The sequence below is a fragment of the Maribacter vaceletii genome (assembly GCF_003634105.1).
Classification (GTDB): Bacteria; Bacteroidota; Bacteroidia; order Flavobacteriales; family Flavobacteriaceae; genus Maribacter_B; species Maribacter_B vaceletii.
This window is the reverse complement of sequence record NZ_RBIQ01000007.1, coordinates 346030-403700: the sequence shown is the minus strand read 5'-3', so window position 1 is coordinate 403700 and position 57671 is coordinate 346030. Positions and strand designations below refer to the sequence as shown.

At 32.1% G+C, this 57671-nt stretch carries 53 protein-coding genes (2 of these 53 only partly in view); 34 read left to right on the top strand and 19 right to left on the bottom strand.

All coding sequences use genetic code 11. From position 1 onward, the window contains the following. The 5 genes from CLV91_RS01870 to kduI form a co-directional block, all read right to left on the bottom strand. On the bottom strand, positions 1-1046 hold the 5' portion of the coding sequence (locus CLV91_RS01870) for an arylsulfatase (protein ID WP_121063406.1). The gene continues 766 nt to the left of window position 1, outside the view; the window shows 1046 of its 1812 coding nt (coding positions 1-1046); its start codon is at positions 1044-1046; its stop codon lies beyond the left edge, outside the window. A gap of 3 nt (positions 1047-1049) precedes the next feature. Continuing rightward, complete coding sequence (locus CLV91_RS01865) at positions 1050-5264, bottom strand: hybrid sensor histidine kinase/response regulator transcription factor (protein WP_245987119.1); 4215 nt, start codon at positions 5262-5264, stop codon at positions 1050-1052. Between the two features lie 230 nt (positions 5265-5494). After that, positions 5495-6661 (bottom strand): DUF4861 family protein, encoded by a 1167-nt coding sequence (locus tag CLV91_RS01860; protein ID WP_121063402.1) that lies wholly within the window; start codon positions 6659-6661, stop codon positions 5495-5497. Between the two features lie 21 nt (positions 6662-6682). Next, positions 6683-7474: a gluconate 5-dehydrogenase gene (locus CLV91_RS01855; RefSeq protein ID WP_121063400.1), complete on the bottom strand. Its 792-nt coding sequence runs from the start codon at positions 7472-7474 to the stop codon at positions 6683-6685. A 2-nt stretch (positions 7475-7476) separates the two neighbouring features. After that, complete coding sequence (gene kduI / locus CLV91_RS01850; protein ID WP_121063398.1) at positions 7477-8316, bottom strand: 5-dehydro-4-deoxy-D-glucuronate isomerase; 840 nt, start codon at positions 8314-8316, stop codon at positions 7477-7479. Positions 8317-8437: 121 nt separating this feature from the next. Here kduI and CLV91_RS01845 point away from each other — a divergent pair, with 121 nt between their 5' ends. The 4 genes from CLV91_RS01845 to CLV91_RS01830 are packed head-to-tail and all read left to right on the top strand — an operon-like array spanning position 8438 to position 12232. After that, entirely contained in the window at positions 8438-9463 is a 1026-nt protein-coding gene (locus CLV91_RS01845) for a LacI family DNA-binding transcriptional regulator (RefSeq protein WP_121063396.1), read from the top strand. 25 nt (positions 9464-9488) lie between these two features. Further along, positions 9489-10472, top strand: coding sequence for a TRAP transporter substrate-binding protein (locus CLV91_RS01840; protein ID WP_121063394.1), 984 nt, complete (start codon positions 9489-9491; stop codon positions 10470-10472). A gap of 1 nt (position 10473) precedes the next feature. Further along, the gene (locus tag CLV91_RS01835; RefSeq protein WP_121063392.1) at positions 10474-10935 is read left to right on the top strand and encodes a TRAP transporter small permease; all 462 of its coding nucleotides are present in this window, start codon (positions 10474-10476) and stop codon (positions 10933-10935) included. 1 nt (position 10936) lies between these two features. Continuing rightward, on the top strand, positions 10937-12232 hold the full coding sequence (locus tag CLV91_RS01830) for a TRAP transporter large permease (RefSeq protein WP_121063390.1): 1296 nt from the start codon (positions 10937-10939) through the stop codon (positions 12230-12232). A 6-nt stretch (positions 12233-12238) separates the two neighbouring features. Here the strand turns inward: CLV91_RS01830 and CLV91_RS01825 are convergent, their stop codons facing one another. Further along, the gene (locus CLV91_RS01825) at positions 12239-13108 is read right to left on the bottom strand and encodes an AraC family transcriptional regulator (protein WP_121063388.1); all 870 of its coding nucleotides are present in this window, start codon (positions 13106-13108) and stop codon (positions 12239-12241) included. Between the two features lie 175 nt (positions 13109-13283). Between CLV91_RS01825 and CLV91_RS01820 the strand changes: the two genes are divergently transcribed. The 7 genes from CLV91_RS01820 (at position 13284) to CLV91_RS01790 (ending at position 21921) form a co-directional block, all read left to right on the top strand. Further along, complete coding sequence (locus CLV91_RS01820) at positions 13284-14294, top strand: zinc-binding alcohol dehydrogenase family protein (RefSeq protein ID WP_121063386.1); 1011 nt, start codon at positions 13284-13286, stop codon at positions 14292-14294. A gap of 57 nt (positions 14295-14351) precedes the next feature. Further along, positions 14352-15398: a sugar kinase gene (locus tag CLV91_RS01815; protein ID WP_121063384.1), complete on the top strand. Its 1047-nt coding sequence runs from the start codon at positions 14352-14354 to the stop codon at positions 15396-15398. A gap of 71 nt (positions 15399-15469) precedes the next feature. Continuing rightward, positions 15470-16138, top strand: a complete 669-nt coding sequence (locus CLV91_RS01810; protein WP_121063382.1) for a bifunctional 4-hydroxy-2-oxoglutarate aldolase/2-dehydro-3-deoxy-phosphogluconate aldolase — start codon at positions 15470-15472, stop codon at positions 16136-16138. A gap of 66 nt (positions 16139-16204) precedes the next feature. Then, the gene (locus tag CLV91_RS01805; protein WP_121063380.1) at positions 16205-17857 is read left to right on the top strand and encodes a UxaA family hydrolase; all 1653 of its coding nucleotides are present in this window, start codon (positions 16205-16207) and stop codon (positions 17855-17857) included. A 59-nt stretch (positions 17858-17916) separates the two neighbouring features. Beyond that, positions 17917-19347, top strand: coding sequence for a tagaturonate reductase (locus tag CLV91_RS01800; RefSeq protein WP_121063378.1), 1431 nt, complete (start codon positions 17917-17919; stop codon positions 19345-19347). A gap of 206 nt (positions 19348-19553) precedes the next feature. Continuing rightward, positions 19554-21089 (top strand): alpha-L-fucosidase, encoded by a 1536-nt coding sequence (locus CLV91_RS01795; RefSeq protein ID WP_121063376.1) that lies wholly within the window; start codon positions 19554-19556, stop codon positions 21087-21089. 4 nt (positions 21090-21093) lie between these two features. Further along, on the top strand, positions 21094-21921 hold the full coding sequence (locus CLV91_RS01790; RefSeq protein WP_121063374.1) for an amidohydrolase family protein: 828 nt from the start codon (positions 21094-21096) through the stop codon (positions 21919-21921). A 3-nt stretch (positions 21922-21924) separates the two neighbouring features. Here the strand turns inward: CLV91_RS01790 and CLV91_RS01785 are convergent, their stop codons facing one another. Further along, positions 21925-22812: a LysR substrate-binding domain-containing protein gene (locus CLV91_RS01785; protein ID WP_121063372.1), complete on the bottom strand. Its 888-nt coding sequence runs from the start codon at positions 22810-22812 to the stop codon at positions 21925-21927. A gap of 77 nt (positions 22813-22889) precedes the next feature. Between CLV91_RS01785 and CLV91_RS01780 the strand changes: the two genes are divergently transcribed. The 8 genes from CLV91_RS01780 (at position 22890) to CLV91_RS01745 (ending at position 28496) form a co-directional block, all read left to right on the top strand. Further along, complete coding sequence (locus CLV91_RS01780) at positions 22890-23798, top strand: DUF1338 domain-containing protein (RefSeq protein ID WP_121063370.1); 909 nt, start codon at positions 22890-22892, stop codon at positions 23796-23798. A gap of 61 nt (positions 23799-23859) precedes the next feature. Continuing rightward, positions 23860-24282 carry a DUF983 domain-containing protein gene (locus tag CLV91_RS01775; RefSeq protein WP_121063368.1) on the top strand — a complete coding sequence of 141 codons (423 nt, stop codon included), beginning with the start codon at positions 23860-23862 and terminating at the stop codon, positions 24280-24282. Continuing rightward, positions 24260-24892, top strand: a complete 633-nt coding sequence (locus tag CLV91_RS01770) for a Crp/Fnr family transcriptional regulator (protein WP_121063366.1) — start codon at positions 24260-24262, stop codon at positions 24890-24892. The genes CLV91_RS01775 and CLV91_RS01770 overlap by 23 nt, the downstream gene beginning before the upstream one ends. 170 nt (positions 24893-25062) lie before the next feature. Continuing rightward, positions 25063-25404, top strand: coding sequence for a rhodanese-like domain-containing protein (locus tag CLV91_RS01765; RefSeq protein WP_121063364.1), 342 nt, complete (start codon positions 25063-25065; stop codon positions 25402-25404). 29 nt (positions 25405-25433) lie between these two features. After that, on the top strand, positions 25434-25646 hold the full coding sequence (locus tag CLV91_RS01760; protein ID WP_121063362.1) for a YgaP family membrane protein: 213 nt from the start codon (positions 25434-25436) through the stop codon (positions 25644-25646). Between the two features lie 138 nt (positions 25647-25784). Then, complete coding sequence (locus tag CLV91_RS01755; protein WP_121063360.1) at positions 25785-27116, top strand: cytochrome ubiquinol oxidase subunit I; 1332 nt, start codon at positions 25785-25787, stop codon at positions 27114-27116. A 3-nt stretch (positions 27117-27119) separates the two neighbouring features. Further along, a complete protein-coding gene (gene cydB / locus CLV91_RS01750; RefSeq protein ID WP_121063358.1) occupies positions 27120-28193 on the top strand; it encodes a cytochrome d ubiquinol oxidase subunit II in 1074 nt (357 codons plus the stop codon). Positions 28194-28202: 9 nt separating this feature from the next. Then, the gene (locus CLV91_RS01745; protein ID WP_121063356.1) at positions 28203-28496 is read left to right on the top strand and encodes a hypothetical protein; all 294 of its coding nucleotides are present in this window, start codon (positions 28203-28205) and stop codon (positions 28494-28496) included. Here the strand turns inward: CLV91_RS01745 and CLV91_RS01740 are convergent. Beyond that, positions 28493-29491: a metal-dependent hydrolase gene (locus CLV91_RS01740; protein ID WP_121063354.1), complete on the bottom strand. Its 999-nt coding sequence runs from the start codon at positions 29489-29491 to the stop codon at positions 28493-28495. The two genes, CLV91_RS01745 and CLV91_RS01740, sit on opposite strands and share 4 nt — an antisense overlap. Positions 29492-29572: 81 nt before the next feature. Here CLV91_RS01740 and upp point away from each other — a divergent pair, with 81 nt between their 5' ends. Then, entirely contained in the window at positions 29573-30226 is a 654-nt protein-coding gene (upp, locus tag CLV91_RS01735; RefSeq protein ID WP_121063352.1) for a uracil phosphoribosyltransferase, read from the top strand. A 10-nt stretch (positions 30227-30236) separates the two neighbouring features. Here upp and CLV91_RS01730 read toward each other — a convergent pair whose 3' ends face one another. The 7 genes from CLV91_RS01730 to nirB form a co-directional block, all read right to left on the bottom strand. Then, positions 30237-30899 carry a response regulator gene (locus CLV91_RS01730; RefSeq protein ID WP_147406396.1) on the bottom strand — a complete coding sequence of 221 codons (663 nt, stop codon included), beginning with the start codon at positions 30897-30899 and terminating at the stop codon, positions 30237-30239. Between the two features lie 371 nt (positions 30900-31270). Beyond that, positions 31271-31639, bottom strand: coding sequence for a DUF7009 family protein (locus CLV91_RS01725; protein ID WP_121063349.1), 369 nt, complete (start codon positions 31637-31639; stop codon positions 31271-31273). Continuing rightward, positions 31629-32222 carry a precorrin-2 dehydrogenase/sirohydrochlorin ferrochelatase family protein gene (locus CLV91_RS01720; protein ID WP_121063347.1) on the bottom strand — a complete coding sequence of 198 codons (594 nt, stop codon included), beginning with the start codon at positions 32220-32222 and terminating at the stop codon, positions 31629-31631. Before CLV91_RS01720 ends, CLV91_RS01725 begins: the two co-directional genes overlap by 11 nt. 8 nt (positions 32223-32230) lie before the next feature. Beyond that, a complete protein-coding gene (locus tag CLV91_RS01715; RefSeq protein ID WP_121063345.1) occupies positions 32231-34060 on the bottom strand; it encodes an ATP-binding protein in 1830 nt (609 codons plus the stop codon). Positions 34061-34094: 34 nt separating this feature from the next. Further along, positions 34095-34682 (bottom strand): DUF4202 domain-containing protein, encoded by a 588-nt coding sequence (locus tag CLV91_RS01710; RefSeq protein ID WP_121063343.1) that lies wholly within the window; start codon positions 34680-34682, stop codon positions 34095-34097. Between the two features lie 27 nt (positions 34683-34709). After that, positions 34710-35087 carry a nitrite reductase small subunit NirD gene (nirD, locus tag CLV91_RS01705; protein WP_121063341.1) on the bottom strand — a complete coding sequence of 126 codons (378 nt, stop codon included), beginning with the start codon at positions 35085-35087 and terminating at the stop codon, positions 34710-34712. Between the two features lie 37 nt (positions 35088-35124). Continuing rightward, on the bottom strand, positions 35125-37641 hold the full coding sequence (gene nirB, locus CLV91_RS01700) for a nitrite reductase large subunit NirB (protein ID WP_121063339.1): 2517 nt from the start codon (positions 37639-37641) through the stop codon (positions 35125-35127). Between the two features lie 127 nt (positions 37642-37768). Here nirB and cobA point away from each other — a divergent pair, with 127 nt between their 5' ends. From cobA to CLV91_RS01630, 14 genes are all read left to right on the top strand, one after another. After that, on the top strand, positions 37769-38542 hold the full coding sequence (cobA, locus tag CLV91_RS01695; protein ID WP_121063337.1) for a uroporphyrinogen-III C-methyltransferase: 774 nt from the start codon (positions 37769-37771) through the stop codon (positions 38540-38542). A gap of 166 nt (positions 38543-38708) precedes the next feature. Then, positions 38709-40100 carry an MFS transporter gene (locus tag CLV91_RS01690; RefSeq protein ID WP_121063335.1) on the top strand — a complete coding sequence of 464 codons (1392 nt, stop codon included), beginning with the start codon at positions 38709-38711 and terminating at the stop codon, positions 40098-40100. 130 nt (positions 40101-40230) lie between these two features. Further along, the gene (locus CLV91_RS01685; protein ID WP_245987118.1) at positions 40231-40893 is read left to right on the top strand and encodes a Crp/Fnr family transcriptional regulator; all 663 of its coding nucleotides are present in this window, start codon (positions 40231-40233) and stop codon (positions 40891-40893) included. A gap of 253 nt (positions 40894-41146) precedes the next feature. After that, complete coding sequence (locus CLV91_RS01680; RefSeq protein ID WP_121063333.1) at positions 41147-41560, top strand: globin family protein; 414 nt, start codon at positions 41147-41149, stop codon at positions 41558-41560. Positions 41561-41581: 21 nt separating this feature from the next. Then, positions 41582-42415: a c-type heme family protein gene (locus tag CLV91_RS01675; protein ID WP_121063331.1), complete on the top strand. Its 834-nt coding sequence runs from the start codon at positions 41582-41584 to the stop codon at positions 42413-42415. Positions 42416-42456: 41 nt separating this feature from the next. Further along, on the top strand, positions 42457-42936 hold the full coding sequence (locus CLV91_RS01670; RefSeq protein WP_121063330.1) for a hypothetical protein: 480 nt from the start codon (positions 42457-42459) through the stop codon (positions 42934-42936). A gap of 8 nt (positions 42937-42944) precedes the next feature. Continuing rightward, positions 42945-43973, top strand: a complete 1029-nt coding sequence (locus CLV91_RS01665; protein ID WP_121063328.1) for a ferredoxin--NADP reductase — start codon at positions 42945-42947, stop codon at positions 43971-43973. 5 nt (positions 43974-43978) lie between these two features. Further along, positions 43979-44692 (top strand): cytochrome c3 family protein, encoded by a 714-nt coding sequence (locus CLV91_RS01660; protein ID WP_121063326.1) that lies wholly within the window; start codon positions 43979-43981, stop codon positions 44690-44692. A 309-nt stretch (positions 44693-45001) separates the two neighbouring features. Continuing rightward, on the top strand, positions 45002-46372 hold the full coding sequence (locus CLV91_RS01655) for a CmpA/NrtA family ABC transporter substrate-binding protein (RefSeq protein WP_121063324.1): 1371 nt from the start codon (positions 45002-45004) through the stop codon (positions 46370-46372). Positions 46373-46397: 25 nt separating this feature from the next. Then, a complete protein-coding gene (locus tag CLV91_RS01650) occupies positions 46398-47504 on the top strand; it encodes an ABC transporter permease (RefSeq protein WP_121063322.1) in 1107 nt (368 codons plus the stop codon). 18 nt (positions 47505-47522) lie between these two features. Then, a complete protein-coding gene (locus tag CLV91_RS01645; protein WP_121063320.1) occupies positions 47523-48362 on the top strand; it encodes an ABC transporter ATP-binding protein in 840 nt (279 codons plus the stop codon). A gap of 11 nt (positions 48363-48373) precedes the next feature. After that, on the top strand, positions 48374-49204 hold the full coding sequence (locus tag CLV91_RS01640) for an ABC transporter ATP-binding protein (RefSeq protein ID WP_121063318.1): 831 nt from the start codon (positions 48374-48376) through the stop codon (positions 49202-49204). Between the two features lie 112 nt (positions 49205-49316). Continuing rightward, the gene (locus CLV91_RS01635) at positions 49317-50564 is read left to right on the top strand and encodes an alginate export family protein (RefSeq protein WP_121063317.1); all 1248 of its coding nucleotides are present in this window, start codon (positions 49317-49319) and stop codon (positions 50562-50564) included. A 116-nt stretch (positions 50565-50680) separates the two neighbouring features. Beyond that, entirely contained in the window at positions 50681-51358 is a 678-nt protein-coding gene (locus CLV91_RS01630; protein WP_121063316.1) for a response regulator transcription factor, read from the top strand. On the opposite strand, the gene CLV91_RS01625 is transcribed toward CLV91_RS01630, so the two are convergent. The 4 genes from CLV91_RS01625 to nrfH form a co-directional block, all read right to left on the bottom strand. Continuing rightward, positions 51359-52114, bottom strand: coding sequence for a DUF5995 family protein (locus CLV91_RS01625; protein ID WP_121063315.1), 756 nt, complete (start codon positions 52112-52114; stop codon positions 51359-51361). A gap of 251 nt (positions 52115-52365) precedes the next feature. After that, on the bottom strand, positions 52366-55500 hold the full coding sequence (ccsA, locus tag CLV91_RS01620) for a cytochrome c biogenesis protein (RefSeq protein ID WP_121063313.1): 3135 nt from the start codon (positions 55498-55500) through the stop codon (positions 52366-52368). A gap of 81 nt (positions 55501-55581) precedes the next feature. Next, complete coding sequence (gene nrfA / locus CLV91_RS01615; protein ID WP_121065637.1) at positions 55582-57075, bottom strand: ammonia-forming cytochrome c nitrite reductase; 1494 nt, start codon at positions 57073-57075, stop codon at positions 55582-55584. A gap of 11 nt (positions 57076-57086) precedes the next feature. After that, a protein-coding gene (gene nrfH / locus CLV91_RS01610; RefSeq protein WP_121063311.1) for a cytochrome c nitrite reductase small subunit crosses the window boundary here: on the bottom strand, positions 57087-57671 show its 3' portion. 12 nt of this gene lie beyond the right edge of the window; the window shows 585 of its 597 coding nt (coding positions 13-597); its start codon lies beyond the right edge, outside the window — the gene reads right to left on this strand; it ends in the stop codon at positions 57087-57089.

Below are 57671 nucleotides of genomic sequence, written 5' to 3'. Positions count from 1 at the left end.
AGTTCTGTTAAAGTTGGTAGCATATCTACATGTGCTGCTAAATCTCCTATTTTTTGACCATGTAGTAAGTTTCCATTTGGCCAACTAATTAAAAATGGAACTCTGTGACCACCATCATAATGACTTGCTTTTGTTCCTTTTAATCCAGCATTATAGCCAGTGCTAGGTCCTTTTGATTTTCCTCTTTTTATTCCCGCAGCAGTTCCGTTATCTGTTGTAAAAACAAGAATGGTATTGTCATAAAGGCCTTCTTTTTTTAGATGCGCAACTAGTTTTCCAAAATTTTCATCAATATTAGTAATCATACCATAAAAACGTTTTTGAATATCAGATAATGGAGTGTCAGAATATATTTTTGCGTATTCCTCTGGAACATTAAATGGTCCATGAGCTGCATTTAATGCTAGGTACATAAAGAACGGTTTGTCTTTACTTGTTTTAATTTGATCTATTGCTTCATCAAAGAAAACATCTGTACAATATCCTTTTGTTTTTTCTGGAGAGCCATTACGGTAATATGTGTCTTCAAAATATGTGTTATTCCAATAATCTGGAGTTTGGTTAACCCCACCACCCATAAGGCTAAAGGTTTTACTAAACCCTCTATCTTCTGGTCTATATGGGTAGTTGTCGCCTAAGTGCCATTTGCCAAGCATTATAGTTTCGTAATCGTTTTTTTTATATACCTGAGCTATAGTTTCTTCGTCATCTAATAAAATAGAACACCCAGCAATAGTATGCCAAGCATTATTTCTATTTGCATTTCTTCCGGTCATTAAACCAGCTCTTGTTGGGGCACATGTGGTACCAACATGAAAATTGGTTAGCTCTAAAGACTCTTTAGAAAAAGAATCTAGATTAGGTGTTTTTATCCAGGGATTTCCGTGTGAACCTAAGTCTCCATAACCTTGGTCATCTGTAACAATAAATATAACATTGGGCTTTTTGTTTTCATTGCTAGGAATAATTTTTTTTGGTTTATTTGTACAACTAACAAATGTAAAAAGTAAGCAAATTGACACTTTAAAAAGGTACTTGTTTTTCATAATTTATAAACTAGAGGCTTTGTTGTTATTTTTCATTTTGTTGACATATTCACTTGGGATAACTCCAAATTGTTTTTTAAAGCATTTGGAAAAGTAAGATGCAGTATTAAAACCAGTCATGTACATTATTTCTTTTACTGATAAATCACTTTTTTCAAATAATTGCACTGCTCTTTTTAATCTTATGTTTCTTATAAATTCACTAGAAGACAATCCAGTAAGTTCTTTAAATTTTAAATATAAATTACTTCTACTTAGTCCCATTTCTTTGACAAGCATTTCTACATTGAAATCGCTATTCATCATGTGTTTTTCAACAATTTCTATAGCTTGGTTTAAGAATTTTTCATCTACAGATGTAACTGTTATTTCTTTAGGCTGAATTTTAATATTTCTATTAAATCTTTTTCTAAGTGTGTCTCTTCTAGAGATAGTATTGTCTAATTTAATTTTTAGCAATTCCAAATTAAATGGTTTTGTTAAATAGTCATCAGCTCCAGATTCTAGCCCTTTTAGTTTACTTTCATCCGAAGATTTTGCGGTAAGTAAGATTACTGGTATATGGCTAGTTTCCTCTTTCTCTTTTATTGCTTTACAGAAAGAAATACCGTCTAAAACAGGCATTACCACATCACTTAAAATAATATTTGGCATTAGTTTTATAGCATATTCTAAGCCTTGTTCTCCATTTTCTGCTTCATAAATAGTGAATTTGTCTGAAAGAGCTTGTGTAATAAAATGTCGTATATCTGCATTATCATCGACCACTAAAAGTATTGGCATTTTTGATCTAGAGTTGGACAGGTTTTTATCTAAAATTTCGTCATTAATACTAATGGCAAAAGATTCTGTTTCTGAAGACCTAGTAAGAAAATCACTATCAGAAATTTCTTTACAACTAATTTCTTCTATGTTTTCGTACGCCTTACGTTCTAGCGGCAGGTGTACAGTAAATTCTGTGCCAGAACTTGGCTCACTTGTAACATCTATTTCTCCTCTATGTAATTCTATAAGATTTTTTGTAAAAGATAAACCAATACCCATACCCTCGGCATTTAATTTTGTGTCCTCTTTATTACTATAGAATCTTTTAAAAACGTTGTTTAATTTTTCTTTAGAGATTCCTTTTCCATTGTCAATTACTTTAATTACAATACATTCACTAGAAGGTGCTTTTAATAACGTATTTTTTTCTTTATATATTTTAATCTCAATCTTCCCATTTTCAGGAGTAAACTTAAAAGCATTAGAGAGTAAATTATTGCAAATTTTTTCTAGCGCATCATGATCTACCCAAGATTGTATTTCTTCTGGGTTGGATGTAATATTAAAATCTATCATTTTTTTGTGCGCAAGAAATTGAAATGGTTCTGCTAGTTCCATGATAAAGGAAACAATATTAGTTTGCCTTACAACAAGGTGCATTTTGCCTTGGTTAATTTTTCTAAAGTCTAATAATTGCGTTACTAATTTTAATAAATAATTAGTGTTTTTATGCATTAAAGTGTACTGTTCTTGCACTGCTTTTTGAGGAACATTTTCTCCGTTTTTTTGGAGATATTCTAGAGGCCCTTTTATCAGAGTTAATGGGGTTCTAAATTCATGAGAAATATTAGTAAAAAACTCTAGTTTTACTTTTTGCATTTCTTCAGATTTTTCATTTTCTAGATGCTCTAATTCTAGCTTATGTTTTTCTGTGGTTTTTATAAAAGTATATCTCCAAAACAACCAAATTAAACCAAATCCTAAGGCAATATATAGCATATAAGCCCAATCTGTTCTCCAAAAAGGTGGAATTACTTTAATTTCAATTTCTGAGGGTGATGGGTCCCAAACACCATCATTATTAGATGCTTTTACAAGTAATGTATAGTTTCCAGGTTCTAAATTTGTATATGTAGCAAAACGTTTATTTGATGTTGTTTTAATCCAATCCTTGTCAAACCCTTTTAACATATATGCAAATTGGTTTTTATTTGGAGCTGCATAATGTAATGCTGCAAACTCAAAAGAAAAACTATTTTCTTTATATTTTAATTCTATGGTGTTGGTAGTATTAAGTGTATTTTCTAAAATGGTTCTACCATTATAGGCTTTGCCTATTTTTATCTTTTTATTTGATATTAAAAAATTGGTTAAAACAGTTTCTGCTGGGACTTCGTTTTTTTCAATGTTTTCAGGATAAAATGTATTGAAACCATTAACCCCGCCAAATAAAAATTCGCCACTTCTTCTTTTTAAGCAAGCCAATTCCTGAAATTCATAGTTTTGTAAACCATCTATTTCATCATAATTTGTAAAAATTTCTGTTTCTGGATTGAATTTAGATAAGCCTTTATTTGTTGAAATCCATAGGTTAGCATCATCATCCTCTAAAATACCTTTTATTACATTATTTGGAAGGCCATGTTTCGTATCAAAATTTATAAAGTGTTCTGGTTTTTCTTTTGTTGCTTTTACATACTTATTTAACCCGCCCCCAAATGTACCTATCCAGATATCTCCTTTACTGCTCTCTAAAATTGGAAGTATATAATTATGACTTATAGTTGTGCTGTCTTTTGGATTGTTTTTGTAAACTTTAAATTTTGGATTCTCTTTTGTAGCTTGTTTAGGGCTTAATTTGCATAGACCGTTACCAGTTGCAAACCATATAAAACCTTTACTGTCTTCATATATGTTTCTAATAATATCATTTGAGATACTTCTTTTATTTGTGGGGTTATTTGTGAACCTTTTAATTGTGTAGGTTTTAGAAATAGAATCATATTTTCTCCTAAAAACACCACCACTATAAGTGCCAACCCAAACGGTACCTAACTTGTCTTTTCTTATTGTAAAAACACTTTTTTTAATTTCTGGGATAGGAATTGCTTTTTTAATTTTTTCAGGGTTGGTTATATCTAATTTGTATATAGAGGGAGTTCCTTCTGCACCAATTAAAAGTATTTTTTTATTCCCTTCTTTAACTTCTTCAAGAGAGAATATTTTATCACTTACATTAATTTTTTTAAAGTCTATATAAGCCTCTTTGTTAGAATAAGGTGCCATATTTAAACCACCACCTTCAGTTCCTAGCCATAGATTTCCATTGCTGTCTTCTAAAATAGAACGTATTTTGTCATAGCTTAAACTATTTTTTGAAAGTGTTTTTCTTATATGTCGAAACTTTTTTCGTTCTAGATCAACTTTATTTATACCACCACCATTTGTTCCTACCCAAATAATTCCTGTTTTATCAATAAAAAGTGATTTTATAATGTTTTTACTTAAGCTGTTTGTTATTTGAGGATTATAGGTGAAATTGGTAATTAGTTCAGGAAAGTTAGAGCCATTGTTACTGGAATAATATTGCAATCCAGCATTACTACCTACCCATATATTGTTGTATTTGTCTATTTGTATGGATCTAAAAGAGCCATCCGAAATTTTATTACATTCTAAGGTATTACTTTTAATGCCATAACAATATAAACCAATGTTTGTACTAATAATTAAACGTCCAAATTTATCCTCTTTTATAGCACGGACTGAAGCAGATGGTATACCAATGGTTTCATTTTCTAACCTAAAATATAAATTATTGTTTTTGTCATGAGTAAGTTTATAAATGCCATTATTGCCACCTAACCATAGTGTTCCTTTTTTGTCTTCAAAAATGGAGGTAACAGAACTTCCATCCCAACCACTACTATTAGGTTCTTTTACAGGGTTAAATCTTGTAAAAACTGGATTTTCTAAAGGTTTATTAAGATCTAGCATATTAACCCCTTCATTCGTGCCAATCCATAATCTATTTTTTTTGTCTATAAGAACTTTAGAAATATAATTGCTATCTATGCTAAATGGGTCATCAATATTATGCTTAAAATGATAAAATTTTTCGTTTTTACTATTAAAAAAATTAAGCCCACCACCGGTTGTTCCAATCCATAAATTTCCATTTTTATCTCCAGTTAAACTATAAATTAAGTTAGAGCTTATAGAGCTTTCGGAGTTGTTTTCTGGAACATAATTTGTAAAATTATAACCATCATATTTATTTAACCCATCATGAGTGGCAAACCACATAAAGCCTTCAGAATCTTGGTATATATCATTTATGTCATTTTGAGATAATCCATCTTTAGTAGTAAAGTGTTCAAAATATATGTCATTTTGAGCATAAAGAATAGTGCCAAAAGAAAAAAACAGTAAAATATAAAGTAGTTCTTTCAAATTATTTTTAATTAGTATACAGGTTCATTAATCTAATTAATATATGATTTAATTTATTCTTATTTAAATTTATGGACTATTTTAAATTTAAATAGAGAGAACCTTTATACTGGTTTGATAATTAGTAATCGTTAATTATCAAATGTATTTAGAATAGTTTTTAAGGACTATATTAAATGGCTTAGAGTGTATAACAAATGATTATACTTTATCTTGCTCTTAAAACAAGTTTATTCCCATTTTGTCGTTATCGGAGAGTTTATTTTTTTTGAAAAATCACGAACATAATTTTCCCATTCTTGTTGCGAATTAAACTCTTTTCTTTCTTTCCAACCAAAACCAGAATAATAAGTTGCTTGGTTGTTTATTACTTTAATAGTAGCATAAGCGTTACTTAAATCTGTAATTGGAGTGTCATATTTTTCGAAGGATAAAATGTGATTTTCTGGAACTATAATAGCTGTTCCTATTTCAGAATTTCCATGCGGTTGCCAGTAGCTTGTCCACCCTTCTTTAGTGTTAGAATTAACTATGCCATCTTTTTCATGAAGAGTTAAACCTGCAGAAATTTCATTAGACCCTTTAATAGTGCTATTAAATTTTGAAAAGTAATTGCCGTAGTCTAAACTTATGATTCTAGATTCTTTAATAGTGTTTCCTGCGGCATCCCAATCTGCATATTCTACATAGAAACTTGTTCTAATTGGTCCTGTGGTTATGGTTCTCCATTTAGTGAAGTTTTTTGAGAAATAATAGGTAGTGTCTTTTTTTATAGCAATACCGCCAACGCCACGGCTAACACCAACATGAAAGTTGTCTAAACCTTCTCCGTTATCTTCATGATAACTACCATTAGTTTCTAATTCTTTATGGTACCATTTATTTATAATTGGGTAATCTACTTTTTTTAACCAAGCATCAACCCCACTAGAAAGAGTTCCGCCTGGAGTACCATTTTCTTTCATTTTTTGAGCAGTAGGCCCAAATATTCTAAAAGCAACTTTATTGTTTTCCCAAGTGTAATCATCTGTACGTTCAGGAACAAATCTAGAATAGCATATAGCTTCTGTTATTGGTATTTCTTTAAGTTGAATAACTTCAAATTCTTTTTCAGAATTTGGAGCAATTTCTGGTTGAAATAAAATTTCATCCATAATACCATCTCCTTCATTATCCACTAATTGGGTAGTAATAATTTTGCCAGTAACTACATCTTTAATACCAATACTATCTATAGTTTCTTTTTTGAGAAACTCTTTTGTTAACGAAACAGTTTCAAAAGACCTTTGCAAATTAAGCGAGTTTTTAACAATAAACACAGTATTTTCTTTTTTAGAATTACAAGAAAATAATAATGCTATTATAGCTATAAGTGTAAAGGTCTTTTGAATATTCATAATATTTATTTATAATAATTACTATTCATTACTAGGTTTGCCAATTGTTGCAAGTATACCACCATCTACATATACTACATGACCGTTAACAAAATTACTTGCTTGGGAACTTAAAAATATTGCTGCACCAGCTAAATCATCTGGTTTTCCCCATTTTTCTGCTGGTGTTCTGTTAACTATAAAATCATTAAAAGGGTGCCCGTCTACACGTATAGGCTCTGTTTGTGAGGTGGCAAAGTAGCCTGGCCCAATACCATTTACTTGTATATTATGTTTTGCCCATTCTGTTGCCATATTCTGAGTTAACATTTTTAGACCACCTTTTGCTGCTGCATATGCACCTACGGTACTTCTTCCAAGTTCACTCATCATGGAGCATATATTTATGATTTTGCCTTCTTTTCTAGCAATCATTCCTTTTACGACATGTTTGGAAACAATAAAAGGGCTAACTAAATCAACATCAATAACTTGTTTAAAATCTGCAACCTCCATATTTTCTAATGGGATTCGCTTAATAATTCCAGCATTATTTACTAGAATGTCTATAACACCAACTTCTTTTTCAATAGCTTGTATAGCATTAATCACAGCATTTTCATCTGTAACATTAAATTTATATCCAATAGCGTTAATACCTTCAGATTTATAATAAGCAACTGCATCATCAATTTTTTGTTGCGATGAATTCCCGTTAACAATTATAGTTGCTCCAGCTTTTCCAAGTCCTTTGGCCATTGCCATTCCTAAACCATGTGTGCTGCCTGTTACTAAAGCTGTTTTTCCTTCTAAATTAAATAATGAAATACTCATAGTTATCTTAATTCTGTAATTTTGGCTACATCCATATCTGTGTAATCTAAATTTTCCCCAGCCATACCCCATATAAAGGTATAGTTTGATGTTCCTGAACCACAGTGAATAGACCATGGTGGAGAAATTACAGCTTGATGATTTTGCATCCAAATATGTCTTGTTTCTTGTGGTTGTCCCATAAAATGGCAAACGGCTTGTTCTTCTGGAATGTCTAAATAAAAGTAAACTTCCATTCTACGGTCATGAACATGTGCTGGCATGGTGTTCCATACACTTCCAGTTTTAAGTTCTGTCATTCCCATTTGTAATTGACAAGAAGTTACAACGCCACCAATAATCATTTGGTTTACGGTTCTGTGGTTTGCTGTTTCTAAAGAACCTAATTCTAATTTATTTGCTTCTTCTAAACTAACTTTTTTAGTAGGGTAATTGGTATGCGCGGGAGCAGAGTTTAAATAAAATTTAGCAGGGTTTTTAGGGTCATCGCTTTTAAAAACAACATCTTTTATTCCCATTCCAATATATAATGCATCTTTAAGTCCTAGAGTGTAAACTTTGCCATCTACTACAACAGAGCCATTGCCACCAACATTAATAATACCTAATTCTCTTCGGTCTAAAAAGAAACCTGCTTTTAAAGGGTCTATTGCTTCTAGTTCTAATGGTTCTATAGGAACAGCAGAACCAGCAATATACCGATCATAATGTGAGTAAGTAAGGTTTATTTTGCCAATTTGCATTAGATTGTCTACTAAAAATTCTTCTCTTAGTTGTTCAGTGTCGTATTTTTTAACCGCTTCAGGACTTGAAGCATATCTAGTTTCGTAAATAGTATTCATAGGTGTGTTGTTGTATTAAATTACAAATTAGGCTACAAACGTAATAAAAAATAATGGTTTGATGCAATCGATTGTATTTTTAGTGTATTTAAGCTATATTTGAAAACAGTATTTTTGAGCAATGGAAAATAATACAATAACTATACATGATATAGCTAAAGCTTTAGCTATAAATAGCTCTACAGTTTCTAGAGCGTTAAATAATAGCGATAGGGTTTCTTTAAAAACTAAGAAGAAAATATTAGATAAAGCAAATGAGTTAGGTTATCAAAGAAATTTATTGGCATCGAATCTTAGAAGAAATAAAACAAACACTATAGGTGTTATTGTTCCAAGGATATCCAGATACTTCTTTTCTTCAGCTATTTCGGGGATAGAAAAAACGGCTTTTGATAAAGGGTATAATGTAATTATTTGCCAATCTTTAGAACAGTTAGAAAGGGAAGAAAACTTGATTAACACTTTAGCGGCAAATAGAGTAGACGGTATTATAATTTCTGTTTCCATGGAGACTCTAAATTATGACCATTTTGATGGACTTAAAAAAAACGGAACACCAATTGTAATTTTTGATAGACACTGTGATTTACCTGACCGTAATAATGTTTTGTTGGATGATTTTGTTGGAGCTTTTGAAGCGACAAACCATTTAATTGAACAGGGATGTAAAAATATAGTACATTTTTCGGGGCCTAAGAACTTAAATGTTTATAGAAATAGATTAAAAGGATATAAAGCAGCATTGGAAAAACATGAAATTCCTTTTAGAGAAAATTTGGTTCTTAATTCTCGTTTAATGCAAGAAGACGGAACCAAATTAGCAGAAAAAGTTTTGAGACTACCAGAAAGTATAGATGGAATTTTTTCTGCAAATGATGTAGCAGCTATAGGTGCTATGCAGTATTTAAAAAAGAAGGGAATACAAATTCCAAAAGATATTGCAATTGTTGGTTTTAGTAATGGGCCCACTTCGGCAGTTATGGATCCACCATTAAGTACAATTGATCAATCTGGAGGAGAAATGGGAGAGTTGTCTGCAAACTTATTATTTGAACATTTAAATGTTGAATCTGTTAAAAGAGAACCAAAAACAATAATAGTAAAGCCATCTTTATTAGTGAGAGAATCTTCTAAGAAAAGAGGCTAATAAGTATTTATAATAAGAGTGATATATGAAAATTAAAAACATCTGGACACTACATTTATTAGCTGTTGTTTTAACTTTAAGTGGTTGTTCAAAAATATCTTCGAAGAGAACTTTAAAACTAGCACATGGCTTAGATGTAGGGCACTCTGTGCATATTGCTATGGTTAAAATGGGAGAAGATTTAGAAAAATTATCTGGAGGTAAAATGGCCTTAGAGATTTATCCAAGTCAGCAATTAGGAACGGAAAGACAATGTTTAGAATTACTACAGATAGGTAGCTTAGATATGACCAAGGTTTCTGTTGGTGTGTTAGAAAATTTTGCGCCTAAAATGAAAGTATTAGGGCTTCCTTTTTTGTTTCGAGATAGAGAACATTCTTTTAAGGTTTTAGATGGTCCAATTGGTCAAAAATTATTAAACGATGGGGAACAATATTGGTTAAATGGATTGGGCTATTATGATGCTGGTAGTCGTAGTTTTTACACCAAAGATAAGCCTGTTAATACTCCAGAAGATCTTACAGGATTAAAAATAAGGGTAATGGAGAGTGTTACCGCTATGGATATGGTTAATAAATTAGGCGGTTCGCCAACTCCTATTTCTTGGGGAGAACTATATACCTCATTGCAGCAAGGAGTTGTTGATGGTGCAGAAAATAACCCTCCTAGTTTTTATTTGTCTAGGCATTATGAGGTTTGTAAATTTTATAGTTTAGATGAGCATACAGTTTTGCCAGATGTTCTTATAGCTGGGACTCATTTATGGAATAAATTAAATGAACAAGAAAGAGTTTGGTTAAAAGAAGCAGTTAATAATTCTGTTATTTACCAAAGAAAACTATGGATGGAGGCAGAAAAAGAAGCTCTAAAAGCAGTGCAAGAAGCTGGAGTAAAAATTATAAGACCAGATAAAACATTGTTTTTAGAAAAGACAAAAGACATCTTTGATCAATATAAAGAAGATGAAACTATGTATTCATTAATTAAAGATATACAAGCAGTAAAATAATATGGAACTAAGAGATAGAATAGATAAAATATTAGGAAAAACCTTAATACTAATAATGAGTATTATGGTTATAAACGTATTATGGCAAGTATTTAGCAGGTATTTTCTTGGAGAGCCTAGTTCTTTTACAGATGAATTAGCAAGGTATCTTATGATATGGGTTGGTGTTCTGGGGGCTGCATATGTATCGGGTAAAAATAAACATGTAGCTATAGATGTATTACCATCTAAATTATCTGAAAAAACACAAGAAAAATTAAAATTGATTGTAAAAATTTTAATTATCCTTTTTTGTCTTTTTGCTTTAGTAATAGGAGGGTCAAGATTAGTTTACATTACATATGTTTTGCAACAATACTCTCCTGCGTTACAAATGCCATTGGCAGCTGTTTATATGGTTTTACCAATAAGTGGCATATTAATTATCTATTATAAAATTTCTGATATCTTAAAAAATAAGTAATATGGAGTATTTTCCAATTCTCGTTTTAGTAATTAGTTTTGTTGGTTTATTGGCTATTGGTACGCCAGTAGCATGGAGTATAACTATATCATCCTTATTAACAATGCTAGTTAGTATTCCTGCAATACCTGCATTTACTACAGTAGCACAACGTATAGGTACTGGTTTAGATAGTTTTGCATTACTTGCAATACCATTTTTTGTTCTCTCTGGAGAATTAATGAATAAAGGTGGTATTGCGCATAGGTTAATTGCATTTGCTAAAACTATAGTTGGTGCGCTCCCAGGAGGTTTGGCTTTAATAAATGTTATTTCTGCAATGTTAATGGGTGCTATTGCAGGATCTGCAATGGCATCTGCATCTGCAATGGGAAGTATTTTAGGACCAGAAATGGAAAAAGAAGGATATTCCAAAGAATTTGGAGCAGCAGTAAATATTACTTCGGCTACTACCGGGTTAATTATTCCTCCTAGTAATGTATTAATTGTTTACTCTTTAGCAAGTGGAGGTGCATCTATAGCAGCTTTATTTTTAGCAGGTTATATTCCAGGAATACTTACAGGTTTGTTTTTAATGATAGTAGCTTCTTTTTGGGCAAAAAAGAAAAAATATAAAGTTGGTAAAAAGAGTAGTCTTAAAGAAGTGTTTAAAACTTTTATTACTGCTTTGCCAAGTTTGTTTATGCTAGTAGTTGTTATTGGAGGTATTGTAACTGGGATTTTTACAGCAACAGAAGCTTCTGCAATAGCGGTTTTATATAGTTTAATTCTTGGGTTTGTTTATAAAGAAATATCTTTTAAAAATTTACCTCAAATTTTATTAGATTCTTCTGCGACAACTGCTATAGTTATGTTGTTAATAGGAGCATCTATGAGTATGTCTTGGGCACTTTCTTATGAGAATATTCCACAGGATATTAGTACAGGTTTATTAGGGCTAAGTGATAATAAAATAATGATACTTCTTATCATAAATTTATTGCTATTAGTAGTAGGTATTTTTATGGATATGACGCCAGCAGTATTAATTTTTACACCAATATTTTTACCTGTAGTTACTAAGTTAGGTTTAGACCCTGTGCATTTTGGAATAATAATGATTCTTAACTTATGTATAGGTTTGTGTACGCCACCTGTTGGCTCGGTCTTATTTGTGGGTGTTGGTGTAGCGCAGACGACAATAGAAAAAGTAGTGAAACCTTTATTGCCACTTTTTGTGGCAATGATACTAGCATTGTTTTTGGTAACGTATTTTCCTCAGTTAAGTTTGTGGTTGCCAGGATTGTTTAATTTATAAGAAACCCTAATTAGTATCTGTAAAATGCTTTAGGTATTCTGAAGGTGTTTTATTTGTTATGTTTTTAAATTGTCGGTTAAAATTGGAGATGTTATTAAAGCCGGATTCGTAACAAATACTTGCAATATTTCCTCTTTGTTCTATAAGTTGGTTACATGCATAGCCTATGCGAACTTCATTTAAATATCTAGAAAAAGTTTTTCTATTGATACGTTTAAAATACCTACTAAATGCAGAAGGATTCATATTTGCAACATTGGCAACATCTTCTAAAGAAATGGGTTTATTAAAATTTTCAAATATATATACGTATGTATTGTCTAAAGTTACATTTTTTGTTTTGTTAAAGGTCTTAATGTAGCCCTCACTGGATAGTACTTCATAAGTATTGTGTAAAGCAAGATTATTTAAAATACTTAATAATTCTAATGTTCTTTCAAAGCTATTTAAAGAACTTATATTTTCAATTTTTTCGGGTATAGAAGAGTTTACATTTATAAATTTAATTCCAAATTTTGCTTTTTCTAAAAGTTTTCCAATGGGTTTCATTTCTTTGGTTTCAAAAAAATCTTTTCCCAAAAATTCTTCTCTAAAATGGATGACAATATCTTCGGCCATCAAACCAGAATTTGGTTCAAAATAATAATCGTCATTAACCCACATATGTGGAAGGTTCTTTCCAATTAAAACAAGGTCCCCTTCTTCAAATTTCTTAATACTATCTCCAACAAACCTTGTTCCAGTACTTTTTAATGTTAAAACCAATTCTAGCTCTGGATGGTAATGCCAAACTTTTAAAAAAGAAGGCTCATTATGTCTAGTAACTGTAAAAGAGGTGTTCTCAAGGTTGTCTCTACTTATAAGGTGTAATTTCATAGTATTTACTTAGGTGGCGCAGGCTAATCTTAACAATATAAAACAAAATTAGGGCTTAATTACTATTTAAGGCAAAAATAGTATCAGTATTGGTCGTATTTGTGGTAGCTATTCTTTATTTCACAATTTACATTTGCATATATTATCAAATATTAAGTAAAAGCACCTAATAAATATGAAATACATAGTTTGTGAAACTCCAGGGACTTTTTTGTTAAAAGAAAAAGAAGCTCCTGCTAAGAAAAAAGGAGAAGCATTATTAAAAGTAACTAAGGTTGGGATCTGTGGTACAGACTTACATGCATATGCGGGTAATCAAGCTTTTTTTAGCTATCCAAGAATATTAGGTCATGAACTAGCAACACAGGTTGTAGAGATTGAAGAAAATGAACAAGGTATAAAAGCAGGAGATAATGTAGTTGTTATGCCTTATGTAAGTTGTAACAAGTGTATTGCTTGTAGAAATGGAAAAACAAATTGTTGTACAAATATTAAAGTATTAGGAGTACATACAGATGGTGGAATGCAAGAAACTATCTCAGTTCCAATAGATTTATTAATACCAGCAAATAACCTCAGTGATGATCAAATGGCTATTGTAGAACCTTTGGCAATTGGTGCACATGCTATAAGAAGGTCTATGTTGCAAGAAGGGGAAACAGTTGTAGTTGTTGGTTGCGGACCAATAGGTATTGGTATCATGAAATTAGCTCAAATAAAAGGAGCAAAAGTAATAGCAATAGATATGAACCAGGGACGTTTGGATTATGCCAAAGAAAAAATTGGTGTAGATCAGATTGTACTTGGGGGTAAAGATGCTGTTGAAAAAATAACAGAAATTACTGGCGGAGATATGGCGACTGTAGTTTATGATGCTACAGGTCATAAAGGAGCATTAGAATCTGGACCAAATTATATGTCGCATGGAGGAAGGTATGTTTTAGTTGGTTTGTCTAAAGGAGAGCTAACATTTGCGCACCCTGCAATACATGCAAAAGAAACAACAATAATGTGTAGTAGAAATGCAACATTAGAAGATTTTGAACATGTAATAAGTGTTTTAAATCAGTTTCCTACAGAATCATTTATTACGCATAATGTAGATGCTTCTGAAATGATACAAAATTTTGATAGCTGGTTAGATCCGGCTACTGGGGTAATTAAAGCCACAGTAAATTTTAATTAAAACGAACTCGATTATTAAAACTAAATATTTTTTAAAACTTTAATCAATTTAAATCAGATGAAAAAAGTAGTAACCTTTGGAGAGATAATGCTAAGATTAGCGCCTCAAGGATTTTTAAGATTTTCACAAGCAAATAACTTTGATGTTATATATGGTGGTGGAGAATCTAATGTAGCAGTTTCATTAGCTAATTATGGTGTTCCTGTAGATTTTGTAACACGTTTACCAAAGAATGATATTGGTGAATGTGCATTAATGGAAATGCGTAAGCGTGGTGTTGGTGTAGATAAAATTATATATGGTGGAGACCGTTTAGGTATCTACTTTTTAGAAACAGGAGCAGTTAGTAGAGGTAGTAAGGTGGTTTATGATAGAGCGCATTCTGCTATTTCTGAAATTGAATCTGGAATGATTGATTGGGATGCTGTTTTTGATGGTGTAGAATGGTTTCATTGGACAGGAATTACTCCTGCAATTTCACAAGGAGCTGCAGATGTATGTTTAGAAGCTGTAAAAGCTGCAAGTGCAAAAGGAATTACAATTTCTACAGATTTAAACTATAGAGCTAAATTGTGGAAATACTGTGATGATGCACATAGAGAAAAAGTTATGACAGAGATAACTTCTTACTGTGATATCGTTTTAGGAAATGAAGAAGATGCAGAAATGCATTTTGGTATTAAGCCAGAAGGTATTAGTGTACAAACAGAAGGGCATAATGTAAAAGCAGAAGCTTTCTTATCTGTTTGTGAGCAAATGATGAAAAAATTCCCGAAAGCTAAAAAAGTAATTACAACGTTACGTGGTTCTATTTCGGCTTCTCATAACACATGGGCTGGTGTTTTATATGATGGTAAAACATTATTTCAAACACGTCAATACCAAATTACAGATATCGTAGATAGAGTAGGTGGAGGAGATTCTTTCATGGGAGGATTAATTTACGGATTATTAAAATACCCAGAAGATGACCAAAATGCACTTGATTTTGCAGTTGCAGCATCTTGTTTAAAACATACTATTAAAGGGGACGCTAACTTAGCTACAGTTTCAGAAGTTGAAAAACTAATGGGTGGTGATGCTTCTGGTCGTGTTGCTAGATAAGTTTTAAATTATACTATTATAAATAACAAATCCTTCTCTACAATAGGGAAGGATTTATATATAAAAAAATTATGGCACAATTTTCAAGAATAGAAGTAGCTAGTGTTATGAAAGAAACTGGGATGATTCCTTTGTTTTTTAATAACGATATAGATCTAAGTAAAAAAGTATTAAAAGCATGCTACGATGGCGGTGCACGTTTAATGGAATTTACTGCTCGTGGCGATTTTGCTCACGAAGTTTTTGGTGAGCTAACTAAATATGCAATAGCCGAATTACCAGGAATGATTATGGGGGTTGGATCTGTTACAGATGCAGGAGCTGCGTCATTATATATGGCTTTAGGAGCTAATTTTATAGTAACACCTGTATTAAGAGAAGATATTGCAATTGCTTGTAACCGTAAAAAAGTTTTATGGTCTCCAGGATGTGGTACTTTAACAGAAATTACTAGAGCAGAAGAATTAGGCTGTGAAATAGTTAAATTATTCCCAGGTGATATTTACGGTCCTCAATTTGTAAAAGGAATTAAAGGTCCACAACCATGGACAAGTGTTATGCCAACAGGGGGAGTTTCCCCAACAGAAGAAAACTTAAGAGGTTGGTTTGATGCTGGCGTTACTTGTGTTGGTATGGGGTCTAAATTAATTTCAAAAGAAATTATAGCAAATAAAGATTATGCTAAATTAGAACAAGATGTAAAAGCAGCACTTGCACTAGTAAAAGCGGTTAGAAAATAAATTTTTTAAAAGGAGGTACATATTTAGTATCTCCTTTTTTATCTATCAATTATATAAATAAACGCTATGTCTAAGAATTACGTTCAAATAGATCCAAGAGACAACATTATTGTAGCTATTAATCCTTTAGAAAAAGGAAGGGTAACAACAATAAATGGTACCGAGGTTACCTTAAAAGAAAACATCAAACAAAAGCACAAATTTGCTTTAAACGATTTTGCAGTAGGTGATGAAATATTCATGTACGGTGTATTAATCGGTAAAGCCGTTAAGTCAATTCCGGCTGGTTATGCAATTACAATTGATAATGTAAAGCATGCTTCTGCCGAATTTAATGACTCCAAAGAAAAATTTACATGGACAGCCCCAGATGCTTCTAATTTTAAAGGAAGAACATTTAATGGCTACCACAGAAAAGATGGTAAGGTAGGTACAAGTAACTATTGGTTAGTAATTCCATTAACATTCTGTGAAAACAGAAATATTGATGTTTTAGAAGGCGCACTTTCCGAAAAATTAGGATACGAAACTAAAAAAGATTTTGCTGTAGATACAGATGCTCTAATTAAACAATATAAAGCAGGAGCTTCAAGCGAAGAGATTTTTAATACACCAATCATAACTACAAAAGAAGAGTTATCTAAAAATAGACTGTTCCCTAATGTAGACGGTATTAAGTTCTTAAAACACGATGGTGGTTGTGGTGGTATACGTCAAGACTCAGAAGTGCTATGTCAACTTTTAGCAGGGTATATAGCAAACCCTAATGTAGCAGGAGCAACTATTTTTAGTTTAGGTTGCCAGAATGCACAGATTAGTATGCTACAAGATGCTTTAGATGCTATTGATCCTAATATGGGGAAGCCAGTACATTATTTAGAGCAACAACAAAGTGAAAGTGAACGTGCATTAATAGAAGAAGCTGTTAAACATACTTTTGTTGGTTTAACAGAAGCTAATAAAATAGAAAGACAACCAGCACCATTAAGTAAGTTGGTTTTAGGATTAGAATGTGGAGGGTCTGATGGTTTTTCAGGAATATCTGCAAACCCAGCGTTAGGGTATGCTTCAGATTTATTGGTGGCATTAGGAGGAAGCCCTGTGCTAGCAGAGTTTCCAGAATTAAACGGTGTAGAGCAAGAGTTAATTAACAGATGTAATACGGTTGAGGATTCTAAAAAATTCTACAATTTAATGCGTGCTTATTCTGCCGCAGCAGTAGCTGTTGGTTCAGGTTTTGAGAATAACCCTTCACCAGGAAATATAAAAGATGGTTTAATTACTGATGCAATGAAATCTGCCGGAGCGGCTAAAAAAGGAGGAACATCTCCTGTTGTTCAGGTTTTAGATTATGCAGAGCAAGTAACTATGCCGGGTTTAAATTTATTATGTACACCAGGGAATGATGTAGAGTCTACAACAGGTTTGGTAGGTTCTGGATGTAATGTTGTAGTATTTACAACAGGGTTAGGAACACCAACAGGAAACCCTGTAGCACCTGTTTTAAAAATGTCTAGTAACACACATTTGTACGAAAAGATGTATGACATCATAGATATTAACGCAGGCACAGTAATTACTGGAGAGGATACTATTGCGTCTATGGGAGAAAAAATCTTAGACCATATTATTAGAGTTGCAAGTGGAGAAACTGCTTCTAAAGCGGTGGTTCATGGTAATAACGACTTTATTCCTTGGAAAAGGGGAGTATCATTATAAAACAATAACAAATTATTAAAACTAGTAGTTAACGGCTAATAGCAAAAAGTATAGATTACATGGACGCATTAAATAGAAGTACAGCAAACGTAAATACGTATACAGAGAGAATTTTACAGTTTGGAGAAGGTAACTTTTTAAGAGCCTTTGCCAATTGGATGATTCATGAAATGAATAAAAAAGCAAATTTTGATGCTGGTGTTGTAGTTGTGCAACCTATTGATCAAGGTTTAGTAAAAATGCTAAATGATCAAGATGGATTGTACACACTGTATTTAAACGGTATTAAAAACGGAAAAGCAATTAGTGAGCATGAAATTATAGATTGTATACAGAGAGCTATTAACCCGTATGAAAATTTTGCAGGTTATTTAGCTAATGCTAAGAACCCAGATTTACGTTTTGTAATATCTAATACCACAGAGGCTGGTATTGCTTATAATGCAAACGATAAATTAGAAGACGCGCCGCAAAAAAGTTTCCCAGGAAAGTTAACAGCATTATTATATAAAAGGTTTCAAGAATTTAATGGAGCATCGGACAAAGGATTAATTATAATTCCTTGTGAATTGATTGATAATAATGGAGAAAATTTAAAACGTATTATTTTACAATATGCTTCGGATTGGAATTTAGGAGCTGGATTTGTAGAATGGATTAATGAAGATAATATTTTCTGTAATACGCTTGTAGATAGGATTGTACCCGGTTATCCAAGAGATAAAATGGATGCTATTACCAAAGAGTTAGGCTATAAAGATAACTTAGTGGTAGAAGGGGAGCAGTTTCACTTATGGGTTATAGAAGGACCGGCATCTGTAAAAGAAGAAATTCCGGCAGAAGTGTGCGGCTTAAATATTGTATTTACAGATAACCAAGAACCATACAGAACACGTAAAGTACGTATATTGAATGGTGCGCATACATGTTTAGTACCTGTAGGTTATTTATATGGAATAGAAAAAGTACGTGAGTCTTTAGAAGACAATGTTGTTGGTGGTTTTTTAAAGGATGCTATTTTTAATGAAATTTGCCCAACTTTAGATTTATCAGAAGAAGAGTTAAATCAATTTTCTAATGATGTTTTAGATCGTTTTAGAAACCCATATTTAGAACATGCTTTAATGAGTATTTCATTAAACTCGGTGTCTAAATATAAAACTAGAGTTTTACCATCTGTTTTAGAATATGTTAAGCGTAAAAATGAACTTCCAAATAGATTGTTATTTTCATTAGCAGCATTAATTGCTTTCTATAAAGGAGAAAGAAATGGGGAAGAAATTACATTAAAAGATGATGAAAAAGTATTAGCATTCTTTAAGACACAATGGGCAACAAATGATTTAGGAAAAATTACACAAGCAGTTTTAAGTAATACTGATTTTTGGGCTACGGATTTAACTAAAATTAAAGGATTGCAGAATAAAGTTGAAGGACATTTAAGCGCTATTATTGGGGAAGGAATGCAGAAAGCACTTAAAAGCTTATAATTTTCTTAGGCACCATATAGTCACTTAAATATTAATTTTAAATGATTTTTAGAAATTACCTTAATAGAGCAAAATTTGCTTTTGTTGAGGTAATTTCTAGTTTTATAAAGTAGTGCCACAAACCATTTGTTATATACATATGACCAATACACTTCTAAGGTTGCTTATAATACTATTACATTTAGGAATCATTAAATAACCAACTTATGAGACCAATATATACTCATTTATTAGCATTTACTATAGTTCTTTTATTAGCCTCTTGTGGAGAGCAAAATGAAAAGAAAGAAATAGTAGAAGAAGTTAAGGTAGAAAAGCCATTTACGGAAGATTGGAAGTCTTTAGGAGAACATAAAGAATCCCCGGAGTGGTTTAAGGACTCTAAATTAGGTATATATTTTCATTGGGGCGTTTACTCGGTACCAGCATATAGTAATGAATGGTACCCTCGATGGATGCATTTTAAAGACCATAAAGTTTATAAGCACCATTTAGAGAAATATGGCCATCCGTCAGAGTTTGGTTATCATGATTTTATCCCTATGTTTAAGGCAGAAAAGTTTAATGCCGAAGAATGGGCAGCTCTTTTTCATGATTCTGGAGCAAAGTTTTCTGGTCCTGTGGCAGAACACCATGATGGTTTTGCCATGTGGGATAGTGATATTACACCTTGGAATGTTATGGATATGGGGCCAAAAAGAGATGTTACCGGAGAAATAGAAAAAGCTATACGGGCTAAAGGCATGAAGTTAATTACAGCCTTTCATCATGCAAAAAACTTGCAGCGAGCAACAAAACTAGGAGAAGATGTAAAAATAAGTCACTTTCCAAATTTTGAAGGAATGCCAACTACATCAGATGATCCAAAATTACAAATGCTTTATGGTAATATGGAGCATGAAAAATGGTATAAAGAAATGTGGTTGGGTAAACTAAAAGAGGTTATTGATAAGTATAACCCAGATATTGTTTGGTTCGATTATGTTTTGGGTGATATTCCAGAGAAATATAGAAAAGAATTTGCAGCATATTATTTAAATGCAGCAGCAGAAAAAGGTAAAGAAGTTGTTATTGTGCGTAAGCAACATGATCTGCCCTTAAATATGAGTGTAGAAGATTTAGAGCAGGCTCGTAAAAATGTTATAGGTACAAAAACTTGGATGACCGATGCTACTATTAGTAAAGGCAGTTGGTGTTATACAGATAATTTAGGCGTTAAAAAATCTAAAGATGTTTTACATACTTTAATAGATATTGTAAGTAAAAATGGAGTACTGCTATTAAATGTTTCTCCTAAAGCAGATGGTACCATTCCAGATGACCAGAAAGAAGGATTATTAAAAATGGGAAATTGGTTAAAAAAATATGGAGAAGCAATATACGGTACAGAAGCATGGTACACTTTTGGAGAGGGGCCAACTAAAGAACCAGACGGGCATTTTGAAAATCATAAGGCATTTTTAGAATTAGAATACTCTAATAAAGATGTTAGGTATACTACCAAAGATTATGAAATTTATGCCATAGTTATGGGTGCTGTTTCTCCGGAAAAAGAGTTACTTTTAAAATCGTTTGCTAAGAAGAATATTTTAGACGCACCAAGTATAGAAAATGTAAGCTTTTTAGGAAGTAAGGAGAAAATAAAATGGAGCTATAGCGAGGAAGAGGGGTTACGTGTAAAAGCACCTTCTACTCAAGTAGACAATATGGCTACAGTTATTAAAATAACAATATCACAATAAGAAAATGATAATAGATTCGCATCAACATTTTTGGAAATACGAAGAAGTAAAACATAGTTGGATAGATGATGAAATGGCAACTATCCGAAGAGATTTTTTCCCATCAGACTTAGAAAAAGTTTATAGAGAAAATAATGTAGATGGTTGTGTTGCTGTACAAGCAGATCAAACCATTGAAGAAAATACTTTTCTTTTAAAACTATCTAAAGAAAATGATTTTATAAAAGGTATTGTTGGTTGGGTAGACCTAAGAAATAATGCTGTAGAAGCAGATTTAGAAAAATATACTAGCTTTCCTAAAATGAAAGGTTTTCGTCATGTAGTACAGGGAGAACCCGATCATAATTTTTTATTGAGGCCAAATTTTTTAAGAGGTATTTCTTATCTAGAGAGCTATAATTATGTTTATGATATTTTGGTTTTTCCACATCAATTAGGTGCGGTGTTAGAATTTGTAAAACGTTTTCCTAACCAAAAATTTGTAATAGATCATATTGCAAAACCTTATATAAAAGATGGCTTTTATGAGGGTTGGGCTATTTTAATGAAGGAGATAGCAAAACACCCAAACGTATATTGTAAAGTCTCTGGAATGATTACAGAGGCAGATTATAAAACATGGACTCCAGAGCAAGTAGAACCTTATATGCAATTGGTATTAGATTCTTTTGGAGTAGATCGTATTATGTATGGTTCCGATTGGCCAGTTTGTTTAGTGGCTGGTAGTTATGAAAAAGTTGTTTCGCTTACTGCAAACTTTATAAGTAAACTTAGTGCAAGCGAGCAAAATGTAATTATGGGGAGTAATGCTGAGGCGTTTTATAACCTATAATTTTTAAATTAAATTTAAAAGATACTTTAATGCTGGGTTGTCGTTGTTTTTATTCCAAGCAGCATAAAGCTCTGTTTTTTGCGGAATGTTTTTAAGCTCTATAAAACGAACCTTATAATTAAAATTGTCTCGTAAAGAATTTGGGATAATAGAAATACCCATACCGTTTTCTACAAGCCTAAAAATAGTAGGAGCGTGTATAGATTTGTGTGTTATTTTAGGGCTAAAACCATGATTAGCACAAAGATTTAATATTTGTTGATAATATAAGGGACTATTTTCATTTGGGAAAAGAATAAATGGGGCTTCCGAAAGCTGTCCTATATTTTTAAAATTAGCTTTTGTAATTGCGTGTTCTTGAGGTAAAACTAAGGTAAAATGCTCTTTAAAAATTGGTTTTAATAGAATGGAAGAGTTTACCATATTAGAACGCATAAAACCTATATCTATAGTGTTTTCCTCCAAATGTTTTAATTGATCAATATTTGTTAGCTCCTCTAACTGTAATTTTATTTTAGGATGCTCTTCATCAAAAGATTTTAAAATAGGTGGCAAGTATTGCTGCATTGCCGATGCTACAAAACCTATTTTTAAAGCTCCTTTTTTTCCTTCATTTTGTAATATCCAATTTTGAACAGAAGAATCTACTTGTTTTATTATTTTCTTAGCTTCCATTAAAAATAATTCTCCAGAAGTACTTAAAGATACATTTCTGTTATTACGTTCAAAAAGTTTTGTGCCAACAATAGATTCTAAAAGAAGTATTTGCTGACTTAATGCAGATTGAGAAATAGATAAACCCTCGGCAGCCTTTCTAAAATGTAAAATTTCTGCTAAAACTATAAAGTAGCGAAGCTGTCTTAATTCTATTTGATTAGTAATACTTATCATTTAATAATTAATAAGAATTGTTATTAATCAAAAGTACTATTAATTTTAAAAAATATAGATGCAAAAAATATGCAATTATGAATTTTGATAAAAAAGATGGGCTAGGGAATGTTTTAGAAGGCTTGTTTAAGCCATATGTAGAGCGTGTACCGGATGTTAGTAAAATAACTGCTGCAATGGTCAATAATGGTCTTATAGCAAGTCAGGACGATATTGTAAATGACCATATAGCCTTTAGAACCTTAGGAGTTCCTAATTTAGGTATAAGCTCTTTTGAAAAAATATTTTTGCATTACGGGTATACTAAAGAAGATTACTTCTTTTTTGAAGGGAAAAAATTGGATGCTTACTGGTATGCACCACCTTCTCCAGAATATCCACGAATATTTATTAGTGAGTTACGTGTAAAAGATTTGTCAAACAATGTACAAGAAGTTATCTCAAAGTACACTAAAGATATTACAGAAGATCCAGTAGATAGTTTAGATTTAAATAATGCAAAACAGGTTGGGGACTTTTTCTATAAATCGCTTTGGCAATTACCTTCTTTAGAAGATTATAAAACATTATTGAAAGAGAGCGAATATGCTTCTTGGGTTATCTATAATAGGTATTATTTAAACCATTATACCATTAGTGTACATGAGTTGCCAGAAGCGTATAATACGGTAGCTAAGTTTAATGCTTTTTTAGAGTCTATAGGAGTTCGTTTAAACACTGCGGGAGGGAAAATAAAGACTAGTGCAGACGGACTTTTAAAACAAAGTAGTACCGTTGCAGAAATGATAGATGCAGAGTTTTCTAACAATAAGATGTCTAAAATATCTGGTAGTTATGTGGAGTTTGCAGAACGCTTGCCTTTACCAGAATATGCAAGTATAGATCCTTCTAAATTAACAAGAGAGCAAAGAAGGGAAGGGTTTGAATCTGCAAACGCAGATAAAATTTTTGAGAGTACATTTAGTACGCAAACTCAAAAAGAATAGTGTAACATTTGTTACTCTTATAGTTAATGTAAAGAGCTATTTTTGTAGACAAAAGCATACTATGTCTTTTAAGGGAACAAAGCTTTACAGTATTTTATTTCTAAAATGCCCAAGATGTCATGAAGGTAATTTTTTGGAGGCTAACCCTTATAAAATAAACAACTTTAATAAAGTTAAAAAGAATTGCCCTTGTTGTAATTTAAAATATAGTATAGAGCCTAGTTTTTACTATGGCTCTATGTATGTTTCCTATGGTGTTGGTATTGCTGTTGCTGTGGCAGTTTATGTATTAATTCAAATTTTTAACTTAGAGTTTAACCTTTTTTCTACCTTTATTACTATAATTATAGGGTTACTAGTAACTATGCCGTATATAGGCGCAGTTTCAAAGTCAATTTGGGCCAATATTTTTTTTAATTATGATAAAGATATTGCGAATAAAGTAAAAAGCAAAAGTAATAATGATTCAAGAATTAAAGGATAATTACAAAGACGTTTTTGAAGAAGGTTTAATTAATGAAATTAACCAAGTAGCTACCTTTAAAGAAATTCCAGAAAATTTTAAGATAATAGAGATAGGAGATTATATTAAATCTATGCCTTTACTATTATCTGGAGTAATAAAAATATTTAGAGAAGATACTAATGGGGATGAGTTGTTACTTTATTTTTTAGAGAATGGAGATACTTGCGCCATGACCTTAAGTTGTTGTATAGGACAATCTAGAAGTGAAATTAGAGCAGTTACAGAAACACAAGTTAAGTTACTCATGATTCCTGTTCAAAAAATGGAAGAATGGATGGCTAAATATACTAGTTGGCGTGCTTTTGTTTTAAATAGCTATCATACCCGTTTAAATGAAGTTATGGAGACGGTAGATAGTATTGCTTTTTTAAAAATGGATGAACGTTTGTTAAAGTACCTTAAAGATAAAGCAAGAGTTACGCATATTAATAGTATACATAATACCCATCAAGAAATAGCTTATGAACTACATACTTCTAGAGTAGTAGTTTCTAGACTTCTAAAAAAGCTAGAAAACATGGGTAAAATAGAGCTAAATAGAAATCATATTCGATTAGTAGAATTATAATTTTTTTTCAATGTAACCTATGTTACTGTGGCATAGAATTTCATAACCTAAATTTACATAGTGTTTAGATTGTAATATCTAAATACATTTTGGTTGGTTGTTTAAGGAAACGGTTATGGGAAAAATAATCGTTTCCTTTTGTTAACTTATTTATTTTAAAAAAAATAATTATGTCAATATTAAGCAGTTTGTTTGGGGCAAAGAAAGAGTATTCAGGGGTTGTTGAGGTGTTAGATAAAGTTTCTTTTTTATCCGCTATTTCTTCTAAAAAAGTACAAGTTATAGATGTTCGTACTCCTAATGAATTTGCAGGCGGACATATAAAAAAAGCGGTGAATGTAGATTTTTTTAAACCTTCTAATTTTGTAGCTTATTTTGAGAAGTTAGATAAAACAAAACCATTATATATTTATTGCCGCTCTGGAGCGCGCAGTAAAAAAGCATCTCACAAATTAGCCGATATGGGTTTTGAGAAAATTTACGATTTGCAAGGAGGATATTCTAATTGGTAATTATATAAGTTTAAACTAAAATTTATAGTATGAAAAAAAATATGAACGGTGTAGACCGTATTATTCGTTTTATTATTGCAGCCATAGTTTTGGCATTATATTACACTAATGTAATAGAGGGTACTTTAGCATATGTACTTATGGCTTTATCCGTAATTTTTGTTGTTACAGGTTTTGTAAGTTTTTGCCCGTTGTATAAAATTTTAGGAATAAGTACGTGCAAAATTAATAGTAAAAAGTAAGATATTTTTTAAAACCAAATTTTGTTAAAGGTGAAACAAATGTTTCGCCTTTTTTATGCTATAATAATTCCCTTTTTTAGTTCTATGGAGTACCTTGCAGTTGTTTAAATAAAATAAGCTTCAATAAAATTCTTTAGTATGGAAGACATGCTTTTTTATGATAGATTGCAATTTGCTTTTACTATCACCTTTCACTACATATTTCCACAATTAACCATGGGGTTGTCTTTGTTGATAGTTTTTTTTAAAGGAAAATACTTAAGGAATAATATTGAGAAGTATAATGATGCGGCTAAGTTTTTTATGAAAATTTTTGCCATCAATTTTACTATGGGAGTAGTAACAGGAATTCCAATGGAATTTCAATTTGGGACCAATTGGGCAAAGTTTTCAGAGCTAACAGGAAGTGTAATAGGACAGACTTTGGCCATGGAAGGAATGTTTTCCTTCTTTTTAGAATCTTCATTTTTAGCGCTTTTTATTTTTGGAGAAAAGTTAATGGGGCAAAAACTACATTTTCTAACAGGTTTTTTAGTTTTTTTAGGTTCCTGGGCTAGTGGTTGGTTTATTTTGGCAACGAATGCTTGGATGCAACATCCTGTAGGATATGAGATTTTAGATAACGGAAAATTTGTTTTAGAGAATTTTTCGGCATTATTCAGTAATCCATGGCTTATACCTGCTTTTTTACACAACCAACTAGCATCAGTTGTAACCTCTTCTTTTGTTGTAGCTAGTATAGGTGCTTTTTATGTGTTAAGAAACAAACAAACAGAATACGGAAAACTTTTTTTAAAAACGGGAGTAATTTTTGGGTTAGTTTCTAGTCTTTTAGTGGCTTTCCCAACAGGGGATTGGAATGCGAAAAACGTTGCAAAATATCAACCAGCATCTTTTGCTGCCATGGAAGGAATTTTTGAAACAGAAGTAGCTGGAGCAGAAATTGTACTTATTGGCCAACCAAATATGGTAGAAAAAAAGTTAGATAATAAAATAGCGGTTCCTAATATATTAAGTTTTTTAACCTATCAAGAATGGGATAGGCAAATTCCAGGGATGGACCATTTTAAAAAGGAAGAATTGCCAGATAATATACCGGCTTTATATTATTCTTATCATATAATGGTTGGTTTAGGTACCATATTTATTGGTGTTATGTTTTTGTCAGCATTCTTTTTATGGAGAAAAAAATTATATAACATAAAACCATTACTTTGGACTATTATGTTTTTAGTTCCGTTTCCTTATATAGCAAACCTTACTGGTTGGTATACAGCGGAATTGGGAAGGCAACCATATTTGGTTTATGGGTTATTAAGAACAGCAGATGGTATTTCTCCCACAGTTTCATCTGGTAATACACTATTTACTTTATTAGGTTTTGTTGCTTTATATATGCTTCTAGGGTTATTGTTTTTAGTCCTAGTTGGTAAAACTATTAACGAAGGTCCAAAACCCCAAACGCATTAAATTATGGAACTATTTTGGTACTTAGCAATAGCAATTGTTTTAACAATGTTTTTTATTCTAGACGGATATGATTTTGGCACAGGAATAATTCATTTATTCTTTGCAAAAGAAGAAAAAGATAAAGAAGTAATTACAAAATCTGCTGGTCTATTTTGGGATTCTAATGAGGTTTGGTTGGTTGCTGCTGGCGGTATGCTTTTTATGGCTTTTCCAACCTTTTATGCATCCGTTTTTAGTGGTTTTTATTTGCCTTTAATTTTAGTTTTATGGTTAATTATTTTTAGAGCAATAGGATTAGAGCTTAGAGGTCAATTTAAGTTTCAAATGTGGAAAGATATTTGGGATGCTTCCTTTGGAGTATCTAGTTTATTATTAGCCTTATTTTTTGGTATTGCTTTAGGTAATATTGTTAGGGGAGTAAATTTAGGTGGAGTAGAAAAAGGAGAGTCTGTTTATGAGGGGCATTATTTCTTTTTACCATTATGGGATAGTAGTTTTAGTCCGTTAAGCAAAACTCCTGGAGTTATAGATTGGTTTACAATTGTTATAGGAATAATATCTGTAGTTACTTTAGCAATTCATGGTGCTAATTGGATTATTTTAAAAACCAATTCTTCTATAAATAAGAAACTTAAAGGTGTAATTTTAAAGTTAAATATTGTGCTTGCCACACTTACCATTTTCTCTTTAATTGTTTGGAAAATTATTAACCCAAATTCCTTTGATAACTTTATTGATAAACCTTATTTATTGGTGTTTCCTATTATTTACCTTACAGGACTAATAGGATTGTTTTTTGTTAAAAAGCTTAAAAAAGATATATATAGTTTTGCATTATCATGCTTATTAATAATTGGAGGAATTACATCTTCCTTGGCTTCTTTGTTCCCAATCCTCTTGCCTTCTGTGAATACAGTAAATGAGCCTTTAACCATATATAACACTGCCGCTCCAGAATATGGTTTGTCTGTTGCTATAAATTGGGGAATAATAGGCTTTATCCTTCTTTTTGTGTACATGATAATACAAAAAAGATTAATGGGAGGTAAAATTGATACTATGGATTATGGTCATTAATATTCTGTAATGACAGCTACCCTTATTTCATTAGTTAGTATTCTAGTGGGGATAATAGCCGCTAATAGTTTGGGGTATATACACAAAAAATATTCCTTTGGTATCATTGGTAATACCATAGCTGGTGTTTTTGGAAGTGTGTTTGTAATTAAATTTTTTGGAAGATTAGGATTTGCCCCTTTGTCTATACTAAATAATGGAGATTTTGATGGTGTACGACTTATTGTAAACATAGTAGTCTCTGCTATAGGTGGAGTTGTAGGTCTACTTTTAGCAAAATTGCTTTACAACAAGATAAATTAGTTTCCTTTTAATCGGGTCCATAAATCGCTTAATAGTTTTTTTCCATCATTATTGTCTTTTGGAACCTCAGTAAACATAACCTTATTAGAATCCTTTATAGTAATCTTGTATTTAAAAACAAAGTTTTGCGAGTTTGGTTCTAAACTTAGAAGACCAAATCGTAAATCATTAAAATATAAATTGTTATCGTTTTTTTGAATACTGTACCAACCCTCAGAAATTGCAATCATTCGTTGCACACTTGTATCTTCAATTAATTTTTCTAAAAGATGATGGTTTTTAGGGTAGGTTTCAAACCGGATTGGTTGGGAATCAAAAAAAGAATAATTCCCTAGTAAATAACTATCTTTAGTTTCCACATTTGCACTCCAAAGAACAGTGTTCATTGCAGAAGGTCTTGTATCTAATTCTAGATATGCTATGTTTTGTCTTTCTAAGGCATCTTTAAATTGATTAAAAGCAATCCACTTTAATACAAGTGATAGTAGCAAATAACCAGAACTTACCAATAATCCCATTCTATTATAAGAACTGCGTTTTTTAGAGGAACGCTTTTGTCGCATGGCTAGTAATAAAAACACTAAAAATGGTAATGTATACAAAGGGTCAATAACAAATATGTTCTTAAAAGCTAATCTTATGTCTAAAGGCCAAAATAGTTGCGTTCCCCAAGTAGTATGTGCATCTAATATGGGATGCGTTATAAACGCCCAAAAAAATAACCAAGACCAGTCTTTAAAATCTTTATATTTTTCATACGTAGTAATTAGCCAACCAAAAATTGGCGCAAAAACAATAGAAAATAAAATAGAGTGCGTAAATCCACGATGAATTTCTAGTGCAGAAACTGTATCTGTAAAGTGAGAAGCAAATACATCTAAATCTGGAATAGTACCTGCAATGGCGCCATAAAGCATGGCCTTATTTCCAATTTTATTTCCTAAAACAGCTTCGCCAACTGCTGCTCCTAATACAATTTGTGTGAGTGAATCCATAGTATGTATTCAAAAGTAAGTTATAGCAACATACTTTACCATTTTAAATCTGTAATTTAGTAAGCAAAATTTAAATACCTTATGATTATTCATCACCTTGCTCTAGAAAACTCGGTTTTAAACAAATTTTTAGCAGAAATAAGAGATACCGCTATTCAGAAAGATGCTATGCGTTTTCGTAGAAATATAGAACGTATTGGGGAGATTTTAAGTTATGAGTTAAGTAAAACCTTGCATTTTGAAGATACAGAAGTACAAACACCATTAGGTGTAAAAAACACGTCTGAATTTACAGATACTATTGTTCTTTGTTCCATTATGCGTGCAGGATTACCATTACATCAAGGAATATTAAATTATTTTGATGCTGCAGAAAATGCATTTATATCTGCGTATAGACATCACCCAGATGGGAAAGATAATTTTGATGTAGTTGTGAATTATTTAGCAGCACCATCCATAGAGAGTAAGACATTAATTTTAGCAGACCCAATGTTAGCTACGGGTAGAACGTTAGAAAATGTAAAAGAAGCTCTAAAATCGCACGGGACACCAAAACAAATACATATTGTTGCAGTAATAGGCTCGGAGGAAGGTATTGAGTTTATTAAAGATGTATTTCCTGAAAACACGCATTTATGGATTGCAGATATAGATAAAGAACTTAATTCCAAAGGATATATTATTCCAGGTTTAGGAGACTCAGGAGATTTGTCTTATGGTGGCAAATTGTAAGGAGAAATAGTTAAATAAACCCTTTTTCTTTAGCAGCTTCAATAAGTTGCCTATCTGATGCTTCTTTATTACCAAAATATGCCTTTATTTTCTTTTTTCTCCTTTCTATACTTGCAATAGAAAGGTGTACAAAATCTGGTAAGTTTTTCATTTTTTCGCCTACCGATAAAAAGTATAAAATTTTTATGTCATAAACATCTAGAGTAGGGTTCTCCGAGTTTTGAACATTTTTTAGTTTTTTTATTTTGCTAGAAAAGTAGTTTCTATCATTCAAAACAGCATCAATAGCATCTAGTAATATTTCTGGAGTTGTTTCTGTTTTAATAATATACCCATCTGGTTCTAAGTTATTTAGAATGCTGTATATTCTTTGGGTATCTCCTATAGAGCTTAAAACAATAATTTTAGAGTTTGTTGTTTTTCTAATTTTAATTCCTAAATCTTCCCCATTTATTAAAGCATAATCATTATTAACAGGTAAGCGTATATCTAAGAAGACTATATGAAAAAAATCAGGTTCATTTTGTTCTATTAAATTTACAGCCTCTACACTATTTTGTGCTTTATAAAATTCAAATATATAATTATCACTAAATTCATTTAATGACAATTCATAACCTTTTAGGATTATTGGATGGTCATCGACCATTAAAATTTTTATTATAAGTTTCAAAATTTCAAAAATCTAGTTTATGCCAGATATATTTTTTAATACATAAGTTTCTGTAATAATTTACAATTATTACAGAAGCACCATAGTACTTTTTTTATGTAATTAATGGTTAGTGTTAATAATTGCGCAATATAAAAATTACTTTAGAAGAAGATTTTACTTTGTGTAAGTAAGTTCTCACTTATTGCTTAAAAACACTCTTTTTGAGTAAAATAGAAGGAAAAACCATCACGTTTTGATGCGTTTATGTTCTATTGATGTTACCAAAGAAGTGTAATTATTTATAAATAAGGTATTGATGCAAGAATAATTAAAAAACAAAAAAACTAACGCTTGTTGTATGAAATTTACTATTATAAAAGAAATTTATATTAAGTTAATGCTTTAGGATTAGGATAATTATCGGATTGATCCTCTACGGTTTCATCCATACAAACAAAATCTTTTTCTACAAGTATAGATAAAGAATTTGCAGCATCAATTTTTAGAGAGTGTTTATGGCCAATTATAGTATTGGTAGGCCATTCTAAAGAATCTTTTTTTGGGATATAGATGGTAATTATGTTTTCTATATAGGAGGCCTCCATTGTATTTATAGCTTCTTTGGCAATAATAGTATATACTAGTGTATTATTAGGAAATACAATTTTTTCTGAAAATGAACCTGTTTTTGCTAAACTGTCTACTTCTGTTTTTGTAAGCCTAAGACGTACAGAATTTCCTCTTATTCTAATTTTCATGAGTATCTTTTTTACTTACTAAACCTTTAGTAAATTCATTTAATGTTTCTACTTTTTCTTCAAAGTCTCCTTTAATAGTTTTTCTAAATTCATTAAGGTTTCTTACCAAATCATCTATATTATCTGGAATAACATCTTCAAAGAATTGTCGTAATCTTTTTGCTGTGGTAGGCGATTTTCCGTTTGTAGAAATTGCAATTTTTACATTCCCTTTAGTAACAATACCACCCATATAAAAATCACAAAATGGAGGATTGTCAGCAACATTAACAAGGATACTTCTTTCTCTACAATCATGGTATACTTGTTCATTAACGGGAACATTGTCCGTAGTAGCTATAGCAATGTGTTTCCTTTCTAAATATTTCTCATGATACGCATCTTTAATAATCTTTACATCATGTTTTTTTGCTAATGCAAGTGTATCCTCTAAAAAATCTATAGAAACCATTTCTACTTTTGCATTAGGACTAGACTTTAATAAAAAAGTAAGTTTTTCTAGACCAACATTACCCCCGCCAACAACCAAAATATTAAGTTGTGATACTTTTAAAAATATGGGATATAACTCGTTACGTTCCATTGTTAATTTTATTTATCTGTTTTGTAGTTTATAGTTACTCTAGTACCTTCTCCTGGAATAGAGTTTATAAACAATCTGCCATTAATATAACTTATTCTTTCTTTCATAAAAAATAAGCCCATGCCACCATCACTATTATTTTTTGGGGCTTCTTTTAAAATAATAGGATCAAACCCTTTGCCATCATCATCTATTACTACACTTAAAACATTATCTGTGTAGTTTATGGTTAGTAATATGTAGTTAGATTCTGCGTATTTTATGGCGTTATTTATGGCTTCTTGAGTAACTCTATAAATATTGGTTTCTGCTAGAGAGTCAAACCGAAAATTAGTTTCAGTTTTGTTATCAAAAAGAATGTTTTTTCCAGTTAATCTAGAAAGTTCTGTGGTCATTTTTTGTAATGCAGGTAATATACCATGATCACTTAATTCTGGTGGAGTTAAATTAAAAGTGGCAGTACGTACTCCTTTTATTAAGTCGGAAGTTAATTCTTTTAAATAGATGATTTTTTCTTCCGCTTTTTCTTGATTTTCTAGGTCTATTGATTCTATATTAAATCGTAAAGCTGTTAGCATTTGGCCAATGCCATCATGAATATCTTTGGCAATACGTTTACGTTCCTCTTCTTGCCCTTCTACTATTTGGCTTGCTTGTCTTTTTTTCTGAAGTATTCTTTCTTCATAATTTTCTTTAGTAAGTTTTTCTACTTGCATTAAGTGTTTTTTTCTTTCTGTAATATCAGAACATAAAATTAAAACACTTTGTTGCCTGCTAGATTGGTACATAGGAATTATAGAAATGTCTAACCAAATTGTTTTACTAGTAGTGGTAATTTTTATTTCTTCGTTTCTTATGCTATTCTTTTTATTGCTTTTTAAAATTTCTTTTAAATATTTTTGTTGCCCTTGATCTGTAGTTAAGAGCTCTTGTAGTGGCTTTTTTAAATCTTCATGAGAACACCCAAGTAGGGCAATAAATTTTTTGCTAATAAAAACAATACTGCCGTCTTCTCTAGCACTTGCAAATAAGGCAGCATTATCAATTACAAAATTTAATTCTTGAAGCTCCTGTAAAGACTTTTCTTTCTCATTATACAGTTTTTGTATTTGAGAAGCATTTTTATCAGAAACTAATTTATGTTTCATTAACTTAGAAATACTATTTCTAATTTGGATAGAAAGAGGTCTAAAAATAAAAACCATTTCTAAAAATAGAATCAATAAAGAAAAAGCTAAAAGTAGATATTCTTTGTTTTTTAATTTTTGAAGTTCCTTTCTACTTTGTTTATCATACGTATTAACAATAGTGTCCATTATGTTAAGAAAAATTCTTTCTTTTTTTAGTAAGATAGATGTGTTTTCTTGGTATTCTTTTGTAGTGTGGTAGTTGGGGGTATTAGATGCCTTAAGAATTTTAGTAATGGCACTTACCATTGCATTATGGTGCGGATTTAAATCTTTAAATAGTTCTTTAATTGGGCTGTAGTTTTCAACAACAATATCCATTTCTTTGTCGCCAAATTGTAATGCTTTATGAGAAGCAGTCCATTTAGATAAGGTGGTTTTTATTTCTCCAGTAATTAGGTCTTTTTCACTTTTCTTTTTCACCTCTTTTAAAAGTAGTATTTCCTTTACTAGTTTTTGACTAAAAGCCCGTTGCCTACCTGCAATATTTATTATTCTAGAATCGTCTAGTTGGGTATTAATATTTGTTTGTATTAATATTTGCGCTATAATAACCGTAAGTGCTATTGCAGATAAGGCAAGCAAATACCATTTACGAATCCTATTAAAGGTTTCGGTATCTAATGGTTGTTGCAATTTATCTTCGCTCATATTAGAATAAAATTATTCCCAAAAAGGGTAATTTTTAAGCTAGTGCTTTTGTTACTAATGCTAAAGAAGAATCTGATAGAGGTAGTTTTAAAGCAGCTTGGTGTCCTACGTCAGACATTTTACGCCATGTTTTTTGTAAAATATCTATTAGTTTATCCTCTTCATATTTTTTTGCAAAAGGTTCAAAATAAAACTCTAAAAAGACCAAACAAATTACATCTTCTAGTGTTTGTGTTTCTTCATTTTTTTTAAGTTGTTTCTTTTCTAAAAGGAAAGCAACTTTATTTATGGTTTCTTGATCATAGCCCACTTCTTTTAATATGTCTGAAGATTTTTTAGCATGATATTTTTTTAAATCTTGTCTCCATTTTAGATAACCAACTCTATTCATTTCGTAGCTATCTCTTGCAATTTCCCATCTGCAAATATGTTGGCAACGTGCAGTAAGTTGTAATGCTTCTGATGCATTTGGTGCAAACGCATTTAATTTGTTTGTCATCCTTATAGCGTACAATACTTCTTTTGCATATGTTTTTCCTTGGTATTCTTCTTTATTTGGGTCTTTTTCATTTGCAGCATCAAATAAAGAATATGCTTTTTGTAATTTTTCTGTAGTTGCCATATATAACTAGGATTAGTAAATCCAAAGCTATTCAGAAAAACCTACATACACAAAGTCATTTTCAATTTTTATAGGATATGTTGCAATTGCTTCTAAATCGCCATTTAGATTATCGCCATTTTCTAATGAAAATATCTTTTTGTGTAATGGACAGGCAACCATAGGGATACCTTTGTGATCACCAATCATTCCTCTACTTAAAACCATTTCTTGTTTTTCAGGAGATAGGTTTTGGCAAGCGTACCATGTATTTAGTCTTTCAAAATTAAATACGGCAATTTGCAAATCTTTATATTTTACACATGCGCCTCCATCTTTTGGGAATGCAGTAATTGGTGCAGCTTTAAACCAGGTAGTTACATCTTCGGGCTTTACTGTTTTATATTTTTCAGAAACTATATTCATTGTTTAAAATTTAGAAATTGGTTGTTTTAAAATTTAATTAGACCCATTTTTCTGGCATTTTTTGTTCTCTTAATGGTACAAAAACTAAGTTATCATCTTCCTCTTCGCTATTTACAAAGTGGTTAAAACGTTTCATCATTTCTGGGTCATTAATAGCTTGTGTCCATTCGCACTCAAACTTATTAACTAGCGTTTGCATTTCATTTTCTAAATCTTCTGCGATTCCTAATTTATCATCAATAATTACTTCTTTTAAATACTCAAGACCACCTTCTAAACGTTCTTGCCACGCTGCTGTTCTTTGTAAAGGTTTTGCGGTACGCATGTATAACATTAAGTAACGGTCTATGTATTTAATTACCGTTTTATTATCTATTTGCTCTGCAAATAACTCAGCATGTCTTGGTGTAGCGCCACCATTACCGCCAAGATATAAGTTCCAACCACCTTCTACAGCAATTAAACCAAAATCTTTACCACGAGCTTCGGCACATTCACGAATACAACCAGATACGCCACCTTTAATTTTGTGAGGTGCACGTATTCCTCGATATCTATTTTCTAGTTCAATACCAAAACTTACACTTTCATCCATACCGTAACGACACCAAGTAGAACCCACACAAGTTTTTACTGTACGTAAAGATTTTCCGTAGGCATGTCCACTTTCAAAACCGTGGTCTATTAAATCTTTCCAGATTAATGGTAATTGGTTTAGAGTTGCACCAAATAAATCGATACGAACACCACCAGTTACTTTTGTATATAAATCATATTTCTTAGCAATTTCTCCTAGTGCAATTAGCTTATCTGGTGTAATTTCTCCACCTGGAACACGAGGAACAACAGAATAGGTTCCATTACGTTGAATGTTGGCTAAGAACCTATCGTTAGAATCTTGTATGGCATATTCTTTATTAGCAGTATCTGCATTTATACTAGCCATTAAAGACGCTACAACTGGTTTGCATAACTCACAACCATGACCACCGTTACCGTGATTATCAAGAACTTCATCAAAAGTTTTATACCCTTTTACTTGAATGATTTTATATAAATCCTGTCTGTTTAAATCAAAGTGTTCGCAAACGGTATCTTTAACTTCTATACCTAAAGATTTTAAGGTAGCTTCCGTAAGGTCTTTTACCATTGGTTTACAACCGCCGCAACCGGTACCTGCTTTGGTACAGCTAACCACATCTGCTAAATCTTTAGACTCTCCACTTTCAATAGTCCCGCAAATTTGTCCCTTTGTAACATTTTCACAAGAACATATTTGTGCTTCATCTGGTAAATCCATAACATCACCAAAAGAACCACCACCTTCACCAGCAGGTAAAATTAATTGTGCAGGGTCTTCAGGAATGGCCATTCCGTTTAAATAAATTTGGTGTAACATGCTATAATCTGTAGCATCACCAACTAGAATACCACCTAATAGCTTTTTTCCATCAAGGCTAACGTTTATTCTTTTATATAAATGTTGGGTTTTATTTTCAAAAATTATAGAATGCCCTTTTGCTGCAGGCATAAAAGGTTCTCCAAAACTAGCAACATCTACCCCAATTAATTTTAATTTGGTAGACATGTCTATTTCTTCTGGCATTAAGGTTTCTGTATCTCCTAATATTTGGTCAACAGCTACCCCTGCCATATCATAACCTGGAGCAACTAAACCATATATCATTTGGTTATAAAGAGCAATTTCTCCAATAGCATAAATATTAGGATCAGAGGTTTGCATTTTATTATCTACAACAATACCGCCACGTACGCCCATTTCTAAGCCGCTTGTTTTAGCAAGTTCATCTCTTGGTCTAATACCAGCAGATATAATAAGCATTTCTACGTCTAAAACATCGTCTTCTCCAAACTCCATTCCTGTAATAGCTTTATCTCCTAAAATTTGATTGGTAGCTTTACTTAAATGTATGTTTAACCCTATAGATTCTAGTTTAAGTTGTAATACCTGGCTACTTCTAGAATCTAATTGTCTTGGCATTAATTTAGGTGCAAATTCAACAATATGTGGTTCTAGTCCCATATCCATTACAGCTTTTCCTGCCTCTAAACCTAACAATCCGCCACCAAGTACAGCCGCTTTTGCATTAGGATTAGTTTGTTTTAGTTTGGCGGCATAAGCAAGCATACCTTCTAAATCTTCAATAGTTCTATATACAAAAACCCCTTCTTTTTCTACCCCTTTAATAGGAGGTACAAAAGCAGAAGAACCAGTAGCTAAAACTAAATAGTCGTAAGATAACTCACGGTCTTTTGCAGTAGTAATTTTTTTAGAGGCCTTGTGTATATCTGTAACACGTTCATCTACAATTAAATCTATGTTATTTTCTGCATACCATTCAGCAGGAGCCATTTCTAAAGCTTTTGCATCTTGATTTTCAAAAAACTCACTTAAATGAACACGGTCGTAAGCAGGTCTTGGTTCTTCACCAAAAACTATAACCTTATATTCTTTGCTTTCTTTTTTGGCAACAAATTTTTCACAAAACTTATAACCAACCATCCCATTTCCAACTACTATTATAGTTTTCATACGTACTTGTTTAGATATTACATTACAAAAATACGTATAATTACGTATTTTTTATATAATTTTATCAAAATAAACACGTAGTTTTGTTGCAGAATTCATAATTGTTAGTCCTAAAAAATTAGAAATCATGATTAAAAGCAAAAAAGCAAGAATATCTTTAATAGGAGCTGGTCCTGGTAGTAGTGACCTAATAACACGTAGAGGTTTTAGGCTTTTACAGTCTGCAGATGTAATTTTATATGATGCTTTAATTAGTAAAGAACTCTTAAGTGAGATTGATGAAAGAATTCCTAAAATATACGTAGGTAAAAGATGCAATGCACATTCTTATACGCAAGATTCTATAAATAGTTTACTAGTAGAAAAAGCATTTGAATGTGGTCATGTAGTACGTTTAAAAGGAGGTGATCCTTTTGTTTTTGGTAGAGCTAGTGAAGAAATAGAATATGCAGAAAATTTTGGTATTCCAGTAACTGTAGTTCCAGGAGTTACCAGTGCAATAGCTGTTCCGCAAAGTCAAGGTATTCCAGTTACTAAAAGAGGGGTTAGTAGTAGTTTTTGGGTAATGACAGCAACAAAAAAAGATAATAGCTTTTCTGAAGATTTAAAATTAGCTGCACAATCCTCTTCAACTATGGTTATTTTAATGGGAGTGCGTAAGTTTAATGCTATAATTAAAACCGTTGCTACTTATAAGGGAAACAATACTCCTTTTGCATTAATACAAAACGGGACTTTAGTAAATGAGACTTGTGTTTTAGGAATTTTAGGAGAGGGTTTAGAGGCGTTTAAAAAAGTAGATATTACCCAACCAGGAATAATTGTAATTGGCAATGTTGTATCAGAACATCCTGCTTTTTTTGAAGAAGAATTACAGCGAGTTCTACATGATTACATATAATTTATATGTCTTTTGATAGTTTTATTTATGATTTTCTGTTTTTGTGCAGCTACTTTTTTTCATTTTCGTAATTTTTTCATTTTTCATAGTAAAATAACTTACAATTAAGTATAAATACGTAGTTTTGAAGTTCATTACTAAGTATAAACATATAGTTATTGAAAATATGGATTCTAAAAAAGCAACAAAACTACAGTTACTTAATTTTAAAAGTATTTCTACAAGAACATTTTGGATAACCTCTATTGCATTCTTCTTATGCTTCTTTTCATGGTTTGGTATAGTGCCTTTTATGCCAGATGTTGTTAAGGATTTAGGTTTAACGCCGGAACAAAAATGGAACTCTATTATTCTTGCGGTTTCTGGGACTGTATTTGCAAGATTAGCTATTGGTAAATTATGTGATAAATATGGACCACGCTTGTGTTATACCTGGATGTTAATGATTGGGGCTTTGCCTGTTATATTAATAGGGTTTGTGCAAACGCCAGAACAATTTTTAATATGCAGGTTGTTTATAGGTTTCATTGGAGCTTCCTTTGTAATTACGCAAGTACATACCTCAATAATGTTTGCATCAAATATTGTTGGTACTGCAAATGCAACTTCTGCAGGATGGGGTAATCTTGGTGGCGGTGCTAATAGATTAGGAATGCCAATTATTGCTGCTGCGGTAGTGAGTTTAGGAATTGCTGAAGCAGAAAATGCTTGGAGGTATTCTATGATTATTGCAGGTATTACATGTTTTATAATGGGAATTGTATATTTCTTTTTTACGCAAGATACACCAGAAGGAAACTTTAAAGAACTAAAAGAAAGAGGAGAGTTACCTACAAGTAAAAAAGACGAAATAGGGTTTTTAGAGGTTTTAAAAGATTATAGAGTTTGGATACTTTTTTTAATATATGCGGCTTGTTTTGGTATGGAGCTTACCGTTTATGGTACCATGGACGATTATTTGCAAAATAGATTTGGGTTAAGTAGAAGTTTCGCAGGAAATTTAGTTCTGTCTTTTGCATTAATGAACATTTTTGCAAGAACCTTAGGAGGGTATTTTGGAGATATGTTCGGAAGGCTCAAAGGATTAAGAGGTCGTGTAATTTTCTTGGCTGTAATTCTCGCAATAGAGGGTATTGTTCTTACTACTTTTTCTACAGCAACTAGTTTAGTAGTGGGTATGGGATTTTTAATAGCCTTTAGTTTAAGTGTACAAATGGCAGAAGGCGCAACATTTTCAGTAGTTCCTTTTATAAATAAAAAAGCAATAGGTTCTATTTCAGGAATTGTAGGCGCAGGAGGTAATGTAGGTGCTTTTGTTGCAGCTATGCTTTTAAAGTCTAAATCGGCAGTAGCAGAAAGTGCTGCAATAGCTTCCAATTCTCAACTTGGAGAACAGGCAGTTAAAACTGCACAAATGGCGGCATCAGCATCAGCGGTTTCTAGCGGTTATTTTATAATTGGAGGTTTTGTTGTTCTTGCAGGAATATTAGCATTGACTATTAAGTTTGCTCCTGTAGCAGCAGAGACTCCAGAATTGGTTTTAAAGGCAGATAAATAATGGTTTAATAGTAGCGCATTGGTAATTTAAAGCAATAGATATGCAATCAAACATAGAAAACATACAAAAAATGAGAAAAAAATCCATGTCTGGTATTTCTTGTAATACGTGTGAAAATGTAAAGTGTTTGATGAAAAAAAACATTACATCTAAATTAGTTTTAGACTTCTCTTATGAAAAAACAGATATAAACTGTAAAAAAGGACAACAGTTTATTATGGAAGGAGCACCTGTAAATGGACTGTTTTTTATATTAAAAGGAAAAGTAAAAGTTTTTAGAACAGGTATTAATGGCAGGGAACAAATAGTACGTTTTGCAAAAGAAGGAGAAATAATTGGTCACAGAGGTTTTGGCACAGAAGAGTATTATTCCATTTCTGCAATAGCCTTAGAAAACACTACTTTATGTTATTTTTCTAAAAATTTGTTACAACATGCTTTAAAGGAAGATGCGAGTTTTACCTATGATTTAATGCTTTTTTATGCAAATGAGCTTAATAAGAGTGAGGCCAAAGTAAAATCAATATCTCAAATGACAGTTAGGGAAAGAGTAATAGATACACTTCTCTATGTTAATAGAAAATTTGGACAACTTAATGGTTATATAAACCTGCAATTAAGTAGAAAAGAATACGCAGATTATGCAGGTACAACAGAAGAACAAGTAATACGTATTCTTTCAGTTTTAAAAAAGGAAAATTTAGTAATAGCAAAAGGAAAGCGTATAGGCATTCCAGATGTAAAAGTTCTCAAAAGAGAAATATCGGAACACAATTTCTATTTGGATACATAGTAAGTGTTTGTAATAGTTAGTTGTTTATTTTTTTCAAACCTTTCTGAAAAGGCTGCATTCATGCAGCCTTTTTTATGTATTAAAATCATATTAAATAAGAGTAAAAAACATTGTTGTTTATGAAATAATAAATATTTTCTTCTGCCTTTAATCATACAAGATTTAAGTTTCGGTCTTTAAATTTGTCTAAGTAAAAATACGTAAATACGTAATTTTTATTTTTAGAATAACCATTAAACTAAAACAATCTATTATGGAAGAAAAAACAATTTCTCTTGTACAGGAATCATTCGAAAAAGTAAAGCCAATTGCTTCTACAGCAGCAGAGATATTTTATACTAAGTTATTTGAACTAGATCCAGCACTAAAGCCTTTATTTCCATCGGATCAAGAAAAGATGGCAATGCAGGGTAATAAGTTAATGACTATGCTAGGTAGTGCCGTTGCTGGATTAAGTAACCTGGAGATGTTAGTCCCTGTTTTAGAAAATCTTGGAAAAAAACATGTGGAATACAAAGTAGAACCTTCTCACTATAATACTGTAGGTGCCGCTTTATTGGATACTCTTTCTGTAGGATTAGGAGATGATTTTACTCCAGAGGTTAAAGAAGCATGGACATTGGTTTATGGAACTATGTCTGACGTAATGATAAAAGCATCTTATTAACAAGTTCAAAAAAATACTGATATGATAAAAATAGAAAAAAACCCAGTTTTAGTAATCGCTATTTTATTAACTAGTCTTATTCTTCTTAACTCCTGTGGAGGAGTACCCGAAGAAAAAGTAAAAGATGGGGAGATGGCTAATAATGCTTTTTCTGTGGAAGAGGTTCTGGAAATGGTTGCAGAAGAGAATGATGTTACAAGAACTCTATATACCAAAGCTATTGTTGGAAAAGGAAAATTACAAGGAATGAAGTTTGATGAGGATTGGAGAAAAGATGATGTGGAAGCTGGACCTTTACCTGCTCTTTTTTTAAGAGGTGTAGCAACAAGTATAAGAAAAAGCCCAGTGCCATTAGGGCTATATTTGGGGTCTGATTTTCCTGTAAATGCAGCAAATAAGTTTGAAGGGAAACAAGCAGAGCTTTTTAAAAAAATAAAAGAGGATCAAGAGCCACAATTTTTTTATGAAGAAGATACAAAGTTGCATACCGCAATGTTTGCAGATTTAGCTAGTGCAGGCGCATGTGTTACTTGTCATAATAAACACCCACAAACCACAAAGGACGATTGGAAACTAGGAGACGTAATGGGGGCAACTACATGGCAATACCCTAAGGATTCTTTAACTTATAAAGAAACAATAGATGTGTTAAACTCTTATGCAATGGGGACAGTAGATATATATGTAGAATACTTAAATGAAATAGCTGCTTTTAAAGATAGTGAAAAGCCAACCATTGGAGATAAATGGCCGGTAGAAGGTAATTACTTACCAACGTCTGAAGTGTTTTTAGATAGTGTAAAGAAATTAACTTCTTACAAAACAATGAAAAAATTAGTAGCTGTAAGGGAGTAAACAAATTAGTAAATTTTTAACCTCTATTAGATTTTATATTAGTGAAAAGTAATAACAACTCTACTATTTTAGGATTGGTATTGTTATCAGCCTTTTTTGTATTCTATTTTGGGAATATAGAATGGGTGTGGTTACAAGAACTGCAACAACAAGAAAACTATAAAAGATGGTCTGGCTTAGCAGTGGCATTGTTTATCATTTTTCAGTGGCTGTTAACCTTTACTCGTATAATAAAAAGGTTTAGACAAAGTGCAATGAAAATGGCAACAATTCATAAATGGTTAGGTGCAATGAGTCCTCTTCTTTTTTATATTCATAGTGTAAAATTAGGATATGGCTATATAGCTCTTATGTCTTATTTGTTTTTTGCTAATGCTCTTTTAGGGTATATAAATTTAGATGTTATTAAAAGTAAAGGAGAAATTTTGTTTAAAGGTTGGATGATTTTTCATGTAGCATTTTCAATAATCATCTCCATTTTAATGTGTTTCCATATAGTAATGGTGTTTTATTATAAATAAGTCTGTAAATGAAGTTATTAGTAAAAGAAATAATACAGGAAACAAAAGATGCTGTAACAATCTGTTTTAAAAACGGGAGTTTTTTTAAAAAGCTATCTTATAAACCAGGACAGTTTATGACTATAAACGTTCCTATAGATAATACAGTACATAAAAGAGCATACTCCTTTAGTAGTAATCCCTATACCGATTCAGATTTAAGAATAACAATAAAAAGAGTGGAACAGGGCTTAGTGTCTAATTATATCCATGACAATTTTAAAGTAGGAGATAAATATGAGGTGGATAAGCCTACAGGAAGTTTTTATATAGATCCTAAAAAAGATGCTAAAAAACAATATGTTTTTTTTGCCGGGGGTAGTGGTATAACCCCAATATTTTCTATAGTAAAATCTGTTCTAGAAAAAGAACCAAACTCTAAAATTCTCTTAGTGTATGCTAATCAAAATTACGAAGGAATTATTTTTAATAGTGAGATTGAAAACTTAACTAAGAAATATCCTTCTTCATTCAGTGTAGAACATATACTTTCTAAGAGTGATAATGCACCATTAAATTATTATTCAGGATTGCTTACAGAAGAAGTTTTGATGGCAATTATGGAAAAGCATAATTTAAAATTCGATTCTAGTGAGTATATGATTTGTGGTCCGTTTGGATATATGGAATGTGTTAAAGAAATTTTAAACACTAATAAGGTGTCTCCTTCTAATATTAAGGTTGAAGTTTTTGCAAGCCCAAAAATAGCAGTTGTAGGAGAAAATCAAGAATGCGATGTAGAAATTAATTATGATAATGAATCCTATAAAATTAAAGTGCCTAAAAACAAATCTATTTTACAAATGGCAATGGTAAATAATATTGCTTTGCCATATTCTTGTAGGTCTGGTATGTGTTCTACTTGTAAAGCATCTTGTTCTAAAGGAGATGTAGTAATGACAGAAGGGCACTTTATGCCAACAGAAGAAGTAGAAGAGGGTAAAATATTAACCTGTATAAGCTATCCTGCGAGTGAAACTGTTGTAATTAATTTTTAAAAGGTATGTTTAAAATAAGTCCATTAAGAAAAAGACAATTTACAGGAGGAGTTGTAGGAGTGCTATTAGGAATATGTATTGTTCTGTTTTTAACCTTAAAGTCTTCTGAGGAATATATCTCATTAGGTCCTATGAATGAAGGGCATGATGATTTATCTTGTGTCACTTGTCATGCCGATGCTAAAGGAAATTTATCGCAACAAATACAATCTAATATGCAATTTGTAATGGGTATAAGAGAGCATAATGTAGATTTTGGAACCCAAGATGTTACGGTTGAAAATTGTTTGCAATGCCATGATAGACCAAATGACAGGCACCCTAATCATCGTTTTTCGGAACCAAGATTTAAAGAAATTATAAAAGTAATAGATGCTACAACCTGTATTACCTGCCACTCAGAACATAATGGAGAAAGAGTTACTGTTGCAGTTGTTAATTACTGTATGAACTGTCATCAAGATTTAAAAGTAGAAGAGGATCCTATAGATGTTGCTCATGAAACACTTATTGCAGAAGAACAATGGAATACATGTATACAATGTCATGACTTTCATGGAAACCATAGATATGAAGTTCCAACAAAATTACAAGATACTATTCCTATGCAAACAATTAATGCATATCTAAAAGGAGGGAAAGACCCTTATGGAACAGATAAAAAATATATAGGTTTGTCTGAGCCGGAATGGATTAAATTAAATTTAAATAAGAAATAATTTAATAACACATTTGTTTTAAAAAAAAGCCAACTAAGTACATAATTAGTTGGCTTTTTTTATTCTAAGTAGTAGTTACGTAGCTTTTTTTATCGGGATATACGTATTGATTGTTTTTCGTAATGTTTTGTAAAACAAGTTGTTATTGTTTAAATATGTTTTTTGATAGTTTTTAAGCTGTTAGTTGTATGCTGCAACCATGGTGTAAAAGACGGATTTAAGATGGGTAATGCCATAGAATACTTTTAATGTTACGTATATATTTGCCTTAAATAAGTATTAATACGTAGAACATTTAAAATTATAAATATGAAAACTATCTTTAAAAAAACCGCTTTTTTATTACTTCTTGTCCTAGCGGCATCCTGTGGTGATAAAACAAAAAAGGCAGCTACGGAAGCAGCAACTGAAGCTGCAGCTGCAACATTAGAAATTGAAAAACCACAATTAACTTTTGGCTTTATAAAATTAACAGATATGGCACCATTAGCCATTGCGAAAGAAAAAGGCTTTTTTGAAGAAGAAGGATTGTTTGTTTCTGTTGAAGCACAATCTAACTGGAAAAATATTTTGGATCGTGTTATTGATGGTCAATTAGATGGTTCTCATATGTTAGCAGGGCAACCAATTGCTGCAGGTGCAGGTTTTGGTAGACAAGCAGAATTGGTTACTCCTTTTTCAATGGATTTAAATGGAAATGGTATTACAGTTTCTAATGATGTTTGGTCTAAAATGAAGCCAAATGTTCCTAAAGGTGCAGATGGTAAACCAGTACATCCAATTAAAGCAGATGCTTTAAAACCAGTAATTACAGAATATAAAAATTCTGGTAAAGCTTTTAAAATGGGAATGGTATTTCCGGTATCTACACACAACTACGAAATTCGTTATTGGTTAGCTGCTGCAGGAATTCACCCAGGAATGTATACAAAAGATAATGTACAAGGGCAAATTGATGCTGAGGTTTTATTATCTGTAACTCCACCACCACAAATGCCAGCTACTCTTGAAGCAGGAACTATTTATGGATATTGTGTTGGAGAACCATGGAACCAACAAGCAGTATTTAAAGGTATTGGTGTTCCAGTAACTACAAACTATGATATCTGGAAAAATAACCCAGAAAAAGTATTTGTAATGACAAAGAAATTTGTTGAGGAAAATCCTAATACAGCAATAGCAGTTACTAAAGCACTTATTAGAGCTGGTAAATGGTTAGATGAACCAGCAAATAGACCAGAAGCAGTAAAAATATTATCTATGTCACAATACGTAGGCGCAGATGAAGCAGTTTTAGCAAATTCTATGACAGGTACATTTGAGTTCGAAAAAGGAGACAAGCGTGAAATGCCAGACTTTAATGTATTCTATAAGTATAACGCAACATACCCATTCTATTCTGATGGTACTTGGTTTTTAACACAAATGAGAAGATGGGGCCAAATTCCAGATGCTAAACCTGTAGAATGGTATGCTAATACTATTAAAGATATATATAGACCAGATATCTGGGAAAAAGCAGCAAAAATTTTAGTAACAGAAGGACATATTCCTGCAGCAGATATTCCAGATACAGATGGGTATAAGCCAGCTACAACAGATTTTATAGACGGCACAAAATATGATGCAAAAGACCCAATAGGGTACATCAATAGTTTTTCTATAGGTAACAAGGACTAAACACTAACTATTTAAATTAATAATTATGAAGCAAAGTATTACTTTAAATAAAATAACGCAACTAATGGGTTTTGGTTTTTTAAAACCCATTACAGCGCTATTTACTGGAAAACCACAGAAAGAAGATGTAGTAAACTTTTTAAAAAAGATTATTGTACCACTCTTGTCTATTCTTTTATTTTTAGGAGTTTGGCAAGGAGGATCTACAGCTCTTTTTAATAAGGAAGCAAACTTTAAAATAGAAAAAGCCTTAGCAGATCAAGGGCAAGCAGCTGCAGATGAAATGAAAGCATGTATCGCTTCTGGAGAAATTAGTTGCCAGCCAAATACATTGCCTTCTCCTTCTCAGGTTTGGGCTTCTTTTAAAACTTTATTAGAAGATCATAAAGTTATTAGCGCAGATAAACTTGCTTTTAAAGAGAAAACTGCTGCTATGAATGAGAAAAGAGTAGCTGCAGGCAAAGAGCCTATAACCTATACAGGAAGGCCTTCTTTTGTGGATCAAATATTTACAAGTTTAAAAACGGTATTTGCTGGGTTCTTATTAGCATTAGTTATTGCAGTTCCTATTGGGGTTGTAATAGGTTTGAGCACAACATTAAGGAGTTCTTTTAATTGGCTAATTCAAATATTTAAGCCGGTATCACCGGTAGTTTGGTTACTTCTAGTTTTTATGATAGTTAAAACACTAACCAAAGACTCTAACTCAGATAGTGCATTTATCATCTCTTTTATAAGTGTTGGTTTGTGTTCTATGTGGGCAACATTAGTGAATACGGCAATGGGGGTTTCATCCGTGGATAAAGATTATATAAATGTAGCAAAGGTTTTAAAATTAGGGCCAATGCAAAAAGTGTTTAAAGTTATATTACCTTCCTCATTGCCGTTAATTTTTACAGGATTACGTATTACCCTTTCTGTTGCTTGGATGGTACTTATTGCTATTGAACTTTTAGCACAAAGTCCTGGATTAGGATCCTTTGTATGGGAAGAATTTCAGAATGGAGCAATAGATTCTAATTCTAAAATAATTGTAGCAATGTTTATTATCGGAATTATTGGATTCTTGTTAGACCGTATTATGCTAACCATACAAAACATGGTTTCATTTAATAAAAATGAAGGAGTATAACCACTAAAAATTACGACTATGGCATATTTGGAACTAAAAAATGTATGTAAAACATATGAAGATGCTTCAGGAGGAACAGAGGTTCTTTCTAATATTAATTTAACTATTGAAGAAGGAGAATTTGTTGCTATAGTAGGTTTTACAGGAAGTGGAAAAACTACACTTGTAAACTTAATAAATGGTTTAATTAAGCCTACTAGCGGAGAAGTTCTGTTTAAAGGAGTGCCTGTTACAGATACTAGTCATGAACGCGGCGTTATTTTTCAAAACTACTCTTTGCTCCCTTGGCTTACGGTTGGTCAAAATGTTTATATGGCAGTAAAAGAAGCTTTTCCAAAAGAAAGTAAAGAAAAGTTACAGGCTATTGTAAAAGACTATGTTGCTATGGTTAGTTTATCTCCTGCAATTAATAAAAGGCCAAAAGAACTTTCTGGAGGTATGCGTCAAAGAGTTGCTGTTGCAAGAGCTTTGGCTATGAACCCAGAGATGATAATTATGGATGAACCATTAGGGGCTTTAGATGCGTTAACTAGAGGTAATTTACAAGATGAAATTTTAAATATTTGGTCTAAAGATAAGCGTACTGCTTTGTTAATTACTAATGATGTAGACGAAGGTATTTATATGGCAGACCGCATAATTCCTCTAAAGCCAGGGCCAAATGCAACTCTGGGGCCAGAGTTTACTATAGATATTGAAAGGCCAAGAGATAAAACTTCATTAAATGATAATGAAACTTATAAGAAGAATAGAAACGCTATTATAGAATACTTAATGGATATAGGGAATGAACGTAAATCTGTTTCTAATGAAACTTATGAACTTCCAGAAATAAGTCCAAAAAGTTTTGTTGCATAAAAATATATAAGATGAAGACAGCGACATTAAATACAGACACAAGTACATTATCGGAAAACGGAATTCAGTATCCTTCTAAAGTAATGTTAGACCTACATAATTTAAAAAAAGTATACCCAACTCCAAAAGGAGATTATGTAGTGTTAGAAGACCTAAACCTTCAGATTATGAAGGAAGAATTTGTAACTATTATTGGGCATTCTGGTTGCGGAAAAACAACTATGTTATCTATGATTGCTGGTTTAAACCCTATTTCTGGCGGTAATATAGCTGTATTAGGTAACCCAGTAAAAGGTCCAGGACCAGATCGTGGTGTGATTTTCCAAGCACCAAGTCTTATGCCTTGGATGACAGCTCTAGAAAACGTTATGCTAGGTGTAAACCAAGTTTTTCCTCATGCTTCTAAAAAGGAGCGTAAAGATATAGCTAAGTATTACTTACATAAAGTTGGTTTAGATGGTTCTTTTGATAAAAAAGCAATAGCACTTTCGCAAGGTATGCAACAGCGTGTAGGTATAGCAAGAGCATTTGCCATAAAACCTAAAGTGCTGCTTTTAGATGAGCCTTTTGGAATGTTAGATTCTTTAACAAGAGGAGAATTACAAGACATATTAATTGAAATTTGGAATAAAGAAAAAATAACAGCAGTAATGATTACACATGATGTGGATGAAGCAATTTTCCTTGCAGATCGTGTGGTTATGATGACAAGTGGACCTAGTGCTAAAATTGGAGATATTTTAAATATAGATTTTGAAAGACCAAGAACTAGAAAGTCAGTTTTAGAGCATAACGATTATTACAAATACAGAAAACATTTAATTGAGTTTCTAGAGCATTAAAAATAGAGTACTAAAAAAACTATAAAATGTTCAAGCTTTAGCTAAAAACATGACAAGCATCATAAAATCAAGTAATTAAAAAAAATATTTTTATCACATCAAACAAACTATTATGAAAAAACAATTATTACTTTTAAGTATAGCCTTATTAAGCATCCAATTTGGATACTCGCAATTTATATTAGAAGGTGAATTTAGACCTCGTGCAGAATATTTTGGTAATGGAGGTAATTTTACAGGGGGTACTTTTCCTGCACAAACTGCAACAGATGCAGATGAAGGTTTTATAAGAACAACAGTTAGAGCTGCAATAACAGCTAAGTATACAGCAGAAACGTATACTGTTTTTACTAGTTTTCAAGAAGTTTTTGCTTTTGGAGATAGGCCACAAATAGCTACCAATAGTAACGGAAATTTTAGAGTACAAGAAGCTTGGGCAGATTTAAAATTAGGTGCATCTTCAAGTTTTAAAGTAGGGCGTCAGCCATTATCTTATGACGATCAAAGAATTTTAGGTGGACTAGGATGGGCACAACAAGCCAGAACACACGATGCTGCCGTGTACAAATACAAGAAGAACAAATTTAGTTTAGATCTTGGTGGTGCTTTAAATACAACAGCAGATGAAGTGTACAATACTTCAGCGTTATTTTCTTATAGAGACATGGTATTCTTAAGAGCAAATACGAAAGGGGAAAAGCTTAATTTTTCTTTCTTAGGATTAGTTAATACGTTCCAAGACTCTAATGTAGACGGAGATGATAAGTCAAGTTTAGTAACTGCAGGCGTTCACGCAGATTATAAAGCTAAAGCATTATCATTAGGTGCTAACTTATTTCTTCAACAAGGGCAAAGAATAGGTGGAGTGGATGTTAAAGGCGCACTTTTAGCAAGTTTATCTGCTAAATATAAAGTTTCAGACAAATTAACTTTAGGAGCTGGTTTTGAAACTATTTCGGGTAGAAAAGATGATTCTGCAGCTTTCTTCCCATTATACGGTACTAACCATGCTTTTAATGGTTTAATGGATAGGTTTTACGTAGGAAACCATGGCAACGCTGGAGGTTTAAATGATTTTCAGGTTTCTCTAGCGACTAAAATCTCTGGTTTAGCGGTTAGTTTAACTGGACATTCTTTTTCTGAAGTTGAAGATGTTAATGGTTTTGATGGTAAAGGTTTAGGAACAGAATTAGATTTGGTAATAGCAAAACAATTTAAGGAATTTAAGTTGGTAGGAGGGTATTCTCATTTCTTTGAACCAAGTGAAATTGCGGATACGCCAGGTGTAAAATCAACACAAAATTGGGCATGGGCAATGTTAATTATAAAGCCTAAATTTTTAAATACAACAAAACAATAAGTTATAAAAGAGGCTTTGCTTCGAGCAAGCTATCACGGTCCTTTAGTTTCAGTGGCTGTGGTAGCTTTTTTTGTACTACGTATTTTAAATTATATTTGTAGAAATTTGAATATTTTATGAGTACAACTACAAGCATAGTTCTAGCAGATGATCATTCTTTAGTAAGAGACGGTATTAGAGCGTTATTAGAAAGTGAACAGGACTTAGTGGTTATTGGGGAGGCTTCTAATGGGCAAGAAGCTATAGCAATGGTTAAAGATAAAAAACCAGAAATTTTAATCATAGATATACGTATGCCTGTTTTAAATGGTATAGATGCTGTTGCACTTTTAAATAAACAAAATGTAGCGGTTAAAACCATTATACTTTCAATGCACGATTCGGAAGAATATATTCTAAAATCTGTTAGTGCAGGTGCTAATGGGTATTTATTAAAAGATACTGGTAAAACAGAATTTATAAAAGCTATACATACCGTTAGAGAGGGAGGTAAGTATTTTAGCGGAGCAATATCTAATGTGTTGGTAAATAATTTATTAAACCCTTCTAAGGAAACTCCTGAAGAGGTTAGTAAAGAGACAGAAAAAGAAACTCCTTTTAATCTTACCAATAAAGAATTAAAAGTACTAGAGTTAGTTTTATCTGGATTAACGAATAAAGAAATATCAGAAAAATTACAAAATAGTAAACGTACTGTAGAAACCCACAGGTTTAATTTAATGCGTAAAATGGAAGTTAAAAATTTAATGGAACTTTCTAAAAAAGCACAAGATTATAATTTAACTAGTATCTAATTAATCTTCTTTTAACTTTTGTATAATCTTACCAACGTTTTTTTCCTCAAAGAAACTAATTAGCTTTAATCCTGTTCTAATAAGAAAAGCTTTTGGTGCTTTTATAATGGTGCTTAAAGAGAGCACTAGTTGGTCTATTTCTTGTACAGCTTTTTTATTTTCAACTCCATCTAGAGAATGTAAATGCATAGCACTAATCCAGGATTGTTCTCTGGCTTTACGCATACTAAAATCTATAATTTGTTCATCAGATTTTGCACCAACAACATCCAATAAAAATAATAACGGAGATACTCTTCCTAATCTTTTTTGGAGTTCATTGGTAATATTAAAAAGTACTGTGTTTACAGCATTAAAGTCCTTTGCAATAGCTCCAATATCTTTGCCTTTCATAGTTTGGCTTGTAGCAATGCCTAAATCTAAATTTATATGTGCATTAATACCAAGCATTATATGTTGTAGAATGGTAAGAGGCTCTGTTCTGCATTGAAAAGAAAATTCCCAACATTTACTTACGGGAAACCCTTTTTTATAATTATGATAAGCTTCTAAATATAGATTAGCAAAGGCTACATCCATTCGTTGTAGTTGATCATTATCTTCAAAATTACCAAGTTCTACTTCTTTAAGAACTTCGGCTGTAGTTCTTCTATAAACATAGGCAAATAGACCTAAGCGATCGTTGTTTGCTATGGCATCATCTATTATAAAATCTAGTTCCACTAGAACCTCAGAAATAGTGCTAGGTTTATGCATATATGTATAAAGTTAAGCTATTTGTATTGTTCAAAAAAAATAGGATTACCGTCTGGGTAAGTTATTATAAACAACTATTAGAGATATTTTTTATTGTATTTACGTCATTCAAAGACTCTAATACAATATTAAATTCTTTCAGAGTTAAATATATTATGTTTATTAGAAAATGTTCCTAATTCAATATTAATTAATAGTATAGTTGGCTTATTTTTAGAGCAGGAACTTTAGATTTTAAAAACGTATGCATTTTATACATTAATGATTGTGTTACTTCTATTTCTAAAAAAAGCAACTATAGCAACAAGAAGCATAAACGCTGCTAAAAAGTAAACAAATTGAGGAATTGGCACTGGATCACCTGCCGCATAACTATGTAATCCTGACAGATAATAATTAACTCCAAAAGATGTCATTATAATAGACCAAAAGGCAAACATACTGGCAACGTTTAGCACATAGCTGCTTTTTAAAGCCGGTACAAAACGTAAATGCAATACTATAGCGTATACTATAATACTTATTAATGCCCATGTTTCTTTTGGATCCCACGCCCAATAACGGCCCCAAGACTCATTTGCCCAAATACCTCCTAAAAAGGTTCCAATAGCTAAAACAAACAAACCTATGGTCATAGAAGACTCATTTATATAGGTTAGTTCTTTTATTTTTAAATCTATCCTTTCTTTGGTTTTTGGTGTTTTTATTATCATTAAAATAAGTGCCATTAATCCTAATACTGCTGATAATGCTAAAGGAGCATAACTACTAACAATAGTTGCAACATGCACTTTTAACCAGTACGATTTTAGTACTGGCATAAGGTTGGTTATTTCAGGATTAATCCAATCTAAATAACTCACAAATAATAAGGCTCCAGAAAACAACGTTGCTAAAGGCAATGCAAAGTCCGATTTTCTAAAACTTAGAAAACCGCATAACATAAGTACCCATGCTACAAAAATTAGCATTTCGTACCCATTACTCCATGGTGCATGCTGTGCCACATACCAACGTAATATAATATTACCACCGAATAGTATAAAGCTTATAAGGGTTATTACAATGGCTATATTCCAAGCTATTTCTATGCCTTTTTTATCGGTAAATACTTTTACCATGGCTAATACTAAAAGCACTAATCCTATCATGAAAAGTACTTGAAATAGCCAAAAATTAAGGTTTAAATCGTTATACCAAAGTTCTGCAGCAATACGCTTTTCACTCGGAATAATATCTTTGCCTAAAACATTCTGGTAGGTATGTATATAACCTAATTGCTCTGTAGCATCTTTCCATTTTTGACCAGCTACATTGCTAAAATAAGCTGGCATTATTCCCTTAGCAAAATTACCGTCTTCCTCAGGAAAGTCCTGAAAATGGTGGGTATAGGTAAACCAAGTATTATTAGTATCGTTACTATTTGGAAAAATCTTTAAATAGTTACCAATAAATACATTGTAGAGAATATTAAAACGCTCATCTACTTTTAGAACTTCTTTATCAAACTCATTGCGTTCTGCTGGTTTTTTCTGGTTGGCAATTTCTACATCTCTTGAGAACCTATATTCCCCACCTTCGCCTAATAGGTTTTGGAAAGAAATAAGTCCGTTTTCTCCTAATTCTAAAGACTCGTAAATAGTGCCTAGTTTTTGCTTATCTATCTTTATAATTGGAACTTTTTCCCAATAATTTGCAGAGACATGCATAGCCAAAAAAGTTTGGTTAGCATCTAGTTTTACCGTTGCCCCATTCTGGCTTAATTTAAAATATGGTTTACCAGATATCTTGCGCAAAAATTCTGATGCTAGCGTATTTATAGGTTTTATTCTACCGTCTAAATCTTGCACCATAAGCCTCCCAAATAAAGTGGCATGATCAACATCTATAATTTGTTGCGGTTGTTTCTCTTGGGTTTGAACAGGATTGGCATGCAATGCACCAAAACCTAAAAATAACAACATTAGCAGCAATGCCTTCTTTTTCTTTAGCTTATTCAGTTTTTTATTTACTTCTCTAAATCTAGAAGCTTTTCCAAAGAGTGTAAAAAACATACCTACTCCCATTAACAAATAACCTATATAGGTAACCCAAGTACCTAAAGCATCATGATTTACAGAAAGAACGGTGCCTTGCTCATCGGTATCATAACTTGCCTGAAAAAAGCGGTAGCCTTTATAATCCAAAACGTTATTCATAAAAATACGATAAGGTGTTTCTACACCTTCATCTATTACTGTTACCTCACTAGCATAAGCAGACGGACTTGTAGAACCCGGATAGCGTTCTAATTGAAAATCGTTTAACTTAATAGAAAACGGAGTTTCTTGTGCTTCTGCTCCATATGACAATAGCACAGAAAGGTCATCAAATTCCGCCAAATGCTCCGTTGGTAAAAACCCTTGTCTGTATAAAAGGTTTGTGGTTTTTGTTTCGCCATTTAGAACCACATCTACCAATAAGGCATCATCCTTATTAGGGTCATTATCTTTTATTTTATCAGAAGTGCTAACAATAGCAATTTTTGCTTTGGAATAAAAAGCTGTGGGAACAAAAGAAGCATCACCATCTCTATACAAGGTTCTTAAAGTCATATTCATCAGGGTATCTTTCATAATTACCCCAGCATTTTGTGATGCCATTATAAAGAAATCTAAATCTCTTGGTGTAAGCATTTTAAAGTCCCCATCTTTCTCGATAATATTAATAACACCTTCTCCTTCGGCCTCAAAACCAACCAAATGTTTGTGCTCTCCTATTTGTTCTATTTCTCCCTTTTCTAAAAAAACGGTTTCTCTACCATTTCCAGAAGTAACTACAAGCTCTAATAAAGATTTTCCACCTTCTACATTATCCTCAATTTTTGGTAAAGCATCGGCAACAAATTTGTTGTATTTAATCTCTATTGGCGTATTTTCAAATTCTGTTTGTATAGAAAAATCGTTATTGGTTAAAGGTGAAAAGCTGATTTCTTTAAGTACTACTTTTGTTGTTTTCCCGTCAGATATTTGTGCTTTTATAAAATTAGCATCTGATATAATTACATTAGAAGATGCGCCTTCTCGAATACGCATAACACCACCATAGGATGTATAGCGTGTAATCCCTGCACCAATTATAATGAGTATAAATGCTAAGTGAAAAAGAAGAATGGCCCACTTTTCTTTTCTAAGAAGATTGTATTTAAAAATATTAAGAAAGAAACTAATGGCTAAGCCAACCATAACGAGCTCGAACCAGAGTGCATTATAAATTAATTTCCATGCTGTAGCGGTACCATAATCATTCTCTACAAATGTGGCAACTGCCATAGCAACTCCAAAAGTTAAAAGAAGTAATAAGGCTAATACAGGAGAAGCTAGTATTTTATATAATCTTTTTGTCATATCATTCTTAAAAAAAATATCCTCATACACTATAACAGCGATGAGGATACGTTATATAATTTTTTCTAGTGTATTAGAAATTTAGTTCATTGAAATTGCTTTTGTTTCCATTTTAGCCTCACGAGCTTTTGCAGCTTCCATCCACTTTGGTAATAAATTCTTTTTAAAGGCCTCTTTATCTGCCTCTAATTTTTCTATATCCATCCCAATATATTTTTGCGCTTTTTCTTTCGTAGAAATATCTGGCATCTCTACTGGCTTGTTATGACCTAAATCTGCTAATAAACGTGCTAATTTAACTCTAGCTTCCGCAGCTACATCTAAACCACTACCAATTACTCTTCCTATTTCTACAGGTGAATGGAAAGAGGCTCCGTGAGAAGCTGCTGAATAATCCCAACGCCATTGTGCGTGACGAATATCTTGTAATACCGGTTTCATTTGATCTTCCGATGCTCCCAACTCCCATGCTTTTCCTGCTTCTACGTGTGCTTTTACTAATAAGTTTTCTAACTTAATTCTGTTTTCGGTGGCTTTACGTTGACGTTCGTAAACGTTCTCCATTAATTTTTCTGATTCTTCTCTATGACATGTTTGACAAGCATTAGCCATATTGTTTAAAGGAGATTGTACATGGTGGTCTGTAAATTTCTGACCGCCTTCACTCTTATATGGCATATGACAATCTGCGCAAGAAACACCTCTATCAGCATGCACGCCAGTTTTAAAAGTTTCATATCCTGGGTGTTGCGCTTTTAGCATTGGTGTTTTGCTAATTTTATGTGTCCAATCTGAAAACTCTAAATCGTCATAATACTTTTCCATGTCTTCCACAGCCATTCCTTCTTTCCAAGGAAAAACTAAATATGGTACACCTTCTTTACCTGGTAAGTTTTTATTAAAGTAATATTCTACGTGACATTGTGCACAAACTAAAGAACGCATTTCTTGGTGTGTTGCTTGGTTTATATCTTTTCCCATTGCATCAAAAGCCTCAACCAATGCAGGTCTTGTAATTTTTAGTTTCATATTATCAGCATCGTGACAATCTGCACAACCAATAGGATTTACTATTTCTTCTCCTTTATCTGCCCATTTTCCAGAATAAAATTCTGTTACTCCGTTTTCACTCATTAATCTTGGAACATCTGGGCTCTTACACGTCCAACAAGTAGCTGGCATAGGGCCATCCCCTTTACCTGTTGGCCCACCTGTTCTTAAAGTATTATGAATATCTTCTATCGCATAAGAGTGCCCTCTTCCTTGGTTATAATCTTTAGAGAAACCATATCCAGCAAAAAGAACCACTAGTCTAGGGTCTTCCTCTAACACATCGCGCATTGCAGAACCACCTTGGTAGCTAGCAAATGTTGTATCTGCAGTTTGTAACCAAGACTGGTATTCTTTTGGGTAGTTTTCTCCCCAAACCTCATTCCTAGGTTCATTTTCGCTAATATCTACCTTGGGTACATATTGGTACTTTGCTTCGCTTTTTCGATTAATGATACTAGATGCAAGTAATCCTAATAGAAAAACTGCAATAATGGTTACAATGAATAAGACTTTATTTTTCATATTCTTGGTAGTTATTTGTTCGTTTCTTTTTCTAACCAAGAAGGTATAACAGCTTCTTCTTGATCGGTTGGTAATGGTGCTATATTATATTGTAATGTTGAAATTCCTTGAACTTTTCCATGTGGAATCTCCACATGACAGCTCCAACACTGTCTTTCTGTTCTATTTGCTGCATGGTTATCTATCCAACCATCATATTTAGTTTGTGTTACCTGCTGAACATGACAACGAATACAATTGGCTTGTACTACTTTTTGTGATGCCTCTTTCATAGTTATAACATCTGGTTCTGCTCTTAATGTAAAAACGGAAGCATGATATAATCCGTCTTTGGCTTTAAAAAAGTATTTGTTTACCACATTGTCTTGAGGAACGTGGCAATCATTACAATTTGCCCATTCTCTATGCGAGCTATGCATCCATCCATTATACACTGGAGTCATAACATGGCAGTTAACACATGCTTCTGGATTGTCTGACATGTAGGAAACCACTTCTCCTTCTTTAGCCAAAAAAAGACCTATACCTATAAATACAGCGATAAGAAAAACCGCTGTGGTTCTCCATTTGGAGTTTTTTTTAGGCAATATTTTAGA

What these genes read in the sequence shown, in the direction of transcription:
- CLV91_RS01655 (WP_121063324.1), top strand. Translation starts at nt 45,002, where the DNA reads ATGAAAACTATCTTTAAAAAAACCGCTTTTTTATTACTTCTTGTCCTA.
- CLV91_RS01755 (WP_121063360.1), top strand. Translation starts at nt 25,785, where the DNA reads ATGGAAGACATGCTTTTTTATGATAGATTGCAATTTGCTTTTACTATC.
- CLV91_RS01645 (WP_121063320.1), top strand. Translation starts at nt 47,523, where the DNA reads ATGGCATATTTGGAACTAAAAAATGTATGTAAAACATATGAAGATGCT.
- CLV91_RS01740 (WP_121063354.1), bottom strand. Translation starts at nt 29,491, where the DNA reads ATGGATTCACTCACACAAATTGTATTAGGAGCAGCAGTTGGCGAAGCT.
- CLV91_RS01800 (WP_121063378.1), top strand. Translation starts at nt 17,917, where the DNA reads ATGGACGCATTAAATAGAAGTACAGCAAACGTAAATACGTATACAGAG.
- CLV91_RS01640 (WP_121063318.1), top strand. Translation starts at nt 48,374, where the DNA reads ATGAAGACAGCGACATTAAATACAGACACAAGTACATTATCGGAAAAC.
- CLV91_RS01825 (WP_121063388.1), bottom strand. Translation starts at nt 13,108, where the DNA reads ATGAAATTACACCTTATAAGTAGAGACAACCTTGAGAACACCTCTTTT.
- CLV91_RS01635 (WP_121063317.1), top strand. Translation starts at nt 49,317, where the DNA reads ATGAAAAAACAATTATTACTTTTAAGTATAGCCTTATTAAGCATCCAA.
- CLV91_RS01660 (WP_121063326.1), top strand. Translation starts at nt 43,979, where the DNA reads ATGTTTAAAATAAGTCCATTAAGAAAAAGACAATTTACAGGAGGAGTT.
- CLV91_RS01685 (WP_245987118.1), top strand. Translation starts at nt 40,231, where the DNA reads ATGAAAAAAAACATTACATCTAAATTAGTTTTAGACTTCTCTTATGAA.
- CLV91_RS01770 (WP_121063366.1), top strand. Translation starts at nt 24,260, where the DNA reads ATGATTCAAGAATTAAAGGATAATTACAAAGACGTTTTTGAAGAAGGT.
- CLV91_RS01765 (WP_121063364.1), top strand. Translation starts at nt 25,063, where the DNA reads ATGTCAATATTAAGCAGTTTGTTTGGGGCAAAGAAAGAGTATTCAGGG.
- CLV91_RS01775 (WP_121063368.1), top strand. Translation starts at nt 23,860, where the DNA reads ATGTCTTTTAAGGGAACAAAGCTTTACAGTATTTTATTTCTAAAATGC.
- CLV91_RS01860 (WP_121063402.1), bottom strand. Translation starts at nt 6,661, where the DNA reads ATGAATATTCAAAAGACCTTTACACTTATAGCTATAATAGCATTATTA.
- nirD (WP_121063341.1), bottom strand. Translation starts at nt 35,087, where the DNA reads ATGAATATAGTTTCTGAAAAATATAAAACAGTAAAGCCCGAAGATGTA.
- cobA (WP_121063337.1), top strand. Translation starts at nt 37,769, where the DNA reads ATGATTAAAAGCAAAAAAGCAAGAATATCTTTAATAGGAGCTGGTCCT.
- CLV91_RS01690 (WP_121063335.1), top strand. Translation starts at nt 38,709, where the DNA reads ATGGATTCTAAAAAAGCAACAAAACTACAGTTACTTAATTTTAAAAGT.
- CLV91_RS01835 (WP_121063392.1), top strand. Translation starts at nt 10,474, where the DNA reads ATGGAACTAAGAGATAGAATAGATAAAATATTAGGAAAAACCTTAATA.
- CLV91_RS01790 (WP_121063374.1), top strand. Translation starts at nt 21,094, where the DNA reads ATGATAATAGATTCGCATCAACATTTTTGGAAATACGAAGAAGTAAAA.
- CLV91_RS01820 (WP_121063386.1), top strand. Translation starts at nt 13,284, where the DNA reads ATGAAATACATAGTTTGTGAAACTCCAGGGACTTTTTTGTTAAAAGAA.
- CLV91_RS01795 (WP_121063376.1), top strand. Translation starts at nt 19,554, where the DNA reads ATGAGACCAATATATACTCATTTATTAGCATTTACTATAGTTCTTTTA.
- CLV91_RS01650 (WP_121063322.1), top strand. Translation starts at nt 46,398, where the DNA reads ATGAAGCAAAGTATTACTTTAAATAAAATAACGCAACTAATGGGTTTT.
- CLV91_RS01855 (WP_121063400.1), bottom strand. Translation starts at nt 7,474, where the DNA reads ATGAGTATTTCATTATTTAATTTAGAAGGAAAAACAGCTTTAGTAACA.
- CLV91_RS01665 (WP_121063328.1), top strand. Translation starts at nt 42,945, where the DNA reads ATGAAGTTATTAGTAAAAGAAATAATACAGGAAACAAAAGATGCTGTA.
- CLV91_RS01785 (WP_121063372.1), bottom strand. Translation starts at nt 22,812, where the DNA reads ATGATAAGTATTACTAATCAAATAGAATTAAGACAGCTTCGCTACTTT.
- kduI (WP_121063398.1), bottom strand. Translation starts at nt 8,316, where the DNA reads ATGAATACTATTTACGAAACTAGATATGCTTCAAGTCCTGAAGCGGTT.
- nirB (WP_121063339.1), bottom strand. Translation starts at nt 37,641, where the DNA reads ATGAAAACTATAATAGTAGTTGGAAATGGGATGGTTGGTTATAAGTTT.
- CLV91_RS01715 (WP_121063345.1), bottom strand. Translation starts at nt 34,060, where the DNA reads ATGAGCGAAGATAAATTGCAACAACCATTAGATACCGAAACCTTTAAT.
- CLV91_RS01815 (WP_121063384.1), top strand. Translation starts at nt 14,352, where the DNA reads ATGAAAAAAGTAGTAACCTTTGGAGAGATAATGCTAAGATTAGCGCCT.
- nrfA (WP_121065637.1), bottom strand. Translation starts at nt 57,075, where the DNA reads ATGAAAAATAAAGTCTTATTCATTGTAACCATTATTGCAGTTTTTCTA.
- CLV91_RS01720 (WP_121063347.1), bottom strand. Translation starts at nt 32,222, where the DNA reads ATGGAACGTAACGAGTTATATCCCATATTTTTAAAAGTATCACAACTT.
- CLV91_RS01780 (WP_121063370.1), top strand. Translation starts at nt 22,890, where the DNA reads ATGAATTTTGATAAAAAAGATGGGCTAGGGAATGTTTTAGAAGGCTTG.
- CLV91_RS01760 (WP_121063362.1), top strand. Translation starts at nt 25,434, where the DNA reads ATGAAAAAAAATATGAACGGTGTAGACCGTATTATTCGTTTTATTATT.
- CLV91_RS01845 (WP_121063396.1), top strand. Translation starts at nt 8,438, where the DNA reads ATGGAAAATAATACAATAACTATACATGATATAGCTAAAGCTTTAGCT.
- CLV91_RS01710 (WP_121063343.1), bottom strand. Translation starts at nt 34,682, where the DNA reads ATGGCAACTACAGAAAAATTACAAAAAGCATATTCTTTATTTGATGCT.
- CLV91_RS01675 (WP_121063331.1), top strand. Translation starts at nt 41,582, where the DNA reads ATGATAAAAATAGAAAAAAACCCAGTTTTAGTAATCGCTATTTTATTA.
- ccsA (WP_121063313.1), bottom strand. Translation starts at nt 55,500, where the DNA reads ATGACAAAAAGATTATATAAAATACTAGCTTCTCCTGTATTAGCCTTA.
- cydB (WP_121063358.1), top strand. Translation starts at nt 27,120, where the DNA reads ATGGAACTATTTTGGTACTTAGCAATAGCAATTGTTTTAACAATGTTT.
- CLV91_RS01680 (WP_121063333.1), top strand. Translation starts at nt 41,147, where the DNA reads ATGGAAGAAAAAACAATTTCTCTTGTACAGGAATCATTCGAAAAAGTA.
- CLV91_RS01625 (WP_121063315.1), bottom strand. Translation starts at nt 52,114, where the DNA reads ATGCATAAACCTAGCACTATTTCTGAGGTTCTAGTGGAACTAGATTTT.
- CLV91_RS01805 (WP_121063380.1), top strand. Translation starts at nt 16,205, where the DNA reads ATGTCTAAGAATTACGTTCAAATAGATCCAAGAGACAACATTATTGTA.
- CLV91_RS01725 (WP_121063349.1), bottom strand. Translation starts at nt 31,639, where the DNA reads ATGAAAATTAGAATAAGAGGAAATTCTGTACGTCTTAGGCTTACAAAA.
- upp (WP_121063352.1), top strand. Translation starts at nt 29,573, where the DNA reads ATGATTATTCATCACCTTGCTCTAGAAAACTCGGTTTTAAACAAATTT.
- CLV91_RS01840 (WP_121063394.1), top strand. Translation starts at nt 9,489, where the DNA reads ATGAAAATTAAAAACATCTGGACACTACATTTATTAGCTGTTGTTTTA.
- CLV91_RS01830 (WP_121063390.1), top strand. Translation starts at nt 10,937, where the DNA reads ATGGAGTATTTTCCAATTCTCGTTTTAGTAATTAGTTTTGTTGGTTTA.
- CLV91_RS01810 (WP_121063382.1), top strand. Translation starts at nt 15,470, where the DNA reads ATGGCACAATTTTCAAGAATAGAAGTAGCTAGTGTTATGAAAGAAACT.
- CLV91_RS01630 (WP_121063316.1), top strand. Translation starts at nt 50,681, where the DNA reads ATGAGTACAACTACAAGCATAGTTCTAGCAGATGATCATTCTTTAGTA.
- CLV91_RS01745 (WP_121063356.1), top strand. Translation starts at nt 28,203, where the DNA reads ATGACAGCTACCCTTATTTCATTAGTTAGTATTCTAGTGGGGATAATA.